General features: G+C 60.3%; 51 protein-coding genes, 1 pseudogene and 1 riboswitch (1 of these 53 only partly in view). Of the genes and pseudogenes, 27 read left to right on the top strand and 25 right to left on the bottom strand.

The window, feature by feature from the left end; all coding sequences use genetic code 11:
• Positions 1-33 precede the first annotated feature (33 nt).
• On the top strand, positions 34-399 hold the full coding sequence (locus tag AB4N84_RS16960) for a hypothetical protein (protein ID WP_074755764.1): 366 nt from the start codon (positions 34-36) through the stop codon (positions 397-399).
• A 94-nt stretch (positions 400-493) separates the two neighbouring features.
• On the opposite strand, the gene AB4N84_RS16955 is transcribed toward AB4N84_RS16960, so the two are convergent.
• Together AB4N84_RS16955 and AB4N84_RS16950 are read right to left on the bottom strand one after the other, a co-directional pair.
• Positions 494-1,819: an APC family permease gene (locus tag AB4N84_RS16955; RefSeq protein WP_074755762.1), complete on the bottom strand. Its 1,326-nt coding sequence runs from the start codon at positions 1,817-1,819 to the stop codon at positions 494-496.
• Positions 1,820-1,938: 119 nt separating this feature from the next.
• Positions 1,939-2,763: a carbon-nitrogen hydrolase family protein gene (locus tag AB4N84_RS16950; protein WP_074755760.1), complete on the bottom strand. Its 825-nt coding sequence runs from the start codon at positions 2,761-2,763 to the stop codon at positions 1,939-1,941.
• A gap of 134 nt (positions 2,764-2,897) precedes the next feature.
• Here AB4N84_RS16950 and AB4N84_RS16945 point away from each other — a divergent pair, with 134 nt between their 5' ends.
• From AB4N84_RS16945 to AB4N84_RS16920, 6 genes are all read left to right on the top strand, one after another.
• On the top strand, positions 2,898-3,710 hold the full coding sequence (locus AB4N84_RS16945; RefSeq protein WP_074755758.1) for a helix-turn-helix transcriptional regulator: 813 nt from the start codon (positions 2,898-2,900) through the stop codon (positions 3,708-3,710).
• A gap of 78 nt (positions 3,711-3,788) precedes the next feature.
• Positions 3,789-5,402: an FMN-binding glutamate synthase family protein gene (locus AB4N84_RS16940; protein ID WP_460042330.1), complete on the top strand. Its 1,614-nt coding sequence runs from the start codon at positions 3,789-3,791 to the stop codon at positions 5,400-5,402.
• A 249-nt stretch (positions 5,403-5,651) separates the two neighbouring features.
• Positions 5,652-6,794, top strand: a complete 1,143-nt coding sequence (locus AB4N84_RS16935) for an OpgC domain-containing protein (RefSeq protein WP_074755754.1) — start codon at positions 5,652-5,654, stop codon at positions 6,792-6,794.
• Between the two features lie 123 nt (positions 6,795-6,917).
• On the top strand, positions 6,918-10,040 hold the full coding sequence (locus AB4N84_RS16930) for a transglycosylase domain-containing protein (protein ID WP_460042328.1): 3,123 nt from the start codon (positions 6,918-6,920) through the stop codon (positions 10,038-10,040).
• A 153-nt stretch (positions 10,041-10,193) separates the two neighbouring features.
• Positions 10,194-10,787: a PadR family transcriptional regulator gene (locus AB4N84_RS16925; protein WP_460042327.1), complete on the top strand. Its 594-nt coding sequence runs from the start codon at positions 10,194-10,196 to the stop codon at positions 10,785-10,787.
• A complete protein-coding gene (locus AB4N84_RS16920; protein ID WP_460042325.1) occupies positions 10,784-11,554 on the top strand; it encodes a siderophore-interacting protein in 771 nt (256 codons plus the stop codon). Before AB4N84_RS16925 ends, AB4N84_RS16920 begins: the two co-directional genes overlap by 4 nt.
• A gap of 44 nt (positions 11,555-11,598) precedes the next feature.
• Here AB4N84_RS16920 and AB4N84_RS16915 read toward each other — a convergent pair whose 3' ends face one another.
• Both AB4N84_RS16915 and AB4N84_RS16910 read right to left on the bottom strand, forming a co-directional pair.
• Positions 11,599-12,264 (bottom strand): Pr6Pr family membrane protein, encoded by a 666-nt coding sequence (locus tag AB4N84_RS16915; RefSeq protein WP_460042324.1) that lies wholly within the window; start codon positions 12,262-12,264, stop codon positions 11,599-11,601.
• 37 nt (positions 12,265-12,301) lie between these two features.
• On the bottom strand, positions 12,302-12,529 hold the full coding sequence (locus AB4N84_RS16910; protein ID WP_460042323.1) for a VF530 family protein: 228 nt from the start codon (positions 12,527-12,529) through the stop codon (positions 12,302-12,304).
• 597 nt (positions 12,530-13,126) lie between these two features.
• On the opposite strand from AB4N84_RS16910, the gene AB4N84_RS16905 reads away from it, so the two are divergent.
• Together AB4N84_RS16905 and AB4N84_RS16900 are read left to right on the top strand one after the other, a co-directional pair.
• On the top strand, positions 13,127-14,494 hold the full coding sequence (locus tag AB4N84_RS16905; protein WP_460042322.1) for a carbohydrate porin: 1,368 nt from the start codon (positions 13,127-13,129) through the stop codon (positions 14,492-14,494).
• Between the two features lie 128 nt (positions 14,495-14,622).
• Positions 14,623-17,043 (top strand): glucose/quinate/shikimate family membrane-bound PQQ-dependent dehydrogenase, encoded by a 2,421-nt coding sequence (locus AB4N84_RS16900; protein WP_074755739.1) that lies wholly within the window; start codon positions 14,623-14,625, stop codon positions 17,041-17,043.
• 661 nt (positions 17,044-17,704) lie between these two features.
• Here the strand turns inward: AB4N84_RS16900 and AB4N84_RS16895 are convergent.
• The 4 genes from AB4N84_RS16895 to AB4N84_RS16880 form a co-directional block, all read right to left on the bottom strand.
• Positions 17,705-18,136 carry a group I truncated hemoglobin gene (locus tag AB4N84_RS16895; protein ID WP_460042320.1) on the bottom strand — a complete coding sequence of 144 codons (432 nt, stop codon included), beginning with the start codon at positions 18,134-18,136 and terminating at the stop codon, positions 17,705-17,707.
• Positions 18,136-18,978, bottom strand: coding sequence for a DUF3034 family protein (locus tag AB4N84_RS16890; RefSeq protein ID WP_460047044.1), 843 nt, complete (start codon positions 18,976-18,978; stop codon positions 18,136-18,138). Before AB4N84_RS16890 ends, AB4N84_RS16895 begins: the two co-directional genes overlap by 1 nt.
• A gap of 61 nt (positions 18,979-19,039) precedes the next feature.
• On the bottom strand, positions 19,040-21,394 hold the full coding sequence (locus AB4N84_RS16885) for a bifunctional diguanylate cyclase/phosphodiesterase (protein WP_460042318.1): 2,355 nt from the start codon (positions 21,392-21,394) through the stop codon (positions 19,040-19,042).
• On the bottom strand, positions 21,391-22,062 hold the full coding sequence (locus AB4N84_RS16880) for a methylamine utilization protein (protein ID WP_460042316.1): 672 nt from the start codon (positions 22,060-22,062) through the stop codon (positions 21,391-21,393). The genes AB4N84_RS16885 and AB4N84_RS16880 overlap by 4 nt, the downstream gene beginning before the upstream one ends.
• Before the next feature lie 357 nt (positions 22,063-22,419).
• On the opposite strand from AB4N84_RS16880, the gene lon reads away from it, so the two are divergent.
• The 4 genes from lon (at position 22,420) to cmoB (ending at position 27,166) form a co-directional block, all read left to right on the top strand.
• Complete coding sequence (gene lon / locus AB4N84_RS16875; RefSeq protein WP_460047043.1) at positions 22,420-24,747, top strand: endopeptidase La; 2,328 nt, start codon at positions 22,420-22,422, stop codon at positions 24,745-24,747.
• 235 nt (positions 24,748-24,982) lie between these two features.
• Complete coding sequence (locus AB4N84_RS16870; protein ID WP_460042315.1) at positions 24,983-25,375, top strand: protease inhibitor I42 family protein; 393 nt, start codon at positions 24,983-24,985, stop codon at positions 25,373-25,375.
• 91 nt (positions 25,376-25,466) lie between these two features.
• Positions 25,467-26,210: a carboxy-S-adenosyl-L-methionine synthase CmoA gene (gene cmoA / locus AB4N84_RS16865; protein WP_074755725.1), complete on the top strand. Its 744-nt coding sequence runs from the start codon at positions 25,467-25,469 to the stop codon at positions 26,208-26,210.
• On the top strand, positions 26,207-27,166 hold the full coding sequence (gene cmoB, locus AB4N84_RS16860; RefSeq protein WP_460042313.1) for a tRNA 5-methoxyuridine(34)/uridine 5-oxyacetic acid(34) synthase CmoB: 960 nt from the start codon (positions 26,207-26,209) through the stop codon (positions 27,164-27,166). Before cmoA ends, cmoB begins: the two co-directional genes overlap by 4 nt.
• Before the next feature lie 301 nt (positions 27,167-27,467).
• On the opposite strand, the gene pdxJ is transcribed toward cmoB, so the two are convergent.
• From pdxJ to rpoE, 11 genes are all read right to left on the bottom strand, one after another.
• Complete coding sequence (gene pdxJ, locus AB4N84_RS16855; protein WP_074755721.1) at positions 27,468-28,214, bottom strand: pyridoxine 5'-phosphate synthase; 747 nt, start codon at positions 28,212-28,214, stop codon at positions 27,468-27,470.
• Positions 28,215-28,259: 45 nt separating this feature from the next.
• Positions 28,260-28,949, bottom strand: a complete 690-nt coding sequence (gene recO / locus AB4N84_RS16850; protein WP_460042311.1) for a DNA repair protein RecO — start codon at positions 28,947-28,949, stop codon at positions 28,260-28,262.
• 159 nt (positions 28,950-29,108) lie between these two features.
• The gene (era, locus tag AB4N84_RS16845) at positions 29,109-30,011 is read right to left on the bottom strand and encodes a GTPase Era (RefSeq protein ID WP_074755717.1); all 903 of its coding nucleotides are present in this window, start codon (positions 30,009-30,011) and stop codon (positions 29,109-29,111) included.
• Positions 30,004-30,693: a ribonuclease III gene (rnc, locus tag AB4N84_RS16840; protein WP_074755715.1), complete on the bottom strand. Its 690-nt coding sequence runs from the start codon at positions 30,691-30,693 to the stop codon at positions 30,004-30,006. Before rnc ends, era begins: the two co-directional genes overlap by 8 nt.
• Positions 30,690-31,067, bottom strand: coding sequence for a DUF4845 domain-containing protein (locus tag AB4N84_RS16835; RefSeq protein WP_074755713.1), 378 nt, complete (start codon positions 31,065-31,067; stop codon positions 30,690-30,692). Before AB4N84_RS16835 ends, rnc begins: the two co-directional genes overlap by 4 nt.
• Positions 31,068-31,170: 103 nt before the next feature.
• A complete protein-coding gene (gene lepB, locus AB4N84_RS16830) occupies positions 31,171-32,025 on the bottom strand; it encodes a signal peptidase I (RefSeq protein ID WP_074755711.1) in 855 nt (284 codons plus the stop codon).
• Positions 32,026-32,034: 9 nt separating this feature from the next.
• Complete coding sequence (gene lepA / locus AB4N84_RS16825; RefSeq protein WP_074755709.1) at positions 32,035-33,831, bottom strand: translation elongation factor 4; 1,797 nt, start codon at positions 33,829-33,831, stop codon at positions 32,035-32,037.
• A 170-nt stretch (positions 33,832-34,001) separates the two neighbouring features.
• Positions 34,002-35,402 carry a DegQ family serine endoprotease gene (locus AB4N84_RS16820; RefSeq protein ID WP_425262246.1) on the bottom strand — a complete coding sequence of 467 codons (1,401 nt, stop codon included), beginning with the start codon at positions 35,400-35,402 and terminating at the stop codon, positions 34,002-34,004.
• Positions 35,403-35,750: 348 nt separating this feature from the next.
• The gene (locus AB4N84_RS16815) at positions 35,751-36,713 is read right to left on the bottom strand and encodes a MucB/RseB C-terminal domain-containing protein (protein WP_460042310.1); all 963 of its coding nucleotides are present in this window, start codon (positions 36,711-36,713) and stop codon (positions 35,751-35,753) included.
• Between the two features lie 8 nt (positions 36,714-36,721).
• Positions 36,722-37,312, bottom strand: coding sequence for an anti sigma-E factor RseA C-terminal domain-containing protein (locus tag AB4N84_RS16810; protein WP_074755703.1), 591 nt, complete (start codon positions 37,310-37,312; stop codon positions 36,722-36,724).
• Between the two features lie 33 nt (positions 37,313-37,345).
• The gene (gene rpoE, locus AB4N84_RS16805) at positions 37,346-37,927 is read right to left on the bottom strand and encodes an RNA polymerase sigma factor RpoE (RefSeq protein ID WP_037014368.1); all 582 of its coding nucleotides are present in this window, start codon (positions 37,925-37,927) and stop codon (positions 37,346-37,348) included.
• 497 nt (positions 37,928-38,424) lie between these two features.
• Here rpoE and nadB point away from each other — a divergent pair, with 497 nt between their 5' ends.
• The gene (gene nadB, locus AB4N84_RS16800) at positions 38,425-40,041 is read left to right on the top strand and encodes an L-aspartate oxidase (protein ID WP_460042309.1); all 1,617 of its coding nucleotides are present in this window, start codon (positions 38,425-38,427) and stop codon (positions 40,039-40,041) included.
• Here nadB and AB4N84_RS16795 read toward each other — a convergent pair.
• Positions 40,010-40,477 (bottom strand): protein YgfX, encoded by a 468-nt coding sequence (locus AB4N84_RS16795; protein ID WP_460042308.1) that lies wholly within the window; start codon positions 40,475-40,477, stop codon positions 40,010-40,012. The two genes, nadB and AB4N84_RS16795, sit on opposite strands and share 32 nt — an antisense overlap.
• Positions 40,461-40,715 carry an FAD assembly factor SdhE gene (locus tag AB4N84_RS16790; protein WP_062388232.1) on the bottom strand — a complete coding sequence of 85 codons (255 nt, stop codon included), beginning with the start codon at positions 40,713-40,715 and terminating at the stop codon, positions 40,461-40,463. Before AB4N84_RS16790 ends, AB4N84_RS16795 begins: the two co-directional genes overlap by 17 nt.
• A 164-nt stretch (positions 40,716-40,879) precedes the next feature.
• Between AB4N84_RS16790 and ygfZ the strand changes: the two genes are divergently transcribed.
• Positions 40,880-41,821: a CAF17-like 4Fe-4S cluster assembly/insertion protein YgfZ gene (gene ygfZ, locus AB4N84_RS16785; RefSeq protein ID WP_460042307.1), complete on the top strand. Its 942-nt coding sequence runs from the start codon at positions 40,880-40,882 to the stop codon at positions 41,819-41,821.
• 102 nt (positions 41,822-41,923) lie between these two features.
• A complete protein-coding gene (locus tag AB4N84_RS16780) occupies positions 41,924-42,745 on the top strand; it encodes an HDOD domain-containing protein (RefSeq protein WP_074755695.1) in 822 nt (273 codons plus the stop codon).
• A 301-nt stretch (positions 42,746-43,046) separates the two neighbouring features.
• Here the strand turns inward: AB4N84_RS16780 and AB4N84_RS16775 are convergent.
• Together AB4N84_RS16775 and AB4N84_RS16770 are read right to left on the bottom strand one after the other, a co-directional pair.
• Positions 43,047-44,454, bottom strand: a pseudogene (locus AB4N84_RS16775) (sensor histidine kinase).
• The gene (locus AB4N84_RS16770; RefSeq protein WP_460042306.1) at positions 44,447-45,118 is read right to left on the bottom strand and encodes a response regulator; all 672 of its coding nucleotides are present in this window, start codon (positions 45,116-45,118) and stop codon (positions 44,447-44,449) included. Before AB4N84_RS16770 ends, AB4N84_RS16775 begins: the two are co-directional and overlap by 8 nt.
• Before the next feature lie 468 nt (positions 45,119-45,586).
• Here AB4N84_RS16770 and AB4N84_RS16765 point away from each other — a divergent pair, with 468 nt between their 5' ends.
• The 4 genes from AB4N84_RS16765 (at position 45,587) to AB4N84_RS16750 (ending at position 49,652) form a co-directional block, all read left to right on the top strand.
• Positions 45,587-46,573: a Bug family tripartite tricarboxylate transporter substrate binding protein gene (locus tag AB4N84_RS16765; RefSeq protein WP_460047042.1), complete on the top strand. Its 987-nt coding sequence runs from the start codon at positions 45,587-45,589 to the stop codon at positions 46,571-46,573.
• An 80-nt stretch (positions 46,574-46,653) separates the two neighbouring features.
• Positions 46,654-47,112, top strand: a complete 459-nt coding sequence (locus AB4N84_RS16760; RefSeq protein WP_460042305.1) for a tripartite tricarboxylate transporter TctB family protein — start codon at positions 46,654-46,656, stop codon at positions 47,110-47,112.
• A 1-nt stretch (position 47,113) separates the two neighbouring features.
• Positions 47,114-48,625: a tripartite tricarboxylate transporter permease gene (locus tag AB4N84_RS16755; protein ID WP_074755686.1), complete on the top strand. Its 1,512-nt coding sequence runs from the start codon at positions 47,114-47,116 to the stop codon at positions 48,623-48,625.
• Positions 48,618-49,652 (top strand): AbrB family transcriptional regulator, encoded by a 1,035-nt coding sequence (locus tag AB4N84_RS16750; RefSeq protein WP_460042304.1) that lies wholly within the window; start codon positions 48,618-48,620, stop codon positions 49,650-49,652. The genes AB4N84_RS16755 and AB4N84_RS16750 overlap by 8 nt, the downstream gene beginning before the upstream one ends.
• A gap of 141 nt (positions 49,653-49,793) precedes the next feature.
• On the opposite strand, the gene ung is transcribed toward AB4N84_RS16750, so the two are convergent.
• The gene (ung, locus tag AB4N84_RS16745; protein WP_074755682.1) at positions 49,794-50,489 is read right to left on the bottom strand and encodes a uracil-DNA glycosylase; all 696 of its coding nucleotides are present in this window, start codon (positions 50,487-50,489) and stop codon (positions 49,794-49,796) included.
• Positions 50,490-50,660: 171 nt separating this feature from the next.
• Here ung and AB4N84_RS16740 point away from each other — a divergent pair, with 171 nt between their 5' ends.
• Positions 50,661-51,773: an enoyl-CoA hydratase/isomerase family protein gene (locus tag AB4N84_RS16740; protein ID WP_460042303.1), complete on the top strand. Its 1,113-nt coding sequence runs from the start codon at positions 50,661-50,663 to the stop codon at positions 51,771-51,773.
• Between the two features lie 72 nt (positions 51,774-51,845).
• Here AB4N84_RS16740 and AB4N84_RS16735 read toward each other — a convergent pair whose 3' ends face one another.
• Entirely contained in the window at positions 51,846-52,376 is a 531-nt protein-coding gene (locus AB4N84_RS16735; protein ID WP_460042301.1) for a hypothetical protein, read from the bottom strand.
• A 277-nt stretch (positions 52,377-52,653) separates the two neighbouring features.
• Positions 52,654-52,759, top strand: a riboswitch (guanidine-I (ykkC/yxkD leader).
• Positions 52,760-52,818: 59 nt separating this feature from the next.
• Between AB4N84_RS16735 and AB4N84_RS16730 the strand changes: the two genes are divergently transcribed.
• The 6 genes from AB4N84_RS16730 to uca all read left to right on the top strand — a co-directional run.
• Positions 52,819-53,886, top strand: a complete 1,068-nt coding sequence (locus AB4N84_RS16730; RefSeq protein ID WP_460042300.1) for a putative urea ABC transporter substrate-binding protein — start codon at positions 52,819-52,821, stop codon at positions 53,884-53,886.
• 27 nt (positions 53,887-53,913) lie between these two features.
• Positions 53,914-54,729: an ABC transporter permease gene (locus tag AB4N84_RS16725; protein ID WP_074755676.1), complete on the top strand. Its 816-nt coding sequence runs from the start codon at positions 53,914-53,916 to the stop codon at positions 54,727-54,729.
• Entirely contained in the window at positions 54,726-55,490 is a 765-nt protein-coding gene (locus AB4N84_RS16720) for an ABC transporter ATP-binding protein (protein WP_460042298.1), read from the top strand. Before AB4N84_RS16725 ends, AB4N84_RS16720 begins: the two co-directional genes overlap by 4 nt.
• Before the next feature lie 12 nt (positions 55,491-55,502).
• Positions 55,503-56,228, top strand: a complete 726-nt coding sequence (locus AB4N84_RS16715; RefSeq protein WP_460042297.1) for an urea amidolyase associated protein UAAP1 — start codon at positions 55,503-55,505, stop codon at positions 56,226-56,228.
• A gap of 11 nt (positions 56,229-56,239) precedes the next feature.
• Entirely contained in the window at positions 56,240-56,863 is a 624-nt protein-coding gene (locus AB4N84_RS16710; RefSeq protein ID WP_460042296.1) for an urea amidolyase associated protein UAAP2, read from the top strand.
• Between the two features lie 125 nt (positions 56,864-56,988).
• Positions 56,989-57,043, top strand: the 5' end (the start) of a protein-coding gene (gene uca / locus AB4N84_RS16705; protein ID WP_460042295.1) for an urea carboxylase. Its footprint extends 3,635 nt past the window's final position; the window shows 55 of its 3,690 coding nt (coding positions 1-55); it begins with the start codon at positions 56,989-56,991; its stop codon lies off the right edge, out of view.

Here is a 57,043-nt window from a genome sequence, read left to right as displayed (position 1 = left end):
CGGAATGAAAAATCACCACCAGGGAGTTGTGCAATGCCAATGATCGATCGATACGAAATGAGCATCCCCAGCCACATGCGTCTGATCGATGCCCGAAGCGCGCTGAATGTTCTCGAGCGTTTCGTGCAGGAAGCCGACGTTCAGATTGACCGTGATGTACTGGCGGACAAGCTGGAGCCATTGATAGACGCATTGACCGAAGCCGCGGACGCAGCGCTTCCCGTGGACAGCCATGAAGCGTTCAACCGCTGGGCGTGCGAGCTGGGCTACATCGCACTGTCGCCCAAGGAAGCCGAACTGATCCAGGACATTCGCAGCTGCACCGAAGAAGGACAGGAAGACATCAGCAAAATGGTCGAGCAGACCCTTGAAACCAAGGAACGCGTCTTCGGCCAGTAACGGGCGGAGCTGATACTTTCAACACGTCATCTGATCGAGGGGAGGGTCATGTGAAATACAGGGGCGCGCCATTGCAGCGCGCCCCGTTCTTGAATTACGCCGCTTCCTGGAAGTCCATCTCAGGCGGCTGACGGCGGAACCCGCCGGTAAGCCAGGCCAGGTAGAGACAACCCAGCACCAGCCAGCTCACGCCGAGCATGATCGCCAGCTTGTCCAGGCTGACCATCAGCCACACGTCGGCCAACAGGCCGATCAGCGGACAGATCAGGAACAGCAAGACCTCGCGAAGACCGCGTTTTTCACCGGCGATCCAGTAATGGAAAATCACTGAAAGATTGACGAGGCTGAACGCCAGGAACGCACCGAAATTGATGAACGACGTCGACGTGGTCACGTCCAGTTTCAAGGCGAGCAGCGCCACCACGGCGCAGAGCAGGATGCTGTTGACCGGTGTACCGAAACGCTCGCTCAACGCCGCGAAAAACGACTTCGGCAACACACCGTCACGCCCCATCGCGAAGAGCAGGCGCGAACCGCTGGCCTGAGCCGAAAGCCCCGAGGCGAACTGACCAACGATCAGGCCGATCAGGAAGATCGTCACGAACAGGTCCCCGCCAATATTGCGGGCGATTTCGTACGCCGCTGAATCAACGTTTTCGAACTGCGCAGACGGATGCGCCAATTGCACGAAGTAGGACACACCGACGAAGATCAAGCCGCCGATCAAGGTAATCATCATGATCGCCCTTGGAATGGTCTTGCGCGGGTCTTTGGTTTCTTCCGTCAGGGTACTGACCGCGTCAAAACCCAGGAACGAGTAACAGGCAATCGCGGCGCCACTCATGATCAGCGGCATCTGCATGTCACCGTTGAAGAACGGCGTCAGTGTCCACAACGGTGTGCTGGCATCGCCCCCGATGTAGTGGATGCACAGCGCGACGAACGCAGCCAGCACGAGGAACTGCACGATCATCAGCAGGGCGTTGACGGTGTTGGCCAGTTTCAGCCCCACGATGTTGATCAAGCTGGTCACGACGATGAACGCCAGTACCCAGACAGGCTGCGGCACAGAGGGAAAGGCCGAGCCCAGGTATGCAGCGCCGATCAACCAGATCGCCATCGGCAGGAACAGGTAATCAAGCAGCACTGCCCAGCCCGCGATGAAACCCAGCTTCGGGCTGATTGCCTTGCGCACGTAGCTGTAGGCCGAACCCGCGACCGGGTAAGCCGCAGCCATGCGGCCGTAACTCATGGCGGTGAAGAACATCGCCACCAAGGCCGCGAGGTAAGAAGCCGGGACCATGCCGCCTGTGGATTGCGCAAGGATGCCGAAGGTTCCGAGCACGATGATGGGGGTCATATAGGCGATGCCGAACAGCACCACCGACCCTAATGAAAGGGTGCGTTGCAAACGAGCCATGAGCGACTACTCCGAATTTATAGGTTTTATGGCAGAGAAAAGTTCGGCAGAACAAAGGCGTTTCTTTTTATTGGAAACTGCCGGGCAGTCGCCGCAACGACGCTCGGCAGGCACTGCTTTTATGCGTGTTTTGGAATCATCAGTTCTCGCACACCGTTGGCGTGCTCGATCACTTCACCTGGCAGGCGCAGGCGCTGATCATCCAGGTAGCGGTAGTCGCGGCGCGCTGCTTGCAGCAGGTTGATATCGAGCTGGGCGCTGAATTGGCACTCTTCGCGGCCAGCTTCCTGCAACAGCGTGCCAAACGGGTCGACCAGCGCACTGCCACCGGCGAAGACCAGCCCGCCATCGCCTTCACCCACACGATTGACCATCAGCGCGAACGCCTGATTTTCCTGGGCGCGTGCCATGATTGCGGTGCGATGCGTCGGGCCGTAAGGGTCCATGTTGCCGTTGGTCACGATGATCAGCTCGGCACCCAGCTGCGCCAGCGCACGGGCCGACTCGGGGAACTCGATGTCATAGCAGATCAACAGGCCGACCCGCACGCCATTCCACAGACAGGTCGCATAACGGTCTCCGGGCGTAAACACGCCACGATCGGACGCCCATAGGTGGGTCTTGCGATACCGCAGCGCGATGCCCTCGGGCGTGATCAACAAGGTGGTGTTGTAGAACCGACCGTCATCGCTTTCGGCCATACCAATGACCACCGAGACGTTGCGCGCCCGAACGGCCTGCCGCACGGCTTGAACGGTTGGACCGTCCAGTGGCTCGGAGACCTGAGCGACGGTCTCGCTGGAGGGAAACCCCATCAGATGCGTTTCCGGGAATACGATCAGCGCAGTGTCATCGGCGCAGGCGGCGATGGCATTAAGCGCGCGCTTCAGATTATGGCGCGTGCCATTGTCCTGGCCCGTCATTTGGGCAAATTCGACCTTCATGGGTTCTCCTTATCGAGTCACGTTGCCGATCGGGCACAAAATGCTGGCCTGATCATTGGCTCTGCGGGCAGTATGCGCATCAGCAAGTGTTACGGGGAATTACGCAGCTGTAGTAACCCAATAGGGGTAGATCAATGACAATCGCACTTCAGGACATGGCCTGGCATCGCTCGGTCGCCCAGCTGATCGAAGCGCTGGACCGGCCCAACTTCTGGGCACAACTGGTGCGGCTGCTCAATCAATACGTGACGTTCGATAGTTGGGTGGCCCTGCAGTTCAGCGCTGGAGACCGGCCTCAGGTCTTCGCCGAATGCCCCGCCGAGGACGGCAACCCCGATCAGTTGTTTCAGGACTACCTGAAAGGCCTTTATCTGCTGGATCCGTTCTACATCGCCAGCCGCGAGCGCTCGCAAAGTGGGCTGTTCCGGCTGGCTGAGGTTGCCCCGGAACACTTCGAACTGACTGAGTATTACCAGCGATACTTTCGTCTGAATGTCGTGGCCGATGAAATCCAGTTCAATTGCCAGCTCGACAACGACCGCACGCTTTGCCTGTCGCTGGGCTCGACGCAGCGCTTCACCGCCGAGCAGATCGCCTTGCTGTCGATGATTCAACCGTGGGTCATTGCCCTGTTGCGTCAGCGCCTGCCGTTTGAGCTGGCGGAGCCTGTGGCCGATGACGAACGCACCGCTGCGCCGTTGCCGACCGCCGACTGGCGCACCCAACTGGAAGCCTCGGTGCAGCAGAGCCGTGGCGCCCAACTGACCGCGCGTGAGCTGGACGTCGGCCGTTTGATGCTCAGCGGCTGCTCGAGCAAGGAGATCGCGCGCAAGCTGGAAATCTCTGCCGAAACCGTGCGCGTTCACAAGAAACACATGTACAGCAAACTCGGAATCAAATCCCAGTCAGAACTGTTTTCGATTTTTCTTCAGGCGCAGAGCGCTTGAGGCAAAGGAAAGTCTTGCCGAAAAAAGGCGCGGCACAGCGTCTCTTCCATCAACCGTGTTCAGACCCCAGGATTGCCTATGAGCCTGTCCCTTCTAAGTCGCTACGCCTTTTTCGTCGGGTGTGTATTGTTCACCCTGCTGAGCCTCCCGTTCCTCTACCACGAGTGGCTGTGGCCGTTCACACTCGCGACGGCGATCCTCAGCCTGATCGGTATTTTCGACCTCATTCAAGTCCCGCACTCGGTGCGCCGTAACTATCCGATCCTGGGCAACATCCGGTACGCCGTCGAAACGATCCGCCCGGAAATCCGCCAGTACCTGCTGGAGTCCGACAGCGACGCCCTGCCCTTCTCTCGTGCGCAGCGTTCGCTGGTGTATGCACGCGCCAAGAATGAATCGGCCGACAAACCGTTCGGCACCCTGATCGACGTTTATCAATCCGGCTTCGAATTCATCAGCCATTCCATGCGCCCGGCGCCGCTGTCGGACCCTAACCAGTTCCGGGTCACCGTCGGCGGCCCGCAGTGCACTCAGCCATACTCGGCGTCGATCTTCAATATTTCGGCCATGAGCTTCGGCTCGCTCAGCGCCAATGCGATCCGGGCGCTGAACAAAGGCGCCAAACTCGGCAACTTCGCCCATGACACAGGCGAAGGCAGTATCAGCCCGTATCACCGCGAAAACGGCGGCGACCTCACGTGGGAGCTGGGCAGCGGCTATTTCGGCTGCCGCACCGAAGACGGCCGTTTCGACCCTGAGCGTTTTGCCAAACAAGCGCAGGACCCGCAGGTCCGCATGATTGAAATCAAGATGAGTCAGGGCGCCAAACCCGGCCACGGCGGCATCTTGCCCAAGCACAAGGTCACCCGGGAAATCGCCGACACGCGGGGTATCCCGATGGGCGAGGACTGCATCTCGCCATCGCGTCACAGCGCCTTTTCCACGCCGTTCGAAATGATGCAGTTCATTGCGCAACTGCGCGAGCTGTCCGGCGGCAAACCGGTGGGCTTCAAGTTCTGCCTGGGTCACCCCTGGGAATTCATGGGCATCGCCAAGGCCATGATCGAAACCGGGATCCTGCCGGACTTCATCGTCGTCGACGGCACCGAAGGCGGCACCGGCGCAGCCCCTGTCGAGTTCACCGACCACATGGGCGTACCGATGCGCGAAGGCTTGCTGTTCGTGCATAACACCCTGGTCGGCCTCAACCTGCGCGACAAGATCAAACTGGGGGCGAGCGGCAAGATCGTCAGTGCTTTCGACATTGCCAGCGTGCTGTCCATCGGCGCCGACTGGGCCAACTCCGCCCGCGGCTTCATGTTCGCCATCGGCTGCATTCAGTCGCAAAGCTGCCACACCAACAAATGCCCGACCGGCGTCGCCACTCAGGATCCGTTGCGCCAGCGCGCACTGGTCGTCCCGGACAAGGCACAACGGGTATTCAATTTCCACCGCAATACCCTGCACGCCCTGGCCGAGATGCTCGCAGCCGCAGGTCTGGACTCCCCTGATCAACTGGAAGCCAAACACCTGGTGCGCCGCATGTCGGCCACCGAGATTAAGCAGTTCTCCCAGTCTCACGTGTTCCTGCAACCGGGCCAGTTGCTCAACGGTATCGTCGACGACAGCTTCTACTCACGGACCTGGCGTATGGCTCGGGCGGACAGTTTTGAGCCCAATGAGATTGATTGATCTGACCCTGTAGCGCCCGACTGCCAGCCGCGGTGGTTTCAAGCGTCGCCGCCGCTGGCAAGCATTACCGTCTGTAGCTCGCACCGTTGAAACGGTGCCCGCAGACCTGAGACATTCTGTAATACCCCCCTTTTGCTTTTCCCCCCTGAAACAGCCACCCTGCGCGCCGCCGATCAGCGCCCGCTGTCGGCGTGGAACCAAGGCCGCATGCGGCCCTTCTTTAAACAGACTTGCAAGAGCCCCACCGTCATGACGAACGGACGCGACCATCGAATCGACTTCTTTCGAGGTTTGGCGCTGATCTTCATTTTTTGGGATCACGTACCGGACAACCCTTTCGCGCAACTCACCCTGCGTAATTTCGGCTTCAGCGACGCCGCCGAGGTGTTTGTCTTCCTCGCGGGCTATGCCGCCGTGCTGGCCTATGGACGTGTGGTCGCGCGCGACGGTTATGTCGTCGCCTGCCTCAGGATCCTGCGCCGTACCTGGGTGCTGTACGTCGCGCACATTTTCCTGCTGACCTTATTGATGGGCATCGTCTTCGTCGCCAACAACCATGTCGAAACCCGTGACATGGTGCGCGAGATGGGCCTTGAGTATTTCGTCGGCAACCCGCAACAGGCACTCGCCGACGAGCTGTTGTTGCGCTTCAAGCCCAACCTGACCGACCCGCTGCCGCTTTACATCCTGCTGATGGGCGCCTTGCCACTGATCCTGCCGATCATGCTGCGCAACGTGGGGGTTGCTGTCGGCCTGTCGATCGCGATGTACATGATGGTGCCGCTGTTCGGCTGGAACCTGCGGGCCTACGAAGGCGGGGGTTACTGGTATTTCAACCCGGTGGCGTGGCAATTGATCTTCGTGCTGGGCGGCGCCTTCGCGATGTACACCCAGCGACCTTCGAGCCTGCGCCCGAACGTACGCCCGGTGTGGCAGCAGCCGCTGTTTCTGTTGGCTGCTGTTTACTTGCTGATAGCAGGCCCCATCACCTTCCTCTGGAAATTCCCCGACGTTCACGATGCACTGCTGCCGAAGGCGTTCACCGACCTGATTTATCCGATCAGCAAAACCGACCTGTCGCCACTGCGTCTCCTGCATTTCGTGGCGCTGGTGTATGTGGTCGCCAAATCGCTGCCGGCCTCCACGGCGTGGCTGGACAACTGGCCTGCCCAGCAAACCTGCCGCATGGGCCGTTACTCGCTGGAAATCTTCTGCCTGGGCGTGGTCCTCGCGCCGCTGGCGGATGGCGTCAACGCGCTGGCCGGTGATGTCTGGCAGATGCGCGTGATTACGGCGTTGCTGGGGCTGGGGTTGATGCTGCTGTTGTCTAATTGGCTTGAGCTGAACAAGCGATTGGGGAGCCCGAAGGTGGCGACGGTGGTGCGGGCTTAAATTCCGGGCGACGGTTCGCATAACGGTCCTCGATCCACTTTCCATTACAAATTCTTCATCCTCCCCGCCCAGCGTCTAAGCTTGTAGTCAGGTGCGATTAACAGGTTTAACCGGGCCAACGATATGGGCGCTTTGTGGCATTCAGACGAGAAGAAGGCTGCGGTCAAGGCTGACAGTCAGGGGGATGTACCGATGCCGGCACGCCCACGGCGCAAGTGGTATCTGTGGCGCTTGCTGGTGGGGTTGGTGTTGTTGGCGTTGGTGATCCTGGGATTTGCCGTGTCGACGGAAACCCGCAGTTCGAGGCTTCAGGCGCGCGAGTTCAGCCAGTTCGCCCATGAACTGAATTACACCGTGGAGCCCGGTCCCAGCGACGCGATTCTGTATCCGGGGGACGGGCCTTTCGACAAACGCCTGGGCTACTCATCGCTGGGCGAATTCCTGCCCCGCTTGCTCAAACGTGATTACCGGATCACCGAGCAAGCCCGGTTCTCTCCCGAGCTTGTTTCCTACGCCAAGCGCGGGTTCTTCGTGCCGTACCAGGAAAAGAGTCAGTCAGGCCTGACCATTTTCGATTGCAGGGGCGATTCGCTGTATCAGTTCACGTACCCGCAGCAGTTATACCCAACCTTCGTGTCGATCCCGCCTGTGGTGGTCAACAGCCTGTTGTTCATCGAAAACCGTGACTTGCTCGACAACAAGCAGCCAATGGCCAACCCTGCGGTGGACTGGCCGCGCTTTCTCAAGGCCGCCGTGTCACAGGTGGCGAAGCTGGTTGGCCTGCCGGGCCAGTCGGCGGGCGGGAGCACGCTGGCCACGCAACTGGAGAAATACCGTCACTCGCCCGATGGCCTGACGCAGTCGGGTGGCGAGAAAATACGTCAGATGATTTCCGCCAGCGTGCGCGCCTATCAACCCGGCCCGCAAACGCTGGAGGCACGGCAACGGGTGGTGCGCGACTACCTCAACAGCGTGCCGTTGTCGGCGGTGCCTGGGCATGGCGAAGTGCACGGCATGGCTGAAGGTCTGCGCGTCTGGTACGGCGCCGATTTTGACCGGACCAACCAGTTGCTGGCATCGCCCGCCACAGACCCGAAAACCATGGCGGCCAAGGGTCTGGCGCTGCGTGAAGTCCTGTCGCTGGTCATCGCCCAGCGCCGGCCTTCGCACTATCTGGCGAAGGGCCGCAAAGAGCTGGCCGACCTGACTGACAGCCATATCCGTTTGCTGGCGCAGAACAGGGTGATCGACCAAGCACTGGCAGACGCCGCGATGGGCGCCACCGTGACCTACCGTGACTGGGTGCAGCAGCCGACCGTGCAACCCATCGAGACCAACAAAGGCATCACGGTCGCCCGCACGCGTCTGTCGAACATGCTCGACAGGACGCTTTACGATCTTGACCGCCTCGACCTGTCGGCCACCAGCACGCTGCAAAGCGATCTGCAATTGAGCGTCGGCCAGTACCTGCGTGACCTGGCAAACCCTGAATACGCCGCGCAGCTAGGTCTGCTCGGCGAGCATCTGTTGACACCGACCAGCACCCAAGCGGTGCGCTACAGCTTCACGCTCTTCGAACGCGACGCCGATGGCTCACGGGTCCGCGTGCAGACCGACAGCACGGATCAGCCGTTCGACATCAACGAAGGCAGCAAGCTGGAGCTGGGCTCGACCGCGAAAATGCGGGTGTTGACGACGTATCTGCAAATCATCTCGGAAATTCACGACAAATACGCCGGGATGAGCAACGCGGAGCTCAAGAAGGTTCCGGTCGAAGACCCTGACCGGCTGAGTCGCTGGGCGCTGGATTACCTGATGCAAAACAATGACCGCGACCTGTCGAAAATGCTCACGGCAGCGCTGGACCGCAAATACTCCGCCAGCCCCGGCGAGTACTTTTTCACCGGTGGCGGCATGCACCACTTCAATAACTTTCGTCGCGAAGACAATGAGCGCATCCCGACCCTGCGCGATGCACTGCGGGAATCGATCAACCTGCCGTTCATTCGGTTGATGCGTGATGTGGTGCGCTACACGACCTACCAGGGGCCGAACAACAGCGCCGTGCTGCTCAAGGACGACAGCGACCCGCGGCGTCAGGAATACCTGGCCGATTTCGCCGATCGCGAGGGCACTTCGTTCCTGCTCAGGTTCTGGAAACGCTATAAGAACAAGACCACACAGGACCGCCTGGACACCTTCCTCGATGGGGTCCATCCGTCTGCCAGCCGCCTGGCGGCCGTACACCGTTACCTGTTGCCCGACGCAACTCAAAGCGCGTTCAACGCTTTTGTCCGCGCCCATGTCGTGGCGGACAAACGCCAGCCACCGCTCAGTGAAAAACGACTCGACGAGCTGTATTACGCGTACGGTCCGGGTAAATTCGACCTGCCCGATCAGGGCTTTGTCGCCCGGGTTCATCCGCTGGACCTGTGGCTGGTGGGCTATCTGCTGCAGAACCCCGATGCAAAATTCAAGGAGGCTGTCGCTGCCAGCCGCTTTGAACGCCAGGAGGTATACAGCTGGTTATTCAAGAGTCGGCACAAGAGCGCGCGAGACAGTCGCATCCGCACGATGCTGGAGATCGAGGCCTTCCTCGACATTCATCAACGCTGGCAACGCCTGGGGTATCCTTTCGACCATCTGGTCCCTTCGCTGGCGACCGCCATCGGCAGCTCGGGCGACCGTCCGGCCGCGTTGGCCGAGCTGATCGGGATCATTCAGAACGACGGGATCCGGTTACCGGTCCTGCGCATCGACAGCCTGCACTTTGCGGCCGACACACCCTACGAAACGCTGCTGACCAACAACCCCGAGCTGGGCAAACGCGTGCTGCCTTCGGCCGTCGCGACCGCGATGCGCGAGGCGCTGTCGCAGGTGGTGGACGCCGGCACCGCAAGGCGCGTGTCGGGCAGCTTCAAATTGCAGGACGGCACCACACTGGCGATGGGCGGCAAGACCGGTACAGGTGACAACCGCATCGAAAGCTTCGGTTCCGGCGGGCGGATTCTCGCGTCCAAGGCGATCAACCGCACCGCGACGTTCGTGTTCTACATCGGCGACAACCACTACGGCACGTTGACGGCGTACGTGCCGGGACGCGCGGCCGAAAGCTTCAAGTTCACCTCGGCATTGCCGGTTCAGGTCCTCAAAGGCATGGCGCCGATCCTCAATCGCTATCTGGAGCCCGGGACTTACACCCAGTGTAAGACGCCAGCGGCCACGCACGTGGCGAGCCTTCGCTGATCCTGCTTTCTTCCAGCCACGAAAACCTCACTCATGCCGGCCAGGAGCGATCCAGGCGACCGCACAAACGAGAACCGTTCGTCTTTAATCCTCTTGCAGACACTTTAAGATATATCTTAAGGTATATCTAACTGTAACGAGAGATGAAAAAAGATGAGAGACCACTCACACGATCACCCCCATCACCACCGCCCTCACTTCGGTGACCACGGCGACGGCCGCGATGGTTTTGAAAAACGCACAGGTCGGGAACGCGGTGGACGCGGACCTCGGGTGTTTGCTCCCGGCGACCTGAAACTGCTGCTGCTGGCACTGATTGCCGATCAGCCCTGCCATGGCTACGACCTGATCCGCCAGATCGAAGGCTTGTTCGACGGGGCCTATAGCCCGAGCCCCGGTGTGATTTACCCCACCCTGACGTTTCTGGAAGAAAGCGAGCTGATCGCTGGCGATGCGGAAGGTGGCAAAAAGCGTTACCAGATCACCCCGGCCGGTCAGCAACACCTGATCGAGCAGGCCGTCGCGCTGGATGGCGTGAAGATGCGCATTGAGGTCAGCAAGCGATCGCTGCGCGGCCACGATCGGCCACCGGAAATTCACGAGGCTGTGCACAACCTCAGGCACGCCCTGCACATGCACCATGGCCGCTGGAGCCCGGAAGAAATCATCCGCGTTCGCGACCTGTTGAACGAAACCGCCAAAGCCGTCGCCGATGGCCCCCACAATCGGTCGGAGAAGTCCGTATGAATTCACAGCAATCGATTCACCGCGTCAGTCACGAAATCAAGCGTCGCAAACTCGAGGTGCTGCGCATCACTGACCTTACGCCACGGATGCGCCGTGTGACCCTGCACGGGCCTGAGCTGACCGGCTTCATCAGCCTGGGCACCGACGATCACGTCAAACTGCTGTTTGCTACCACGCCAGAAGAACAGGCGGCATTGGACAACTTCATGCCCGGCGCGAATGCAGACGGCCCAAAGCCGGCCATGCGCGACTACACGCCCCGCCGCTACGACGCAGCGTCGGGAGAACTGGACATCGACTTCGTGCTGCATGGCGATGGCCCTGCCGCGACATGGGCGGCGCAGGCGGCTGTCGGACAACACCTGTACATCGCCGGTCCTCGTGGCTCGATGATCGTGCCGGACATGTTCGACAGTTACCTGCTGATCGGCGATGAGACGGCCCTGCCCGCCATCGCCCGTCGCCTGGAAGAACTGCCAGCCAATCGCCGTGCACAGGTGGTGGTTGAGATCGAAGACGCCGCTGAACGCCAGCCGCTGACAAGCCAAGCGCAGGTTGAAGTGATCTGGGTGTTGCGCGGTGAGCAAAGTCTGCTGGACGTGACGCGTCAGTTGACGCTACCGGAAGGGAGTCTGTATGCATGGGTGGCGACGGAATCTGCGTTGTCACGCAAGGTGCGTCGGGTGCTGCTCGACGAATTCAAACTTGATGAGGCAGCGGTGAAGGCGGCAGGTTACTGGCGTCTGGCCGACACCGACGAAGAATAACGAGACGCTGCCTGTAGGCCTTCGCAGCCACGAGCGGTGGAGGCCTACCGATTCTGAACGCGACGCGCCTTGAGCCTGTCGATCAGCACGATGATCAACCCGATCCCCACAAACCCCGCCAACACCCCGAACGCATTGATCAGCACTCTGCCAAGGCCGAGCGTGCCGATGTCCAGAAACGGGTACAGGTAATCGCCGAAGGCGTTTCCCCGAAACAGCAGCCAGGCAAAGTACACCGCGGGATACGCGATCCACGCCAGCAGATGCTTCAGTCCCAGCAAACCTTTCGTGACGTAAAACCACCAATAACCGACAAACAGCAGCGGCATGACGTCGTGCAGCAGCTCGTCGGCGACCCACTGCCAGCCTTCCGGCGTCCACAAATGGCGCAGCAGCAGGTTGTACGCGATGCTCACCAGGAGAATGCTGGTGGTGATGCCCGCACACACGATCGGGGATCGGAAGAACCGATGCGCCGCGCCATACCGGTCGGTGATGGCACAGGTCAGCGCCACGGCGACCAGCGTATTGGTCAGCACAGTGAAGAAACTGAAAAAGCGCACCAGCCCGCCCACCAGACTGGCCTGATCGGTCCAGCGGCCCCACAGGATCAAATACAACTGAACCGCCAACGCGAACCAGCCGAGCACTGCGCTGGCGGTGGCGAAGCGGCGTTGTCCCGGCGCCAGGGGCAGCGTTTGGCTGTGCATCTGATTCAGTCCTGGAAGGCGTTCGAACGGGGCGCGATCACGCGCGTTTGGTGCGCGCCAGTTTCACGTACAGGGCTTCGACCTTCTCGCGCGCCCAAGGTGTCTTGCGCAGAAACGTCAGGCTCGACTTGATGCTCGGGTCGCTCTTGAAGCAGCGAATATCGATGCGCTCTGCCAGGCCCGACCACTCGTAGTGCTCGACCAGCGCGTTGAGGATCTGCTCCAGCGTCACGCCATGCAGCGGGTTGTTGTTGGGTGTGGTCATGCCAGGCCTTTTGCACTCGATGAAGGGACACGTTGTCGCGAGGTGCGCACCTTAACGGAGCAATGGATGAGTGTGAAGAGATTGTAGAACGGGTTATCCATTAGACGCCGGTGGTAACCGTGACTGATACCGAAATCCTGTAGGAGCGAGCTGGGTCTGGGCCGCATTCGCACGACGAAGCCAGAGCATCCGACGGTGATGTGTCGACTGCACTTATGCCTTCGCGAGCAAGCTCGCTCCCACAGGATTTCTAGCGCCGCCCACTAAGTGGCCTCTATCTGCTTCAGTGCTTTGGGCATCCATCTCTACAGCCGTTGCAACGGTGACCGACATCCCGCCAAGCCGCGCCAATCGCCCATCCCTTATAAACGCTAAGGGATAGCGCTACCTCGTATTTGCCGGACTGTTACCAAAGTGGCAACTAATCATGTCGCAAATTCGACTTTTTAAAAATTCGTTAGGGCCCTATCATCGCCGCCTTGAACGCTGAACCGATTAATCCGTCTACTCTTCAGACCCTTGCCTGGCGCGACTTCCACGCGCTGCGAGCAGCGTTTCCTTTGGCTTTCAGACCCCTCAAAGAAGAACTCAACGCCCATGCCTACTCATCCGAAACGTCCCGCTCTCACGACCGCCAGGCTGTTGACCGTACACGGTGCCACGCTGATCACCCTTGGCTTGGCGACGTGCGCCAATGCAGCACCTGCTTTGGACAGTGAATCGCCGTGGATGCTGGGGGATTGGGGTGGCAAGCGCACCGAGCTGTCGCAACAGGGCTATGACTTCAAACTCGACAGCGTCGTGGAAGTGGGTTCCAACCTGCACGGCGGCTACAACCACGATAAAGCCACTCGCTACAGTGACCAGTTCGCCCTCGGCGCGCACATGGACCTGCAGAAGATCCTCGGCTGGCATGACGCCGAATTTCAGCTGACGCTGACCAACCGCAACGGCGATAACATCAGCAACGACCGCGTTTCCGATCCCCGCGTCGGCACCATCTCCTCGTCCCAGGAAGTCTGGGGCCGTGGCAACGTCACGCGCCTGACTGACCTGTGGTACCAGCAGAAATTTCTCGATCAGAAGCTGAGCATCAAGGTCGGTCGCTTCAACGAAGGCGAAGACTTCAACACCTTCCCGTGCGACTTCCAGAACCTGGCGTTCTGCGGCTCGCAGGTCGGCAACTGGGGCGGCGGCATCTGGTACAACTGGCCGATCAGCCAGTGGGCGATGCGGGTCAAATACCAGCTCAACCCTGAGCTGTTCGTACAGATCGGCGCCTTCGAGCAGAACCCGTCGAACCTGGAAAACGACAACAACTTCAAGCTCAGCGGCAGTGGCACCCAAGGTGCGGTGTTGCCGGTGGAGCTGGTCTGGTCCCCGAAAGTCAACGACCTGCCGGGCGAATACCGTCTCGGCTACTACTACAGCACCGCCGACAGCAGCGACGTCTACAAGGACAGCAACGGTCGTTATGCCGCGCTGAGCGGCGAAGACTACGCCTCTTCGTCCAGCAAACACGGCATGTGGCTGACCCTGCGCCAGCAGGTCACGAGCCTGGCCAGTGACAACAGCCGTGGGCTGAGCCTGTTCGCCAACGGCACGCTGCACGACAAGAAGACCAACATGATCGACAACTTCGTGGCCTTGGGCGCGACCTACAAAGGTCCGTTCGACGCGCGCCCGCAAGATGATCTCGGCCTGGCCGTGAGCCGCATTCACGTCAACCCCGCGTATCGCAAGAACATCAATCTGCGCAATCAGGCCAACGGCGTGTCGGACTACAACGATCCGGCATTTCTGCCTGTGCAGGACACCGAATACAACGCCGAGCTGTACTACGGCGTTCACCTGACCAACTGGCTGACCGTGCGTCCCAACCTGCAATTCATCCGTCATCCGGGCGGCGTGAACCAGGTCGATGACGCCTTGGTGGCCGGACTGAAGATTCAATCTTCGTTCTGATCGGCTTATTTAAACTTTCTGAATCCCGTTTCAGGAACTAGCGTGAATGAAGCGGATTCAAACGGTTCGAGTCGATCAGACGAAAAGAACAAAGCGTCAACCACTTAATCGTTACGGAGTACGACACTATGAGCACTGACGGTGCTTTCAGTAAGGGTCGCCTGCTGCCGAGCTTGCTCGGGCTGGTGATTCTTGTGATGGGCCTGGCCTTGTTGGCCGGGGGTATCAAACTGCTGACGCTGGGCGGGTCGCTGTACTACCTGCTGACCGGTATCGGTTTCGTCATCACCGGCGTGTTGCTGATCATGGGCCGTCGTTCGGCCTTGGGTCTGTTTGCGCTGGTGCTGTTCGCGAGCACGGTCTGGGCGCTCTGGGAAGTCGGCCTTGACTGGTGGCAGTTGGTGCCACGTCTGTCGCTGTGGTTCGTACTCGGCATTGTCATGCTGCTGCCATGGTTCCGTCGCCCTCTGCTGCGTGGCCAGCCAGGCGGCATGCCGACCGTTGCACTGAGCATCGCCGTGGTGCTGGCCGGTCTGACTGCACTGGCCAGCCAGTTCACCAGCCCGGGTGAAATCAAAGGCACGCTGGACCGTGACGACGCAGGCGTGGCCTACGATCCGCAGCCCATGCCCGATGGCGACTGGCAGGCGTACGGCCGTTCCGAGCACGGCAACCGTTACTCGCCGCTGAAGCAGATCACCCCGGAAAACGTCGGCAAGCTACAGGAAGCCTGGCGCGTCCGCACCGGCGACCTGCCAACGGCGGAAGACCCGGTCGAGCTGACCAACGAAAACACCCCGCTCAAGGTGAACGGCATGGTTTACGCCTGCACACCTCACAGCAAGGTGCTGGCGCTGGACCCTGACACCGGCAAGACGATCTGGTCGTACGACCCGCAGATCTCCAAGGAAGGTGCGAAGAACTTCACCGGTTGGGCGCACATGACCTGCCGTGGCGTCTCGTACTACGACGAAAACGCCTACGCGAAATCAGACGTTGGCGCACCGGCTGCCGCACTGTCGCCAGCGGGTACTGCCATCGCTGCTTCGTGCCCACGTCGTCTGTACCTGCCGACCGCCGATGCGCGCCTGATCGCGCTGAACGCCGACACCGGTAAAGTCTGCGAAGACTTCGCCAATAAAGGTGCGATCGATCTGCGCGCCAACATCGGTCCCTTCACGGCCGGTGGTTACTACTCCACCTCCCCTGCCGCGATCACGCGTAACCTGATCATCATCGGCGGCCACGTGACCGACAACGAGTCGACCAACGAGCCATCGGGCGTGATCCGTGCCTACGACGTGCACGACGGCAAGCTGGTCTGGAACTGGGACCCGAACAACCCGGACGCCACCGCGCCCATCGCTGCCGACCAGTTCTACTCGCGCAACGCGCCGAACATGTGGTCGCTGGCCAGTGTCGACGAAAAACTGGGCCTGGTGTTCCTGCCTCTGGGCAACCAGATGCCTGACCAGTACGGCGGCGACCGTACCCCTGGCGCCGAGAAATTCAGTGCCGGCCTAGTCGCACTGGACGTCAACACCGGCAAGGTGCGCTGGAATTACCAGTTCACTCACCATGACCTGTGGGACATGGACGTACCGAGCCAGCCAACGCTGATCAACCTGAAAACCAAGGACGGCGTGAAGCCGGCCGTGATTCAACCGACCAAGCAAGGCAGCCTGTACGTGCTGGACCGTCGCGACGGCACGCCGATCGTACCGATCGACGAAGTCCCGGCGCCGACCGGTGCTGCGCAAGGCGACCACACGTCGCCGACTCAGGCCCGCTCGCAGCTGAACATGCTGCCACCTGAGCTGACCGAAAAGTCCATGTGGGGCGCCACCGCGTTCGACCAGATGCTGTGCCGCATCCAGTTCAAGGAACTGCGTTACGAAGGTCAGTACACGCCGCCGTCGGAACAGGGCAGCATAATCTACCCGGGCAACGTCGGTGTGTTCAACTGGGGCGCCGTGTCGGTCGATCCGGTTCGTCAATTGATGTTCACCAGCCCGAACTACATGGCCTTCGTTTCCAAGCTGGTGCCACGCGCCAAAGTGGAAGCCGGCAGCAAGCGTGAAAGCGAAACCAGCGGCGTACAGCCGAACACCGGCGCGCCGTATGCGGTGATCATGCACCCATTGATGTCGCAGATCGGCATCCCGTGCCAAGCCCCATCGTGGGGTAACGTGGCGGCTGTCGACCTGACCACCAATCAGGTGATCTGGAAACACAAGAACGGCACCACCCGCGACAACACGCCAGTGCCAATCGGCCTGCCGGTCGGCGTACCGAGCATGGGCGGTTCGATGGTAACGGCGGGTGGCGTTGGCTTCCTGGCCGGCACCCTGGACCAGTACCTGCGTGCCTATGACGTGAAAACCGGTAAAGAGCTGTTCGCCGGACGTCTGCCAGCAGGCGGTCAGGCGACCCCGATGACCTACACCGGCAAGGACGGCAAGCAATACGTGCTGATCGTCGCCGGCGGCCACGGCTCGCTGGGCACCCGGATGGGCGACTACATCATTGCCTACAAACTGCCGGAGTGATTCCGCCCGGCAAGGCATGAAGTGATGCAGTAAAAAGAAAGGCGGTCATCCCGGGATGACCGCCTTTTTTGTGTCCCGATCCTCACCGCCTGCCCTCACCTCGACGCGCTTCTGCCCGTAGGACGTGCACATGACGCCAAACACCGCATCGCCTCTGCCCTCGGCGCGTAGGAGCGTGGCTTGTCCCGCGATCTGCCGGGAACCGGCAGTAAAACCTGTGCATTCGGCGTGTCAGGACAACCGAGTCGCCTGTTTTTGCTACCGCTGCGCGCTAGATCGCGGGACAAGCCACGCTCCTACGGCCTCCGGCCAGAATCAAAAGCCGTGATCCTTCTACGATCAGCCTCTGCCCGCAGGGCGTAGGAGCGTGGCTTGTCCCGCGATCTGCCGGGAACCGGCAGCAAGACCGGTGCATGCGGTGTGTCAGTACAACCGAGTCGCCTGATTTTGCTACCGCTGCGCGCTAGATCGCGGGACAAGCCACGCTCCTACGGCCTCCGGCCAGAATCAAAAGCCGTGATCCTTCTACGATCAGCCTCTGCCCGTAGGGCGTAGGAGCGCGCTTGCCCGCGATCTGCCGGGAACCGGCAGTAAGACCGGTGCATGCGGTGCGTCAGTAAAACCGTGTCGCCTGACAGCAACGGAATCCAAGGACAACGGGTTACTTCTCGATCACTTCCCCACGCTGGGGCGCCAATCTTGCGATAAACCGGTTCTGGGTCGGCACCGGAATATGCTGGTCGTCCATGGAGTCGATGAGGTTTTCCACCAGCGCGTTGAAGTCGCTACGACTCAGGTTCATGCCCTTGTGTGCCTCCTCCAGCGTGTCGCCTGTGTACGTGCAAGGACCGCCTGCTTCGACGCAGAATTTGTCCACCAACTTGTCGCGCACTCTGACGATGTCGACCTTGGCGAAGTACTTGTAGATGCGGTCATCCTTGGCGATGTGCAACAACATGCCCTCGACAATTTTCTGAATTCCCGGACGCTCGCCCAAGGCGTGATACAGGCTGTCATCCTTCGGCGGTTGCTGCGCACAGCCCACCAGCAACGCAAGGCTCAAAATGCCCATCCACTGCAACGCTCGCTTCATCAGAAGCTCCCCTGAACCGACAGATACGTGCCGTTCTGGTTATCCAGCGTCGCGATTTCGCCGAGGCGTGCGTAGGCCAATACAACCGAAACATGCTTATTGGGGAACCAGCCGACAAACATGTCAGCCCAATCGCTTTCGCCAGCAAATGACAAGTTATCCGGCTTCTCCCGATACTCGACGCCGACCGCCCAACGCGGGTTGAACAACAGCGCCACCGACCCTTCCTTCAAGACGCTGCGGGTGTCACGGCGATCGCCGCCAAAACCCAACAGCCCCGTCTCGTTGGCCCGGCTGTAACGCACCCCGCCGTTGACCACCACGTTGTAGCCAAATGCGGCACCCATGAACAAACGGCTGGCGGTGAGGTAACCCTCCACGTCCGAGTCGCGCCGAGCACCCACTAGGCTCGGGATCAGGAAATCGTTCTGATGTTTGTATTCCAGCCCCACGGAGACTTGCGGCAGCCGGTCGTAGATCAGGTCGCCAAACAGGCGGACCTTGACCCCAAAAATATCCTGCGTGAGGTTGTCCTCAGGCAGGCTCAGCGTGTGGACCAGCGAGCCCAGATCAAAGCGCTGATGCGCGTAGGAGACTTCCACGCGATTGCCGTAAGAAGCCGCCATCCCTGCCACATCCAGCGTGTAGTCCGGCAGATTGATGTGGGTCGCAAACACGTTCGCGCCCCACTCGCCTTGCTCGCCATAACCGGCCAGCACCGCCCACGGAATGATCCCGCCCCCGGCGCCGCCTTCAATGCTGCTGGCGCCACCGGTCGCGATCAGACGTCCCTGATCGGCTTCAACAAAAGGCGCCGTCGCGCTCACGCAACTGCCCACCATACTTGCCAACACCACAGGGCTGAAAACAGCTGAGAGACTACGTGCCATAAACGTGAACCAATCAGTGAACCAGCATGCTGTTTGAGGTATGAGACTTGGCGATCCATGCCTCGAACGCCACCGCGGTCAGCGGTCGGCTGATCAGATAGCCCTGCGCGGTATCGCAGTGCCAACGCTCCAGTAAACGCAAGCTGTGGGCGTATTCGACGCCTTCTGCCACGACCTTGAGGCCCAGGTTGTGGCTCATTTCGATCGTGGAGCGAACGATCACCGCGTCTTCACTGGTTTCATCCAGATTACGCACGAACGACTGATCGATCTTCAACTCCTGCACCGGCAACCGCTTCAAATGCGCCAGAGAGGAATACCCCGTACCGAAGTCGTCGACCGACAGGCTGATGCCACACTCTCGCAGCCGGTTCAACACCTTCAGCGCGTGCTCGGGCTCGCGCATCACAGCGCTTTCAGTGATCTCGAATACCAGTTGCTCGGCCGGAACGCGATACAACTTGAGCAGATTCGACACGCGCTCAGCGAGGTCTTCACTGAGCAGGTCGTCTGCGGAGATGTTCACCGACACCTGAACATGCAGGCCACGACGCGCCCATTCGGCCACCTGGCGCATCGCCTCCTCGATGACCCAACGGGTAAGAATCTGGATGCTGCCGGTGCGCTCGGCGAGCACGATGAATTCTGCGGGCGAGACGCTCCCGAACTGTGGATGCTGCCAGCGCAACAGGGCTTCTGCCTGGCGCACCCGGCCGTTGCGAATGTCGAGTTTGGGTTGGTACTGCAGCGTCAACTCGCCATTGCGCGCGGCATGGCGAAGGTCGCGAATCAGGCTGATCTGACGCTGATGCGCCAGGTCACGACCGTCTTCATAGACCTGCAGACGCCCCGGCAACTGTGCCGCGTCTTGACGAGCGATGCCGGCGCGCTTGAGCAGTTCCGAAGGCGAATCACCGCTGGCCGGGTACACCGCGATGCCGATGCTGGCATCCAGCGCCAGATCGTGATCGCCAATGCGCTGAGGTTTGAGCAGCAAGCGTTGCAAACGGTCAGCCACGGCGACTGCGCTATCGGTCTCGGCGTTGTGGATCAGCAACAGGAATTCGTTACCTGACAAACGCGCCACGGTATCGCCGGGCCGCATGGGCAGCTGCAGTTGCTCACCGATAACCTGCAACAACTGCTCGACGCCTTCAGGGCCGATGCTGTCGTTGATGGCGCGAAAGTTATCGATCCCCAGGTACAGCAGCGCCACGGGGCGTTGTGCCGAGACCGCACTGCCCAGACGCTCCATCACCAACGCGCGGTTGGGCAGCCCTGTGAGGCCATCGTGCAGCGCGTTGTGCGCCAGTTGCTGCTCGCGCTCGGCAATCCCGCTCTGCATCGAATTGATCGCGCCTGCCAACAACCCCAGCTCATCGCTGCGCTCAAGCTTTACCGGCGTACCATAATCACCTTCGCCGATACGCTCGGCGGCCATCGCCAGCGCGCGCACTGGCAGCGAGACACTGCGTGCCAGCAACAACGTGCCGATCAACGAGCCCGCCAAGGCTGCCAGCGTGATCCAGAACAGTTTTTCATCCAGCGGCGCGAAGGCCTGCATCGCTTGATCGAGAGGACTCTGGAGCAACGCCACGACCTGATCGCCCGCGCCATCGCCGGTGCTCCCCAGGCTCAGACGTTTGCTCAGAAAGCTCTGATCGCCGTGTTCGGTCATCTGCATCTGATCGTTGGCCGGGCTCAGCATCACCCCGCGCAAACTCTCGTACAAAGGCTGCGGTTGGGTACTGATGATCTGCCCCGGCAACTGATGCACCACCGACAGAAACGAAACCTGCAAGCCGCTGAGCGAACGCAGCTCCTGCGCCAGGTCGTCGTCCATGCTGAAACCCATGACCACCCGCGCAATCGGCAACGGCGCCAGCACCGTACTCTCGACCAGCAAGTGCGGTTTGCCCTGCAACGGCACGATCAGCATCGACTGATTGTGGGCCTTCAGGTCACGCAGTGCCTGGGTGTAGGGAAACGGCGAGCCTTCAGGAATCTGGTCGACCGTGCTCGAGAGCACTTTGCCGTCCATGCCAAGCAAAAACATGTCATTGGCACTGATGCGCGCGCCATGGTTGAGCAGCACCGAACGGATGGTCGCCGAGTCCGCCGACGCCACCGCATCGCGAAAACCAAAATCGGTCGAGAGCAGTTGCACCGCATCGCGCAGCCGCTTGCCGCGCATTTCGAGCAGTCCTTCGAAAACGCGAGTACCGACTTCCAGTTGAGCCTGGGCCTGTTTGCGCACCGCATCCTGCGTCGCGGCCCTGACAGCCACGAACACCGCACCGACCACGATCAACATCAGCAGGATCAACACGCCGGCAATGCGTGCCTGAAAACTAATTCGTAGTTTCATTCATGGGCAGCTTTATGAAAGGCATCGCCAAACGCACTGGACGGCGGCGCTGCAGGCATGTCGTCACCCTTGGGTTGCACGGCAACGCTAAAGCGCTGGTGCAGGCCCGCGGCCGGAATGTCGATTTCCCCTCCTGGCACAGGCTGCAGATCAGGCGCCTGTGGATGCCACAACGTCGCCACATAGTGACCTGCCGGCATTTGGTCTAAGGTCAGCGTGCCTTTGTCGTTGCTCACGCCAAACCAGGGATCGTCGGTCACATAGACATAGCCCAGCATCCAGTCGTGAATATTGCAGCCCAACACCACCACGCCGGGCTTGTCGAACAGCACAGGATCCGACGGCGTGCCGCCATACAGACGCAATTCGAAGCGCTTGGCCGGAGAAAAGGAGTAGACCTGATGGCGAATGTCGTCGCTGTTCGGGAACTTGATCTGTGTGCCGGTCCGCACGGCAAGCACATGCGGAGCGAAGCGCTGATCGCGCTGATCCATATCCGCCTTGGGCGCCAGATCCGGTTTGCCGGTTGGCCCCTGAAGCGTCAGCACGGCGTCGGTCAGCGGCTTGCCGTTCGCGTCGAAAAACTCGGCGGTCAGCGTCGCGGCGCTGGCAACGGCGCTGAACAAAACGCAGGCGGCTAACAGTAATGAAGAGACAACGTGGGTCATACAGAGGGTCCAGAACGGCATGGTCGGGAAAACACAGCGCCGGCCCTGGCAATTTATTGCGGTGTCCTGACGAGATTAACCGCCCCTTGGCGGAAGATCACGCATTAAAAGAAGGCACAAAGCCATCAAATATTTATCGCCGATGAAAGGCACAAAGTCACAATCATTTTTTTAATCGACGTCCATATTCAAAGCTATCGACCGCGGCTATTGAAACCTGAGGGCGACTGCCCCATCTAAGCCTCATCTCCATTTATGCAGGTGCCCCATGAGCGACCAGCAATCAGACTCCTCCCATCCGCACCACGACGACGATCACGAACACGAAGTGATCGGTTCGGACCGAAAAGCCTCGCCCTGCCCGGCCAGAACCTGCCAGATCAGGTCTACATCATTCCGATCCACAACCGCCCTTTCTTCCCGGCACAAGTCCTGCCGGTCATCGTCAACGAAGAGCCCTGGGCCGAAACACTGGAGCTGGTGAGTAAATCCGATCACCACTCCCTGGCGCTGTTCTTCATGGACACGCCGCCCGACGACCCGCGCCATTTCGACACCAAGGCGCTCCCCGAGTACGGCACGCTGGTGAAGGTGCATCACGCCAGTCGCGAAAACGGCAAGCTGCAATTCGTCGCCCAAGGCCTGAGCCGTGTGCGCATCAAGACCTGGCTCAAACACCATCGCCCGCCGTTCCTGGTGGAAGTCGAATACCCGCACCAGCCGAACGAGCCGACCGATGAGGTCAAGGCGTACGGCATGGCCCTGATCAACGCGATCAAGGAACTGCTGCCGCTCAACCCGCTGTACAGCGAAGAGCTGAAGAACTACCTCAACCGCTTCAGCCCCAACGATCCATCGCCTCTCACCGACTTCGCCGCCGCCCTGACCTCCGCCACAGGCGTTGAGCTGCAGGAAGTGCTCGATTGCGTGCCCGTGCTCAAGCGCATGGAGAAAGTCCTGCCGATGCTGCGCAAAGAAGTCGAAGTTGCGCGCCTGCAGAAAGAAATTTCTGCGGAGGTTAACCGCAAGATCGGCGAACATCAGCGCGAGTTCTTCCTCAAGGAACAACTCAAGGTCATTCAGCAAGAGCTGGGGCTGACCAAAGACGATCGCAGCGCCGACATCGAACAGTTCGAGCAGCGCCTGGAAGGCAAAGTCCTGCCCGCGCAGGTGCAAAAGCGCCTCGACGAGGAAATGAACAAGCTGTCGATCCTCGAAACCGGCTCGCCGGAATACGCAGTGACCCGCAACTACCTGGATTGGGCGACCTCGGTGCCGTGGGGCATTTACGGCGAAGACAAGCTCGACCTCAAGCACGCGCGCAAGGTGCTCGATAAACACCACGCGGGCCTCGACGACATCAAGGACCGCATCCTCGAGTTCCTTGCGGTCGGTGCCTACAAGGGCGAAATCAGTGGTTCGATCGTACTGCTGGTGGGTCCGCCGGGTGTGGGCAAGACCAGCGTCGGCAAATCCATTGCTGAATCCCTGGGCCGGCCGTTCTACCGTTTCAGCGTCGGCGGCATGCGTGACGAGGCTGAGATCAAGGGCCATCGTCGAACCTACATCGGCGCACAGCCGGGCAAACTGGTGCAGGCGTTGAAAGACGTCGAGGTCATGAACCCGGTCATCATGCTCGACGAAATCGACAAGATGGGCCAGAGCTACCAGGGCGACCCGGCCTCGGCGCTGCTGGAAACCCTCGATCCAGAGCAGAACGTCGAATTTCTCGACCACTACCTGGACCTGCGGATGGACCTGTCGAAAGTCCTGTTCGTGTGCACCGCCAACACCCTCGACTCCATCCCCGGCCCGCTGCTGGACCGGATGGAAGTGATTCGTCTGTCGGGTTACATCACCGAAGAAAAAGTCGCCATTGCCAAACGCCACTTGTGGCCGAAACTGCTGGAAAAAGCCGGCGTCTCGAAGGGCAGCCTGAGCATCAACGACAGTGCGCTCAAAGCCTTGATCGACGGCTACGCCCGCGAAGCCGGGGTGCGTCAACTGGAGAAGCAGCTGGGCAAACTGGTGCGCAAAGCGGTCATGAAGCTGATCGACGACCCGAAAGCCGTCATCAAACTGGGGCCCAAAGATCTGGAAAGCTCGCTGGGCCATCCGGTGTTCCGCAACGAACAAGTGCTGTCGGGAACGGGCGTGATCACAGGGCTTGCCTGGACCAGCATGGGCGGCGCGACACTGCCGATCGAAGCGACGCGCATTCACACCCATAACCGTGGCTTCAAACTCACGGGGCAACTGGGCGATGTGATGAAGGAGTCCGCGGAAATTGCGTACAGCTACGTCAGCTCCAATCTGGCGAAGTTTGGCGGCGACAAGGGTTTCTTCGACGAAGCGTTCGTGCACCTGCACGTGCCGGAAGGCGCTACACCGAAGGACGGTCCGAGCGCAGGCGTGACCATGGCCAGCGCCCTGCTCTCTCTGGCGCGCAATCAGGCGCCGAAGAAAGGCGTGGCGATGACCGGCGAGCTGACGCTCACCGGTCACGTGCTGCCCATTGGTGGCGTGCGTGAGAAGGTCATTGCGGCGCGTCGGCAGAAGATTTTCGAACTGATCCTGCCGGAACCGAACCGTGGCAACTTCGACGAACTGCCGGACTACCTGAAAGAAGGCATCACCGTGCACTTTGCCAAACGCTTCTCGGACGTGGCGAAGATTTTGTTCTAAACATACAAAGCCAACAGGCTTTCTCAGACTGCGCGCAATACCTGTAGGAGCCGGCTTGCTGGCGAACGCGATGTGTCAGTTCCATCTATATGAATTGACGCTTTGCATTCGCCAGCAAGCCGGCTCCTACGGGCTGCGGCCAGAATCAAAAGCCGATGCTTGAGTCACACCCACTAGGCTTCACTCCCCCCTCTTCGGTTATGCTCCCCTCACGTTGCCCACGACCGGAGCCTCCATGACCCCTGCCCGCCTGCTCGTTCCGCTGAGCCTTGCCCTGTTGGCCGCCTGCGCCCACCAACCGAAACAGATCGTGTCCCTCGACGATCAGAAAGACTGTCCGATCACCCTTAAGACCGGCCAGACCCTGATGCTGATGCTCCCCAGCAACCCCACCACCGGGCACCGCTGGTTGATGCAGAACCCCGCGCCGTCGATCCTCAATGCCATGGGCCCGGAAGTGTTCAACACCCCGGAAGACGTGGGCATGGTCGGCACCGAAGGCCAGTCGGTCTGGCGCTACAAGGCCGCCAACGCCGGCTCGGGTCATCTGATGATGGTCTATCAACAGCCGTGGGCGCCGGAAGTCCGCCCAGAGCGCACGTTTGACTGTGCGATCACAGTGAATTGAGGCCAATCGCCCGAACGATGAGATGAGGTTTCGGCCTGACGCCACAATTGGCTAAAATGCCGCACTTTTCGCCTCATCCCCCGGAACCGCCGTGAGCCAAGAACCCGACCGCATTTTCGCCCAGCCGCTGGCCCAAGTGCCTGACTTCGCCTTTAACGAGGACGTGGTGCGTGTGTTCCCGGACATGATCAAGCGCTCGGTGCCGGGTTATCCGACCATTGTCGAAAACCTCGGCGTGCTCGCGGCGCAGTTCGCACAGCCCCATAGTGTGCTCTACGACCTTGGCAGTTCCCTGGGCGCGGTGACCCAAGCCTTGCGTCGCCATGTGCGCACTGAAGATTGTCGGGTGATCGCCATCGACAACTCGGCCGCGATGGTCGAGCGCTGCCGCGAGTACCTGAACGCGCAGGACTCGATGTTCCAGGAATTACTGCCGGTAGACGTCATCGAAGGCGACATTCTCGCCCTCGAATTCCAGCCCGCCTCGGTCGTCGCACTGAACTTCACGCTGCAATTCATTGCACCCGATCAGCGCCTGGCATTGCTCGGGCGTATTCGCCACTCTCTGTTGCCGGGCGGCGCGTTGATCCTGTCCGAGAAACTGCGTTTCGACGACACCGAGGAGCACGCCCTGCTCACCGACCTGCACGTCGCCTTCAAACGCGCCAATGGCTACAGCGAACTGGAAATCGCCCAGAAACGCAGTGCCATCGAAAACGTGATGAAACCCGACAGCCTTGAACAGCACCGCGAACGCCTGCTCTCGGCGGGCTTTTCCAAAGTCGTGCCGTGGTTCCAGTGCCTTAATTTCGCCTCTCTGATTGCCCTGCCATGATTGATTTAGCCCCACTGGTCCGCCGTCTGGCGGGCACACCGCTGTATGCCTGGGCCCAAGGCCTGCAGGCGCAACTCGACGCGAAGATGGAAAAAGGTCACGGTGACCTGGAGCGTTGGCAAGGTGCATTGAATGCGCTGCCAGCGTTGCTGCCAACCCGCGTCGAACTCAAGGATGATTTCATCCTCGATGCCGACTGCGACGATGCCACCCGCGAACAAACCCGTGCCGCGCTGATGGGACTGTCGCCTTGGCGCAAAGGGCCGTTCGATGTGTTTGGCGTGCACGTCGACACCGAATGGCGGTCGGACTGGAAATGGACGCGGGTTTCACCGCACCTGGACCTGGTCGGCAAACGCATTCTGGATGTGGGTTGCGGCAACGGCTATTACCAATGGCGCATGCTCGGCGCCGGCGCTGACAGCGTGATCGGCGTCGACCCGAACTGGTTGTTCTTCTGCCAGTTCCAGGCCATGCAACGCTACTTGCCGGATCTGCCGGCGTGGCATCTGCCCTTCACGCTGGAAGACTTGCCCGCGCGGCTGGAAGGGTTTGACACCGTCTTTTCCATGGGCGTGCTGTACCACCGCAAATCACCCATCGATCACTTGCTGGCGCTGAAAGATTGCCTGGTCAAAGGCGGCGAACTGGTCCTGGAAACCATGGTGGTCGACGGCGATGTGCATCAAGTGCTGGTGCCCGAAGACCGCTATTCGCAGATGCGCAACGTGTGGTTCCTGCCGTCTGTGCCTGCACTGGAACTGTGGCTGCGCCGTGCCGGTTTCGTGGATGTGCGCTGCGTGGACGTGAGCACCACGACCGTTGAGGAACAGCGGGGCACCGAGTGGATGCGTTACCAGTCGCTGAGCGACTTCCTCGATCCGAATGACCACAGCAAGACGGTGGAAGGCCTGCCTGCGCCACGGCGTGCGGTGATTGTAGGGCGTAAGGCTTAAATCCTTGCTCCCGCGGCTTACACATGATCGTCCCCGCGCTCCGCGTGGGATGCCTCGATGGACGCTCCGCGTCACGCCGGGGACGCAATGCGTCCTAAGCTGCATTCCAACGCGGAGCGTGGGAAGGATCACTTTACTCGCTACACACAGATCAACCGTAGGAGCGCGCTTGCCCGCGAATGCATTCTGTCAGTGGATGAAAATTTTCCTGACACACCGCCATCGCGGGCAAGCGCGCTCCTACAAGGTATCGCGGTGCGTCAGCCAGTATTTAGATAGCTGACCTTCGCGAGTGCTGTTATCAGGCCTTCGCAGCTGCCGCCAGAATCAGCGCCTTCATCTCCGACACCGCTGATTTGAAGCCCACGAACAACGCGTGGGCCACGAGCGCGTGGCCGATGTTCAGCTCGTTAATGCCCTTGATCGCAGCTACAGCCTCGACGTTGTGGTAATGCAGACCGTGGCCTGCATTGACGATCAAGCCCTGCGCCAGACCGAACGCCACACCGTCGGCCACTCGCTTCAGTTCTTCGGCGACTGCGGTCGGTGTTTCGGCATCGGCGTAACGGCCGGTGTGCAATTCAATGGCTGGCGCTCCAACGCGCGCCGAGGCCTCGATCTGACGCTCGTCCGCGTCGATGAACAACGAAACCTCGCTGCCCATCGCAGACAGGCGTTCTACTGCGGCCTTGATACGCGCTTCCTGACCCGCGACATCAAGGCCGCCCTCAGTGGTCAGTTCCTGCCGGGTTTCCGGAACCAGGCAGATATGCGCCGGACGGATACGCTCGGCAAACGCCATCATCTCTTCGGTCACGCCCATCTCGAAGTTCATACGCGTCTGCAGGACATCCTTGAGCAGCAGCACATCGCGCTCCTGAATGTGGCGGCGATCTTCGCGCAGGTGCACGGTGATGCCATCGGCGCCCGCCTCTTCGGCGTCAAGCGCAGCCTTCACCGGGTCGGGGTAACGGGTGCCACGGGCTTGGCGCAGCGTCGCCACGTGGTCGATGTTCACGCCGAGCAGAATGCGGGTGCTGTGGGTCACTGTGTTCTCCTGAAAACTTGATCGGTCAGGCACACGACGGCCTGACTAGGGCTTACGAAACAATTCACGGCTCACCAGAGGGCGACCGCCCAGGTGCACCGCCAACGCCTGACGCATCAGACGCTTGGCCGCAGACAGTGCGCCCGGCGCACTCCAGTCCGCTTCGGACATCGCCAGCAACTCGACACCCTGAAACAATCCGGGCTGAAACAGATACACCCGCTCAAGCCCGGCGTCCACCAGCAGGCGATACATCCCATCGCTGGCCAACGGATCGCCATTGATGTCCGCATCCAGGGCAAAACCGTAACCCAGGTCGTCCAGCAGACGCCACTCGAACGAACGCAACAACGGCTCCAGCGCGCGTCCTTCGGCCAGCGCCACCAGCGTGGCCGCATAGTGATCGAACACGCCCGGATGAGGATCTTCGGCCGGCAGCAGGCGAATCAACAATTCGTTGAGGTACAGGCCGCTGAACAACGCCTCGCCTTCCAGCCAGGCGGCAATGCCTGAGCCTTCCATGCGCCCGACGTTTTTCAGCTCTCCCCGCCCCCGAAATTCCACATCCAGCGGCACGAACGGCCGCGCCAGCGACCCGGCCTTGCCCCGCGCACTGCGCAGCACGGCACGCAGCCGGCCCTGAGGGGTGAGGAAATCAACCAACGCGCTGTTCTCGCGATAGGGCCGACTGTGCAACACATAGGCGAGTTGGCTGGCGGGAGGGGTTTGCGACATTGCTATCTCAATGAAAGAACGCGGTCTGACAGGCAATCTAAAACCACTGTGGGAGCGAGCGTGCTCGCGAAAGCGGTGTATCAGTCAACATCAATGCTGAATGCTACATCTCATTCGCGAGCACGCTCGCTCCCACAGTGAATCGGTCTACAGCCAGTCTTAGAGGTCGCCGTAACCCAGAGAACGCAAGGCACGTTCATCATCGGACCAGCCGCCCTTGACCTTCACCCACAGGTTGAGCATGACCTTGGAATCGAACAGCACTTCCATGTCGCGGCGCGCATCGGAACCGATGCGCTTGATGCGCTCGCCCTTGTCGCCAATGATGATTTTCTTCTGGCCGTCACGCTCGACGAGAATCAACGCATGAATGTGCAGGGTCTTGCCCTGCTGCTTGAACTCTTCGATCTCGACGGTGATCTGGTACGGAAGCTCGGCGCCCAGTTGACGCATGATTTTCTCGCGAACCAGTTCAGCGGCGAGGAAACGGCTGCTGCGGTCGGTGATCTGGTCTTCCGGGAAGAAGTGATCGTTCTCGGGCAGATGCTCGGCAATCACCTTCTCCAGCGCTTCCAGGTTATGACCCTGCTGCGCCGAAATCGGAATGATCTGCGCGTTTGGCAGTTGTTCCTGCAACCAGGACAAATGCGGCATCAGGTCGGCCTTGTCCTCGATGCGGTCAGTCTTGTTCAGTGCGACGATCAGCGGGCCGGTCACGTACTGCACACGCTCCAACACCATCTGGTCTTCGTCGGTCCACTTGGTGCGATCCACCACGAAGATCACCACGTCGACGTCTTTCAACGCCGCCGAGGCAGTCTTGTTCATGTAGCGGTTGAGCGCCTTGTCACTGCCCTTGTGCATGCCGGGTGTGTCGACGTAGATCGCCTGAACGGCGCCTTCGGTCTTGATGCCCAGCATGTTGTGACGGGTGGTTTGCGGCTTGCGCGACGTGATCGCGAGTTTCTGGCCGAGAATGTGGTTCAACAGCGTCGACTTGCCCACGTTTGGCCGGCCGACGATGGCGACATAGCCACAGCGTGTTGCAGTTGAATCAGTCATTGCCGTTCTCCACACCCAGGGCGATGAGGGCTGCGGCCGCGGCTACCTGTTCGGCAATGCGACGGCTGACACCTTGTCCCCGGCTTTTCTCGTTCAATAAGGTGATCTCGCATTCGACGAAAAACGTTCGGCAATGCGGTTCGCCCTGAATATCCACCACTTCGTAGCGGGGCAATTCACAGGCGCGGGACTGAAGGAATTCCTGCAGTCGGGTTTTCGGGTCCTTGTTGGTGTCGACCAGCGTCAGGGTCTCGAACTCGCTGGCCAGCCAGGCGAGAACGCGCTCACGCGCCATCTCCATGCCGGAATCCAGATAGATCGCGCCAATCAGCGCCTCGAGCGCATCCGCCAGAATCGATTCACGACGAAAGCCCCCGCTCTTGAGCTCACCGGAGCCCAGTCGCAGGTACTCACCCAGGTCGAAACCACGGGCCAGCAGCGCAAGGGTTTCACCCTTCACCAGCCGGGCGCGCAAACGCGACAGCTGACCTTCACGAGCCTGGGGGAAACGCTCGAACAGCGCCTCGCCTGCCACGAAGTTGAGGATGGCATCACCGAGGAATTCCAGGCGCTCGTTGTTGCGGCCGGCAAAACTACGGTGGGTCAAGGCCAGAACCATCAGTTCCTGATCCTTGAAGGTGTAGCCGAGCTGACGCTCCAGGCGACTCAATGACACGCTCACGGTTTACCCACGCTGAATTCGTGGTCGAACTTGACCACCAGATCGATGTTCTGGATCAGTGGCTCACGATTCTCGTATTTCAAATGGGCGAGGAACCTGTTGTTCTCCGTCGTCACACTTAACGCCTTGTTCAAATCCAAATCCCGAATGTTATTGACCTGCATGCCTTTGGCAACGTAGTCGTAGAAATCCCTGGTCGTATTGATTTCTGCGGCATTGTCCGTCCCGGCGGCTTCGATGATTTTCTTCATCGACATGTAATCGAGGTAATGCGGCACCACTTTGGCGGCGGTACTCGCGGCAAATGCAAGGACAGCCAGCAACACCAGCCACCCAATGAACGACAAGCCTTTTTGCGAACCGGCAGATGTCATGTGTGCCCTCAAGAATAGCCCTTCCCTGCTGCGTGCAAGGTCAGCCTTGCAGCATAGCCCGCCGAAATGACATACGGCGCTGTGTCAGACAGCGCCGCATCGGTTACTTGATCAGCCCGACTCGCGAGAAGTTCGGGAAGTGACTGAGCTTCGGCTCAGGCCAGCTCATCCAAACAGCGAAGGCCTTGCCGACGATGTTCTTGTCGGGAACCATGCCCAGCTCGTCTTTGGGAATATTGGGGTCATCCCAGTAACGGCTGTCGTTGGAGTTGTCGCGGTTGTCACCCATCATGAAGTAATGACCGGCCGGAACCGTCCACTCGTGATCCGGCGGCGCGCGGTAGCGGCTCATTTCCAGACGGATCTGATGCTGAACTTCACCCAGCTTCTCTTCGTACAACTCGGCGCTGCCCAACGTACCGGGCTCGGAACCGATCAACTGCTTGGCCACCATCTGTCCATTGACGAACAGTTGCTTGTCATTGGTGTAGCGAATGACGTCGCCTGGCAGACCTACCACACGCTTGATGTAGTTGACACTCGGGTCGCTCGGGTAGCGAAAGACCATCACGTCGCCCCGCGCCGGATCGCTCACCGGGATGACTTTCATGTCAATCACCGGCAGACGAATACCGTAGGAGAACTTGTTGACCAGAATGAAATCGCCTACATCCAGCGTCGGTTTCATCGAGCCCGAAGGGATCTGGAACGGCTCGACGAGAAACGAGCGCAACACCAGCACGATGAACAACACGGGAAAGAACGACTTGCCGTATTCAACCAGCAACGGTTCCTTGTTCAGCTGTTCAACGACAGCGACATCCGGCTGGCTCACGCTGCCCTGATAATTCGCTATCGCAGTCCGCCGACGCGGCGCCAGTATGATCAGATCGAACAAGGCCAGCAGGCCGCAGACAAACACGGCGATGACCAACAACAGCGGGAAATTTAGTGACATAGGGCCTGACTATTCCAACCTGAGCACTGCAAGGAAGGCTTCTTGTGGAATTTCCACGTTGCCGACCTGCTTCATGCGTTTCTTACCGGCCTTCTGCTTTTCAAGCAGTTTGCGCTTACGGCTGACGTCGCCGCCGTAACATTTGGCCAGTACGTTCTTTCTGAGCGCCTTGACGGTTGTACGCGCGATAATCTGGCCACCGATGGCAGCCTGGATTGCCACGTCGAACATCTGACGAGGAATCAGTTCTTTCATCTTTTCAGTCAACGCACGGCCTTTGTAAGCCGCGTTGTCACGGTGCACGATCAACGCCAGTGCGTCGACCTTGTCGCCGTTGATCAGCACATCCAGCTTGACCAGGTTCGCCGACTGGTAACGATCGAAATGGTAGTCCAGCGACGCGTAACCGCGGCTGGTCGACTTCAGGCGATCGAAGAAGTCCAGGACCACTTCGTTCATCGGCAGATCGTAGGTCACTTGAACCTGCGTGCCGAGGAACAGCATGTCGTGCTGAATACCGCGTTTTTCGATGCACAGCGTAATGACGTTGCCCAGGTGCTCTTGAGGCACAAGGATGTTCGCCCGCACGATCGGCTCACGCATGTCCTCGATACTGGAGAGGTCCGGCAGCTTCGACGGGTTGTCGACATAAATGGTTTCACCGGTCTTGAGCAACAGCTCGAAGATTACGGTTGGCGCCGTGGTGATCAGGTCCAGGTCGTACTCGCGCTCCAGGCGCTCCTGGATGATCTCCATGTGCAGCATGCCGAGGAAGCCGCAACGGAAGCCGAAGCCCAGTGCGTCGGAGCTTTCCGGGGTGTACTGCAGAGACGAGTCGTTGAGGGTGAGCTTCTGCAACGCTTCGCGGAAATCTTCGAAGTCGTCGGAGCTGACCGGGAACAGACCGGCGTAGACCTGCGGCTGAATGCGTTTGAAGCCGGGCAGCACTTCGACGTCAGGCGTGGTGCTCAGGGTCAGGGTGTCACCGACCGGCGCACCATGAATGTCCTTGATGCCCGCGATGATAAAGCCTACTTCGCCAGCCTTCAGGTCAACGGTAGCGGTGTGCTTGGGGTTGAACACGCCGACGCTGTCGACCAAGTGAATCTTGCCGGTGGACTTGACGAGGATCTTGTCGCCCTTCTTGACGCGCCCGTGACGCACGCGGACGAGGGAAACAACACCCAGGTAGTTGTCGAACCAGGAGTCGATGATCAACGCTTGCAGCGGGTCTTCGATGTTGCCGGTCGGCGCGGGAATGGTCTTGACCAGACGCTCCAGCACTTCGTCCACGCCCATACCGCTCTTGGCGCTGCAGGCGACGGCGTCGGTGGCATCGATGCCGATGATCTTCTCGATCTCTTCCTTGACGCGGTCCGGATCGGCCTGCGGCAGGTCCATCTTGTTCAGGACCGGCATGACTTCCAGGCCCTGTTCGATGGCGGTGTAGCAGTTGGCTACGGACTGCGCTTCCACGCCCTGACCCGCATCGACCACCAGCAGCGCGCCTTCACAGGCGGCCAGCGAGCGGCTGACTTCGTAGGTGAAGTCAACATGGCCCGGGGTGTCAATGAAGTTCAGCTGGTAGGTGATGCCGTCCTTCGCCTTGTAATAAAGGGTGACGCTGTGGGCCTTGATCGTGATCCCGCGCTCACGCTCCAGGTCCATGGAATCAAGCACCTGAGCTTCCATTTCGCGCTCGGACAAGCCGCCGCACATCTGAATGAAACGGTCAGCCAGCGTCGACTTGCCATGGTCAATGTGGGCGATGATGGAGAAATTGCGGATATGACTCAAATCACTCACGGATCAACACTCGAAAAAGGTTGCAGGCAGACTGCCCGCCGAAAAATAGCCGGGAATTGTACCTGAAGGAAGGCTTGGGCGTCACGTTCACACGCGACGCCCGGGAGCCACAAGGCCGCCGGGCACAAAAAAAGGAGCGGACGTGCCGCTCCTTTTCCCGTCATGGCTGATTATTCCGCCAGTTTGAAGGTGATGAACGTCGCGCGCCCCTGACGCAGAACCCGCATCGAAACCGAGCGGTTCTTCGGCAGGCCTTTAGCCACCTCAGTGAACTGCTTGGCCGAGGTGATGGCCTGATTATTCAGGTGAGTGATCACGTCGCCGGTTTGCAGACCGATCAGCGAAGCCGGACCGTCCTGCACGTCCTTGATCACAACGCCGCCCTTGAGATCCAGCGACTTCATCTGCTCTGGGGTCAGGTCAGTCACCGAAACGCCCAAGCGGTTGCTGTTGCGCTCCACGCCCGAATCAGCCGCGCCCATCTCTTCGCCTTCAGCTGGCAGAGCCCCCACGGTCACGGTCAGCTTCTGGCGCTTGCCGTCGCGAATGACTTCGAGCTCGGCCTTGCTGCCGTCCTTCAGGTTGCCGATCAGGTGTGGCAAGTCTGCCGACATGACGATTGGCGTTCCGTTGGCGCTGAGAATCACGTCACCGACCTGCAGACCGCCTTTGGCTGCCGGACCATCGTCCAGAACCTGCGCCACCAGCGCACCAGCCGGTTTGTCCAGACCAAACGACTCGGCCAGATCCTTGTTCACTTCCTGGATAACGACACCCAGCCAGCCGCGATTGACCTTGCCGTTGGCTTTGAGCTGATTGGCAACGTCCATGGCCACGTCGATCGGAATCGCGAATGACAGGCCCATGAAACCGCCGGAACGGGTGAAGATCTGCGAGTTGATACCCACGACTTCACCGGCCATGTTGAACAGCGGACCACCGGAGTTGCCCGGGTTGATGGCCACGTCAGTCTGGATGAACGGCACGTAGGTGTCGTTCGGCAGGCTGCGGCCCTTGGCGCTGACGATGCCTTTGGTCACCGAGTGATCAAACCCGAACGGAGAACCGATCGCCAGAACCCACTCGCCGACTTTCAGCTTGTCGGAGTTGCCCAGCTTGACGGTAGGAAGATCCTTGCCATCGATTTTCAGAACCGCCACGTCGGTACGCGGGTCGGTGCCGATCAGCTTGGCTTTCATTTCACTGCGATCGGACAGGCGCACGAGGATTTCGTCAGCCCCGTCGATCACATGGTTGTTGGTCAGGATGAAACCATCTGGGGAGATGATGAAACCCGAACCCAGCGATTGCGCTTCACGCTGGCGGTCGCCCTTGCCCGATCCTGGCGGACGCGACCCCGGCGGCATGCTGCGCTCCAGAAATTCACGCAACATCGGTGGCAGACCTTCGAGGTCGGGCGCTTGCCCTTGAGCCACCGAACGATCCGGCAGTTTCTGGCGAGTACTGATGTTCACAACGGCGGGCGAAGCCTGCTCCACCAGCGATGTGAAGTCCGGCAAGGCCTCGGCCTGCGCAGTAAGGACCTGACCGAGCATCAGCACGGCGGCCATCCAGGACAGATAGGTTTTCAAGCGTGGTATCGACATACGGCTCCCGTTCACAACGAGCATGGTTAAGCGGTACGAACCGACAGGTTCGAGGAGCATCTGCACATTGCAGTCTTGCTCGGCGCGTGGCTCTCGGCCAGTTTTACTCTCAATCAGCTTTCTGAAAGCTGAAAACAACAAAAGGCCAGAGCCGCGAAGCTGTGACCTATAGAAAAAAAAGAATGTGATTGCAACCTGCAAAGCTGACCAAACATTTCAGCCTCTCGTCCCGAGCCCGAAAATACTGGGCTTATGGCATGAAACGCCCAATATGAAACCTTTTTCATAGTGGGCGTTTACCGTTTCGTCAGGTTACTTCTTGGTCGTGGCAGGCGCTGCGTCGTTGCGCATGGACAGCGCGATCCGCTCGGCAGTTCCGATCGGGATTTCACCGACCACCGTCACCATGGCGTCACCCTTGGGGGTCGTCAAACGACGGGACACTGCAACGGTGGGACCTAACTGCGTGCGGATGTCAGTCACAGCGGCGCCGCTGACAGGCTCGATGAACACCGAGAAGCGGGCCAGACCGTCGTCATACATGAGACTGGTCACCAGCGCCTTGGAATCGGGATCCTTGCGTGCAGCGGCGCTGCTCAGTTCGAATCCTGGCGGCAACCAGTCTGAACGCCAGGCGACCTGTTGCTTCTGCGCATCAGCCTTGGCCTTGACGACCTCGACCGGCTTGCAATCGGCACTCGGCTGCAACATCTGATCAGTCGGAGCGTCGGTGTCGAGCTCGGTGAACTGGAAGCGCTCAAGCAACTGGCCTTTGTCGCTCAGCAGCAATGACTTGAGCGGCAAACCGGTCTGACTGTCCAGATGCAGCTCGATGCCGTAACGATGCTGATCGCGAGGCGTCAGCGTCACGACCACCGCAGGCCGACCGGCCACCCGCGAATTACCTCCGACTTTCATGTCGTACCACGCAGACAGTTTCGCCGCGTCGAAGGCATGGGCCGGAGAATCGGGGATATTGGAGACGCCCGCCTCCAAGGTACCGCTGACGCACTGGGTCACCCCATCGACGCGCAGTACTTCCTGGGCGGAGCCATCAAGCTGAAGAAGATGCTCACGAACCTTACCGTCAGCAACCCGGTGCCAGATTCGGTGAGTGGAAAAGCTTCCATTGCGTTCATAGACGAAAGTGCCCTGGAAGCTTTGCTGCTGTTCTGCCTGAGCAAGACGCTTGAGCTGGTCTTGCGCGTCATCGGCATGAACTGGAAGGACCAGCCATCCACCAAGCAGAAGCGGCACTAGAGGGATGGCGCGCATGATCCTCCTTAACGGTTTTCCAGGCTGGCGGCGCGTGCGTACGGCAGAGCGCTTTCAGTGCCTTTCAACGCAGCTTGTTGAGCATGTTGACGCAGGTAACCCGGCAGACGCTGATCGTGCCAGCCAGCCTGATTCTGCATGACGCCACTGGCCATCGGGCCTGGGGCCTGCTCGCTTTCAGTGTAACCGGCCAGAACCGCCGGACCTTTTACCTGAGGCATGGCAACGTTGGCAGGTTGCGCCGACTGCTGAGCCAACTGGGCGCCAGCGATCTCGTCCTGGTTATACAAGCGAACGCCTGCCAGAACAGCCACGGTGACCGAAGCCGCTACAGCCAGACGACCCAGCGTGCGCCAAGGACCACGACCGGCCTTCAGCGGGCTGATTTCGTCGGCGATCGCGGCGGATACGGCAGCCGAGATGTCCAGATGAGGCATCAGCAGTTCTTTATGCATTGCTGCACGAGCAATTTGATAACGCGACCATGTGGCACGTGTATCCGCATCGTCGATTGCATTGAGCACTCGACGTAATTCCAATTCGTCCGCTTCGTTATCCATCACCGCGGACAGCGATTCCTGCAGGGCTTCACGACTCATGGCGGTTCCTCTCATATGGCTGTCGCCGCTGTCTCAGGTTTCCTGCAACAAAGGCTGCAGGGCTTTATCAATGGCTTCCCGAGCGCGAAAAATGCGAGAGCGCACGGTACCAACCGGACATTGCATAACGCTCGCAATGTCTTCGTAACTCAGACCGTCAAACTCACGCAAAGTTAGAGCTGTACGCAAATCTTCTGGCAGTAGCTGGATGGTCCGATGGACGGTGCCTTCGATCTCATCCCTCAACAATGCACGCTCCGGCGACTCGATGTCCTTGAGGCCATGATCGCCGTCGTAGAACTCCGCGTCTTCAGATCTGACATCGCTGTCCGGCGGCCGCCGACCTCGCGACACCAGATAGTTTTTCGCCGTGTTAATGGCGATGCGGTACAGCCACGTATAAAACGCACTGTCGCCGCGGAAGTTCCCAAGCGCACGGTAAGCCTTGATAAAAGCCTCTTGCGCGACATCCTGGGCTTCATGGGTGTCGTGGACGAATCTCACGATCAACCCAAGAATTTTGTGCTGATATTTCACCACTAGCAGATCAAAGGCTCGCTTATCGCCGCGCTGTACGCGTTCGACCAGTTGCTGATCCTCTTCCTGGGTTAGCATGAACACTCCTCATAGAGCTCAAAGGAGTGTCGCAGAGGCTGCTTCACAGGCTTGCAAACATAGACTCGGGCTTTTCGCAAAAGTTCTCCCCCTTCAAGCAAGTTTCCGGCGAGCGTCGGTAGCCCGCACGAAAAACGCAGCTCGAACCAGGTCGGCTGCGTGAATAATCTTGTCGTCGGAAGCGCTTGCGCAGATGTCCAAGCCATCTACGCGCCACACCGACGCTGTCCCTTTATCGGCAACCTTCTATTGAACGTGGGGGTTTATGAAAAGTTCCCACATTTCGCTCTAGAGCGTAAGACACACATCATGGTGTTTGTAGGATCCAATTCGAGCTTTGCCTCGCCATTGAATTTGCCTGCCAGACGGTATGCACGATGTCGCGGAGTAGCGCACAATCCGCCCCCCGCTGTGATTCACAATTGCCATAAAATCGCAGCTATTGTGCCGTTCTCACCCTTTACATACTAGTGGCCACTTAGAAGCCGGAATAAGTCATGAGTCGACATTTTCAACACGACGTACTGGTGATCGGCAGCGGCGCTGCCGGATTGAGTCTGGCGCTGACATTGCCGGGTGATTTGCGCATCGCGGTCCTGAGCAAAGGCGACCTCGCCAACGGCTCGACCTTTTGGGCGCAGGGTGGCGTCGCAGCTGTTCTGGACAATGCCGACACGGTTCAGTCGCATGTTGAAGACACCCTGAACGCCGGCGGCGGACTGTGCAATGAAGACGCCGTGCGCTTCACGGTCGAGCACAGCCGTGAAGCCATTCAATGGCTCATAGACATGGGCGTGCCCTTTACCCGCGACGATGATTCGACCGTCGAAGACGGCGGATTCGAATTTCACCTGACCCGTGAAGGCGGCCACAGCCATCGGCGGATCATCCACGCGGCTGACGCCACGGGCGCCGCGATTTTTCGTACCTTGCTCGCGCAGGCCAAGGCGCGTCCGAACATCGAACTGCTCGAGCAGCGTGTCGCCGTGGACCTGATCACTGAACGTCGGCTGGGCCTTGAAGGACAGCGATGCCTGGGCGCTTATGTGCTGGATCGCTCGACCGGCGAAGTGGACACCCACAGCGCACGCTTCACGATTCTGGCGTCTGGCGGCGCAGCCAAGGTCTACCTCTATACCAGTAACCCAGACGGCGCGTGCGGCGACGGCATTGCGATGGCCTGGCGCTCGGGTTGCCGAGTCGGCAATCTGGAGTTCAACCAGTTTCACCCCACTTGCCTGTATCACCCACAGGCCAAGAGCTTTCTGGTCACCGAGGCCCTGCGCGGCGAAGGCGCCTATTTAAAGCTGCCCAATGGCGAGCGGTTCATGGAGCGCTTCGACTCGCGTGCGGAGCTCGCACCCCGGGACATCGTTGCCCGGGCCATCGACCATGAAATGAAGCGTCTGGGCGTCGACTGCGTCTATCTGGACATCAGCCATAAACCTGCGGACTTCATCAAAACGCACTTTCCGACCGTCTATGAACGCTGCCTGACGTTCGGCATCGACATCACGCGCCAAGCCATTCCGGTGGTTCCCGCTGCGCATTACACCTGCGGCGGTGTGCTCGTCGATCAACACGGTCGCACTGACGTGCCGGGGCTGTATGCCGTTGGCGAAACCAGCTTTACCGGCCTGCACGGCGCCAACCGCATGGCCAGCAACTCGCTTCTGGAATGCTTTGTCTACGCCCGTTCCGCGGCGAACGACATTATTACGCAGCTGCCGGACATCGCTCAGCCTCAGGATTTGCCGTCCTGGGACGCCAGCCAGGTCACTGATTCAGACGAAGACGTGATCATTGCGCATAACTGGGACGAGTTGCGGCGGTTCATGTGGGACTACGTCGGCATTGTGCGAACCAACAAACGCCTGCAACGCGCGCAACACCGGGTTCGCTTGCTGCTGGACGAGATCGACGAGTTCTACAGCAACTATAAAGTCAGCCGCGACCTGATCGAGTTGCGCAACCTGGCTCAGGTGGCAGAGTTGATGATCGCTTCCGCGATGGCGCGTAAAGAGAGCCGTGGGCTGCATTACACGCTGGACTACCCGGACATGCTGCCCGAGGCGCTCGATACTATTCTGGCGCCGCCCACCTATTGCGGCTGAACTTCAACCGCAGACGCAGGCGCCGGTGCAGATCCGGCGCCATGGCGTCCGCCGGAATGCAGGCGCTTCTGACCCACCAGCGCGCCAGCCAGTGCCCTTTCATCACGCGAAACCGAAGCACCACGAGACGCGGCAGCGCCATGCTGTCCGGACGCAATTGCACCGGTTGCCATCCCGCGCGCTCGCTCCACACCTGCCAGCCCGAGCTGTCTCGGCGCAAACCGGTGTAGGCGTGTTCGTCACTCAGCAAAATCGATCGACGCAGACACTGCAGGCCATGCAGCACACACAGCAGGACGCCGACCGCTTTGGCCCACAAGGGAAGATCAAGCAGGAAAACCGCGACCAGCGCCAGCGACTGGGCACCGAGATACGCCGTCAACAGGGCCCGAGAGCGCTGCCAACGGCATTCGAAACGATCATTTCGGCTGGACACGGTCCAGGATCATTCGAACCATACGCTGCAGTTCGGGGTCTTCGGACTCACCGCGCTGCATGAACCAGCCAAACATGTCCTGATCCTCACAGGTCAGCAGACGCACATACAGTGCGCGGTCCACGTCGTTTAGCGAGGGATAGACTTCTCTGACAAACGGCACCAGCAACACATCCAGCTCGAGCATGCCGCGGCGGCTGTGCCAAAAGAGGCGATTGAGTTCAACATCTTCGACCATGGGGCGCTCCTCAAATTTGCCGGCGAGTATACAGGGCCGCACTGTTGGGGCGTACCCGCAGTTAGTCGCAGGTTTTTGCAAGGGTCTTTACCCGACTTGCATATACCCATAAGCGAGACACGGCACTATGATGGTGCCCCAGACTTCTACCCACGCGATGACTCATGGCCGATTCAGCTTTTTTCTGCCCACTCTCCCACGAAGGTGTACTGGCCGTTCGCGGCGTGGACGCCAGCAAATTCCTTCAAGGCCAGCTGACCTGCAACCTGGATTACCTGAGCGATGCCAAGGCCACGCTCGGTGCCCGTTGCACCCAGAAAGGCCGTATGCAGTCCAGCTTCCGCATCCTGCTGGAAGGCGACGGCGTGCTGCTGGCCATGGCCAGTGAGCTGATCGAAGCCCAGTTGCTGGACCTGAAAAAATACGCGGTGTTTTCCAAATCCCGGCTGACCGACGAAAGCGCGTCATGGGTGCGTTTTGGCCTCAACGACGGTGACGGCGCACTGGTCACCCTCGGTCTGGACCTGCCACAAGAGACTGATTCGGTCGTCCGAGCCAATGACCTGATCGCGATTCGCGTTTCCCCTGCTCGCGCAGAGTTTTGGGTTCGCGCCGATCAGGCGGAAGAGATCCGCACCCGCCTGGCGGCACAGTTGCCGGAAGGCACGTTGAACGACTGGCTGCTGGGCCAGATTCGTGCTGGCATCGGCCAAGTCTTCGGCCAGACCCGCGAAGCGTTCATCCCACAGATGATCAACCTGCAAGCCGTCGGCGGCGTCAGTTTCAAGAAAGGCTGCTACACCGGGCAGGAAATCGTCGCGCGAATGCAGTACCTGGGCAAACTCAAACGTCGCCTGTATCGCCTGACACTGGAAGGCAGCGATGTGCCCGAGCCGGGCGTCGAATTGTTTTCGCCAGTCCACGCCAGTTCGGTAGGCAACGTGGTGATCGCAGCGCGTGCTGGCGCCACCGTCGAGGTGTTGGCGGTTCTGCAGGCGGACGCCGTTGAAGACGGCAATATTCGTCTCGGCGCTGCGGATGGTCTGGTTTTGCTGTTGACCGAACTGCCTTACACGCTGGATGCCAAGCTTGAAACACAGCGTTAACCCTCGCTTGAATCAACGAGCCGCACGTCAGCGTAGTTGTCTGCGCTCCCGCCAGGATGTGGCCGGGGGCGTTGGCCGAAATGCACTATCCAGAGATCTGATATGAGCAGCATGGCTGACGAGGTGCAGAGGGACCTGATCAAGGCAATCGACAGAGACGCCTTGTTTCTGCCGACGCTTCCTGAAGTGGCAATGAAAATTCGACTGGCCGCGGAAGATTCGGAAATCACCATCGCGGCTCTCAGTAAAGTGATTGGCAGTGATACCGCCCTCTCCGCCCGTCTGATCAAGGTGGTGAACAGCCCGTTGCTGCGGCCCAACTTTGAAGTCAGCGACGTACTCACCGCGGTTCGCCGCCTGGGTGTGAATTACAGCTGCAACCTGGCCATCGGTCTGGTGGTCGAGCAGATGTTTCACGCCAAGTCGGGCGTGGTCGAGTCCAAGATGCGTGACATCTGGAAACTGAGCCTGCAAGTTGCCGGTGTCAGCAGCGTGCTCAGCTTGAAGCGCGCTCATTTGAAGGCCGACAAGGCCACGCTGGCCGGGCTGATTCATCTGATTGGCGTGCTGCCGATCCTGACCTACGCCGAAGACAACTTTGAATTGCTGGCCGACGCTGTGAGCCTGAACCATGTGATCGAACGCATTCACCCGATCATCGGCGAACGATTGCTGCGCTCGTGGGATTTTCCGGAAGCACTGGCGATCGTGCCCAGGCAGTTCCAGAACTTTACGCGGGTTTCCACCCAGGCCGACTACGTCGACCTGGTGCAGGTCGCCACCGTGCATGTTCATGAAGCGACCGGACGGCCTTACCCGAATCTGGACGTTCTGGGGATGCCTGCCGTCAGCCAGTTGGGGCTGAACATGGCCGACGGCGCGTTGATCAACCAAATGAATGAAGCGATGACGTTGCTGTATTGACTCGACGCTGCCGTGATTACCCCAACACAACTGTCGCGCGCTGACCTGTCCGGACGGGGTGTGTCATTCACCGATGATGTCGCTGACCCACCGCATTCGCCACTGTCGTAACCTCCAGCAGCTCCCACAGGGTGCGTGGCAGGTCCCGGTTTATGCGGTCTCTTCAGAAAACTCCTAGCCGTTTTGATGCGCTGCGACGAAGCATGGGTACAAATCAATACCTGTGGGAGACGTCCGAGGTTACGAGGGCAGCGAAGGAGGGTGTCATTCGCCGATGATGTCGCTGACCTGCCGCGTATGTCTACGATGGAAGGGAAACCGGGAATGTCACTCGAACCTTCAATCCGCGCTCAGCGCCATCATGCAAAGTGATCTTCGCCAGATGCGCGCGACAGATTTCGCCGACGATTGCCAGGCCGAGCCCTGAGCCGGTGCTTTGCTGATTGCGCCGATAAAAACGTTCGAACACGCGATCGCGCTCGTGCAATGGAATACCCGGCCCGTCATCCTCGACTTCGAGCACGCAGGGCGCATGCACCCTCAGCACCACATTGCCACCGGAGGGTGTGTGCGAGGGCGTTGTCCACCAGGTTGCTCAGCAGTTCGTTGAGCAAGGTCGGCTCGCCGCGCATCCAGACCGGCTCATCGGCTTCCAGGGCCAGGGCAACGCCTCGGGCATGGGCCAGCGGCGCCATGGCCATGCCCAACTCCCGCGCCAGTTGGCTGAGGTCCAGCAACTGCGCCCCGCCTTCAGCAATCGCCCGGGCACCGTTTTCGATGCGTGCCAGCGACAGCAACTGATTGGCCAGGTGCGTCAGTTTGTCCGTCCCCATGGCCGCGCTTTCCAGCGTGCTGCGCCAGGCAGCCGGCTCCTGATCACGCAGCCCCAATTCGACCCTCGCCTTGAGCGCAGCCAACGGCGTGCGCAGCTCATGGGCGGCATCAGCGATGAACTGCGCCTGACGCTCGAACTGCATGCGCAGGCGCTCGGTGAAGTGGTTGAGCGAGATGACCAGCGGGCGCAGTTCGTGCTGCACCTCGACCATGGGTAACGAGCGTAAATCGTCGGGTTCACGCTCCTCCACCGCCGTGCGCAAGCGATCCAGCGGTCGCAGTGCGGCGCTCACGGTAAACCACACCAGCAGCAGCGCGCCGCTGCCGAGCATGCCCAGCCGCAACAGGGTATCGGCCATCAGGCCCCGCGCCATGCTCACCCGTTGCTCCTCGGTCTCGGCCACGCGGATTTCGGCGATGCCGTTCATGTTCGGCTCGCTCACCGGTTTGAGCAGGCTGACCACGCGCACATCCTGGCCCTGATAGCGCGCGCTGTAGAATTTGGCCAGCGCCGGGTAAGCGTCGGTGCGCGCCGTGCCGGGCGGCGGCCCGGGGAGATTTTCGTAACCCGAAATCAGCTTGTGGTTGATGTCGTTGACCTGGTAATAGATCCGACCGGCGCTGTCATAGGCAAACGTATCGAGGGCCACGTAGGGCACGTCGGCGCTGAGGGTGCCATCACGCTCGGACAACCCGGCTGCGATGGTCCGCGCCGAAGCCAGCAGCGTGCGGTCGTAGGCGGTGTCCGCTGCCTCGCGACCGTTCCAGTAGGCGCTCATGCCGCTGGCGATCATCAACACCACCAGCAGCAATCCCAGGTTCCACAGCAGGCGCCAGCGCAGGCTGTTTTCCGCAGAAGGAAACGGATTAAGCATCCCGGCTTTCCAGCAAATAGCCCAGACCACGGAAGGTCACGATCCCGACCGGATGGCCATCCAGTTTCTTGCGCAACCGGTGGACGTAGATTTCGATAGCGTCCGCACTGGCCTCCTCGTCCAGGCCGAACACCTGAGCCGCCAGTTGCTCCTTGCTCATCACCCGACCGGGACGGGCGATCAGCGCTTCGAGGACCGACTGCTCGCGAGAGGTCAACGTCAGTACATCGTCGCTCAGTGTGAAGCGCCGGGTGTCGAGGTCATACACCAGCACCCCACACCGCTGCTGGCGTTCGCCGCCCAACACGCTGCGTCGCAACAGCGCCTTGACCCGTGCTTCCAGCTCCGACAACTCGAAAGGTTTGGCCAGGTAATCGTCGGCCCCCAGATTGAGGCCGTGGACCCGATCCTTGACGTCACTGCGCGCGGTCAGCATCAACACCGGGATGTTCCTGCCCCGCGCCCGCAGCCGCGCGAGCACCTCAAAACCGTCCATGCGCGGCAGGCCGACATCGAGGATCGCCACCGCGTACTCTTCGCTGCCCAGCGCCAGATCAGCCGCCACGCCGTCATGCAGCACGTCCACGGTCAGCCCGCTGCCCTTGAGCGCCAGCGCGACGCTTTCAGCCAGTTGCAGATGGTCTTCGACGAGCAGGACACGCATCGACTTCTCCCGATTGAGGCGTTTGGTGGAGGCGGAGTTTACAGGCGCGCCGCCGTCTGTGAAGGCCCTAAACGCGTCAGAGAGCACCGCCGCTGCCCGCACGATAGCCGGCAGGTACTCAATGAAAGGTAGTTGAAAGGTTGATGAAAGCTTCGCCCATTAGGATCCGGTTACGACTTGTTACGCTTGTCCTCATTCCGAGGTCCGTGACACGCAGGTCGTGACGAAAAACGCCTCGATGCGTTTTCAACAATAAAAACAATATCGGAGTCACCGGTGATGAGCTCACTGAAATCCTCGGCCACAGCGCCGTCTGAATCCCATTCTGTTTTGAGTACACTTCGCGGTTTTGCTGCGCGGTGCATCGTCACGCCCTCCTCCCTGATCACCACGCGTCCACGACGCGGTGGGAATCTTCGCCCGATCCAATAAGCCAAACGCACCCAAAAACAACAACTCCGTTGGAGACTGACCATGAACCTATCGTTGCGCCGTATCAGCGTCGCCGCCAGCTGCATGCTGGTAGCCACTCAACTGTGGGCAGCCGAGCCCAATCGTCCTGAATGCATCGCACCGGCATCGCCGGGTGGCGGTTTCGACCTGACCTGCAAACTGGTGCAAAGCGCACTGGTCAACGAGAAGATTCTGACCAAACCGATGCGCGTGACCTACATGCCCGGCGGTGTCGGTGCAGTGGCGTACAACGCGGTGGTCGCACAGCGCCCGGCGGACGCTGGCACGCTGGTCGCCTGGTCCAGCGGTTCGCTGCTGAACCTTGCCCAAGGCAAGTTCGGTCGGTTCGACGAAAACGCGGTGCGCTGGCTGGCGGCGGTCGGCACCAGTTATGGCGCCATCGCGGTGAAAGCCGATTCGCCCTACAAGAACCTCGACGATCTGGTCAAAGCCCTGAAAGCCGACCCAAGCAAAGTGGTCATCGGTTCAGGCGGTACCGTCGGCAGTCAGGACTGGATGCAGACCGCCCTGGTCGCCAAGGCAGCCGGTATCAACCCGCGGGATCTGCGTTATGTGGCGCTCGAAGGCGGCGGTGAAATCGCCACCGCCCTGCTCGGCGGGCACATCCAGGTTGGCTCCACTGACATCTCCGACTCCATGCCGCACATCCTCAGTGGCGACATGCGCCTGCTGGCCGTGTTCTCCGAGAAGCGCCTGGACGAGCCGGAAATGAAGAACATTCCGACCGCCAAAGAACAAGGCTACGACATCGTCTGGCCCGTAGTACGTGGTTTCTACCTCGGCCCGAAGGTGAGCGACGAGGAATACAACTGGTGGAAAGCAGCGTTCGACAAGCTGCTGGCCTCGGAAGACTTCGCCAAGCTGCGTGACCAGCGCGAGTTGTTCCCGTTCGCCATGACCGGTGACGAGCTGGACAAGTACGTGAAGACCCGCGTGGGTGAATACAAAGTGCTGGCCAAGGAATTCGGCCTGATTCAGTGATGGGACCCCGTTAAGTGGTTCTCGATTGACTGACGTGAGGGTTGCGCCGCCTGCGCGGTGGCGCCACCTGGGAGCTTTCCATGGTGTTTCAACGCATTTTCGCCTTCGTACTGCTGTTGGCCTGTATCGGCCTGGCGCTGATGGCCTGGCCTTATCAGGCACCTTTTTCCTACGAACCCGTGGGCCCGCGCGCGTTTCCGCTGCTGATGCTGGCGCTGATGGGCATTTCGCTGCTGTACATGGTGTTTCGCCCAACGCCGATCAAGCATTCCGAAGGCGAGCCACCGCTGGACCGTCCGACGCTGATCAAGATCGCCGTGTGCACGGTTCTGCTGCTGATCTTTGCGGGCCTGTTCGAACCTCTGGGTTTTGTGTTGAGCAGCATGCTGATCGGCATTCCCATGGCGCGCTTATATGGCGGTCGCTGGCTGCCCAGCATCGTCATCATCACCTTGATGAGCATCGGTCTGTACCTGCTCTTCGACAAAGTAATGGATGTGCCTCTGCCACTGGGCGTGCTCGACGCTCTGGAGAACTGATATGGATACTCTCGGCTATCTCGGCCAGGGCTTCGGCGTCGCGCTGACCCCGTACAACCTGATCACCGCCCTTTCCGGCACGCTGATCGGCACCATCGTCGGCCTGCTGCCGGGCCTGGGTCCGATCAATGGCGTGGCGCTGCTGATCCCCATCGCCTTCGCCTTGGGCCTTCCGCCCGAGTCGGCATTGATTCTGTTGGCAGCCGTCTATCTGGGTTGTGAGTACGGCGGGCGCATCAGCTCGATTCTGCTCAATATTCCGGGTGAAGCGTCCACCGTCATGACGACACTCGACGGCTACCCGATGGCCCGTCAGGGCCTAGCCGGCGTGGCACTCTCGCTGTCCGCATGGAGTTCGTTCATCGGCGCATTGATCGCAACCTGCGGCATGGTGCTGTTCGCCCCATTGCTTGCCAAATGGGCGATCGCCTTCGGACCGGCGGAATACTTCGTGTTGATGGTGTTCGCGATCGTCTGCCTGGGCGGCATGGCTGGCGATCGTCCACTGAAGACGTTCGTTGCCGCGTTGATCGGACTGTTTTTGTCGAGCATCGGCATTGACGCCAACAGCGGCGTCTACCGTTTCACCGGAGACAACATTCACCTGGCAGACGGCATCCAGTTCGTGGTGCTGGTGTTGGGCCTGTTCTCGATCAGCGAAATCCTGCTCTTGCTGGAAAAGACCCACCACGGTCAGGAAGCGGTCAAGGCGACCGGTCGCATGATGTTCAACGTCAAGGAAGCCAGCGCGGTCTTCGTCGTCAACCTGCGTTGCGGAGTGATGGGCTTCATCATGGGCGTGTTGCCGGGTGCCGGCGCTACGCTGGCCAGTGCCGTGGCGTACATGACCGAGAAACGTATCGCGGGTAAAGACGGCAAATTCGGCCAAGGTGACATGCGCGGTCTGGCAGCGCCTGAAACCGCTATTGGCGGCGCTGCCTGTGGCGCACTCGTGCCGATGCTGACCCTCGGCGTACCGGGTTCGGGGACCACGGCCGTGATGATCGGCGCACTGTCGCTGTACAACATCACGCCGGGACCTTTGCTGTTCCAGCAACAACCCGATCTGGTCTGGGGCCTGATCGCGTCGCTGTTCGTCGCCAACGTCATGCTGGTGATCCTGAACATTCCAATGATCCGTGTGTTCACTCGCATTCTTGCGGTGCCGAACTGGGCGCTGGTGCCGGTGATCGCGATCATTACCGGGATCGGTGTCTACGCGGTTCACGCCACCACCTTCGACCTGTTTCTGATGGTCGGCATCGGTATCTTCGGTTACATCCTGCGCAAGCTGGACTTCCCGTTGTCGCCGATCCTGCTGGGCTTCATCCTCGGCGGTTTGATGGAGCAGAACCTGCGTCGCGCGCTGTCGATCTCCAACGGCTCGCTGGAGATTCTCTGGTCAAGCCCGATCACGCTGGGTGTGTGGGCACTGACCATCGTCATGCTGGCCTTCCCGCTGCTGCGCATCTGGCGCAAGCGCTCACAGCGTCGCGCGCTGGCCGATGTCTGATCGACCCTTCAAAACGTGGTGGGGAACGCCGCTGGTCGGCCTGCTGGGGGGTTACCTCGCCAGTCAGGTCGGCTGGCCGTTGCCCTGGATGGTCGGCTCATTGCTGGCGATCATCCTGGTCCGCTGCCTGACCCCATGGCAGCTGGCTGAAATCCCCGGCGGCCGCAAATGCGGCCAATGGGTGGTCGGCATCGGCATCGGCCTGCACTTCACCCCTGTCGTCATCGAACAAGTCCTCTCGCATTTCGGCCTGATCTTCATCGGTGCGCTGGTCACCAGCGTGTCCAGCGTGGTGGGCGTCTGGCTGATGCTGCGCACCGGTGAGGACCGCGCTACTGCATTCTTTTCCAGCATGCCTGGCGGCTCGGGAGAGATGGTCAACCTCGGCGCACGCAATGGCGCGATGCTCAGCAACGTGGCGGCCGGTCAAAGCCTGCGCGTGCTGGCGGTGGTCTTGTGCGTTCCGGCGATTTTCAAATACCTGATGGGCAATGGCGCCCCGCCGTCTCATGCCACGGTCGTGGACTGGACGTGGCTCGCGTTGCTTTTCCCGCTGGGCGCGTTGGTCGCCTGGCTGTGGCAGCGTCTGAAACAGCCCAATCCCTGGCTGTTCGGGCCATTGCTGGTGAGCGCGGTGATCAGCGTCAGTTTCGACCTGCACATCGGCCTGCCCAACGGCGGCAGTCAAATAGGGCAATGGTTGATCGGCAGCGGGCTGGGGTGTCACTTCAACCGCGCGTTCTTCCGCCGCGCCCCTTCTTTTATTGGGCGGACGCTGATCGGGACGGCGTTGACCATGAGCATCGCAGCGCTGTGTGCGTTGGCGTTGAGCACGGCGACCCATCTGGACCTGCGCTCATTGACCCTGGGCATGATGCCCGGCGGCATCGCAGAAATGAGTTTGACGGCCGAAGTGCTGCAACTGTCGGTGCCGCTGGTCACGGCGATGCAGGTGATGAGGTTGCTGTTCGTGTTGTTTCTGGCGGAGCCGTTGTTCAGGTACTGGAATCGGCAGCCTGCGGTGTGAAGCCCGATTGGGGGAGCGGCATTGTCATGATCGTTCCCGCGCTCCGCGTGGCAATGCCCCTCGGACGCTCCGCGTCCTTTGACGCAGAGCGTCAATAAAGGCGTTCCCACGCTGAGCGCGGGAACGATCAAACGATCAAAATCAGACCTGTTCGGGCAAGCGCCACTCAATCGGGGTCAGTCCGTTCTGCTCCAGAAACTTGTTGGCCATGCCGAAATGCCCGCAGCCCAGAAAGCCTTTATAAGCCGACAACGGCGAGGGATGAACGGAGGTGAGGATCTTGTGCTTGGTCGCATCGATGAGCTTTTTCTTGCTCTGAGCGTGGGCGCCCCACAGCAGGAAGACCAGATGCGGCTGATGCGCGCTGACGGTTTCGATGATCTTGTCGGTAAAGTGCTGCCAGCCTTTGCCCGCGTGAGAGGCGGCGTTGGCGCGTTCGACGGTCAGCGTGGTGTTGAGCATCAGCACGCCCTGATCCGCCCACGATTGCAAGTAGCCGTGGTTGGGAATGTCGATGTTCAGGTCGCGCTTGAGCTCTTTGTAGATGTTCACCAGCGACGGCGGCGCCGGTACGCCCGGTTGCACGGAAAAGCACAGGCCGTGCGCCTGGTTCGGGCCGTGGTACGGGTCCTGACCGAGGATGACCACTTTCACGTTGTCCAGCGGCGTTGAATTGAGCGCATTGAAGATCAGCGGTCCCGGAGGATAGATCTCCTTGCCCGCGGCATGCTCCTGGCGCAGGAACTCGCGCAGCTCACCCATGTAGGGCTTTTCGAATTCTTCACGCAGGGCCTGCTTCCAGCTGGCCTCAAGTTTGATGCGGTCGTCGTCTGTCATGGTCGTATCCGGCAAAATCAATGCGCGGACTTTAGGGGCTGTGACCCATTATTTCCAGCGCAACACGTCGCGGGTTTTCTACACTCCTCTGCACCACCTGATTGCAACTTCCCGGCAGACGCAGGACTCACAGTCCTTAACGGATACCCGTACCACGCACACGAGGTTACGATGAATCTGCAATTCGAAGAGCTTACCGGCACCGACGGCGCCCGCCTCGGCATCGCCACGCTGGATGCGGAAAAATCCCTTAACGCGCTATCCCTGCCGATGATTCTGGCGCTGCAGGATCGACTGGATGCCTGGGCCAGCGACCCTCAGATTGTCTGTGTCCTTTTACGCGGCAACGGCGAGAGAGCGTTCTGTGCGGGCGGCGACGTCCGGGCGCTGGTCGAAGCCAACCGTGGCAAACCGGGAAACGTCCCACCACTGGCCGCGCAGTTCTTTGCCGCTGAATACCGTCTCGACTACTCGCTACACACCTACCCGAAACCGTTGATCTGCTGGGGTCACGGCTACGTGCTCGGCGGCGGCATGGGGTTGTTGCAAGGCGCCAATATTCGCGTGGTCACCCCAAGCAGCCGCCTGGCAATGCCGGAAATCAACATCGGCCTGTTCCCCGACGTCGGCGCCAGTTGGTTTTTGTCGCGCCTGCCCGGCAAGTTGGGGCTGTTTCTGGGCCTGACCGGGTCGCACATCAACGGCCGCGATGCGCTGGATCTGGACTTGGCTGATCGCTTCCTGCTGGACGATCAACAGGAGGAAATGATTGATCGCCTGTTGCAGTTGAACTGGCAAGAACAGACTGCCGTGCAGCTGAACAGCCTGTTCAAGGCGCTGCAACAGGAAGCAACTGGTCAGCTTCCGCCTGCGCAGTGGCTGCCGCGTCGCCAGCAGATCGACGAGATTCTCGATGTGGCGGACGCCCCGTGTGCCTGGAACGCTCTGAAACATCAGCTTCATTCACAGGATGCGCTGCTGGCCAAGGCCGCAAAAACCCTGACCGAGGGCTGCCCGTTGACGGCGCAATTGGTGTGGGAACAGATTCAGCGGGCTCGGCACATGTCGCTGGCCCAGGTGTTCCAGATGGAATACTGCATGAGCCTGAACTGCTGCCGTCACCCTGAATTCAGTGAGGGGGTGCGGGCGCGCTTGATCGACAAGGACCATACGCCGCACTGGCATTGGCAAGACATCGCGACGATCCCACTGGCGGTGGTGGACGCGCATTTCGAAAAGGCCTGGGAAGGACGGCACCCGTTGGCGGATTTGTCGGGCTATTGAACATTGGACCTACGGGTGACCAGCGACAAGACAATAAAAAACGGCGCTCAAGGGAGCGCCGTTTGCGTTGGCCTATCGGTTCCCGCCGCCTGGGCCGCCATGTCCGCCTCGACCGAAATTACCGTCCTCGCGGAAGTTGCGACCACCGCCGGAGGGACGCCCTGGGCCCGGACCTCCGCCGCCGGGATTGCCGTGCCAGCCGGAACCTGGCCCCGGACCGCCGCCTCCGCCAGGTCTGGGACCAGGAGGCGGTGGGCGATAACCGGAGCCGCCGCCGTGGTACCCACCGCCACCGCCGTGCCAGCCTCCGCCTCCATATCCGGGGCGACCACCGCCATAACCGGGACCGTAATAACGCGGAGGCGGTGCATAGTAACGAGGTGGGTTGTAATAGCGCGGGCCCGAGTAGTAGCGCGGCGATGAGTAGTAAACCGCGGAACCGTAAGCGGTCGGGCCATAGGGGCGATAGTTGTCATACACGTATCCGCTGCTGTAGCCGCTGCTATAGATAGGCTGCGTGTAGGTGTCCGATTCGTAATAGCCTCCGTAACATCCTGCAAGAGACAACGTCATCAAAACGGTGAGCAAGCTTCGTCGATACATGGCGGCCTCCTGGACCGCGATAGAGCTCGAACCAGCGGCGCTGGTCGGCGTTCCCAAAACTGCCGAGAACGTAACGTCAGACTGCAAAATCCCTTCCGAGTGCCCCAGCTCAAGCCCCAGCCGCCAGACGGCGCCCCGCAACGGTGCACGTTTGTCCCGCGAAAAAACCTCACACGTCGCCCGCCCCCATGGCCTGCGCGGCCTGTGGCGACTTGGCACAACTCTCGCTTATCAAAGGTTGTGCAGGAGTCAACTCAGGTTCGCGGCACCACAATTTGCAATAGCCGACTAGGGTTCCGGCTCGCTTGAAAACAGCGAGTGGCTGGTCCGAGAGTCGGCGACCTCCAGTAGAGGTTACACGGCGGGATAAAAGCCCGGGAGACAGGACACCAGTGGTGTCGCCGTGCTCCTGACCGCCCCTTTTCGCTACTGGAGGTTATCCATGCAAAAGTCCCGTCTGTTCGGCCTGCTCACCGCCGGCCTCATCGCTGCATTCAGCCTCTCGGCCACCGCCGCCCCGAAGAAAGACTTCAACGTCTGCTGGACCATTTATGCCGGCTGGATGCCGTGGGAATACGCAGGCACGAAAGGCATCGTCGACAAGTGGGCCAAGAAGTACAACATCAACATCAAGGTCACTCAGCTCAACGACTACGTCGAGTCGATCAACCAGTACACCGCTGGCGAGTTCGACGGCTGCACCATGACCAACATGGATGCCCTGACCATTCCGGCCGCAGGCGGCGTGGAAAGCACCGCACTGGTAGTCAGCGACTTCTCCAACGGCAACGACGGCATCGTCATCAAGGGCAACGGCAAGAAAGTCACTGACCTCAAGGGCATGGACGTCAACCTGGTCGAGCTGTCGGTTTCCCACTACTTGCTGGCCCGCGCCCTGGACTCGGTGGACCTGACCGAGAAAGACCTGAAGGTCGTGAATACGTCCGATGCCGACATCTCTGCGGCGTTCAACACCGATCAGGTCAAGGCCGTCACCACCTGGAACCCGATGCTTTCCGACATCAAGGCCAAGCCGGGCGTCACCGAAGTGTTCGATTCGAGCAAGATCCCGGGCGAAATCATGGACATGATGGTGGTCAACACCCAGACCCTCAAAGACAACCCTGCACTGGGCAAAGCCCTGACCGGCGCCTGGTTCGAAGTCGTCGCGTTGATGAACGCCAAGTCCGCCGAATCCAAGGTCGCGCTGGAACACATGGCCAAGGCCTCGGGCACCGACCTGGCCGGTTTCCAGTCGCAGTTGGACACCACCAAGCTGTTCGCCACACCGAAAGAAGCCCTGGCGTTCGCCACCAGCAAGCAACTGCCCAGCACCATGCGCAAGGTCGCTGACTTCTCCTTCGAACACGGTCTGCTCGGCGAAGGCGCCAAGGACTCCAGCGCCGTCGGCATGAGCTTCGCCAACAGCGTGACCGAAGGCGACAAGGGCAACCTCAAACTGCACTTCGACCCGAGCTATGTGCAGATGGCCGCTGACGGCAAGTTGTAAAAATTCGCTTCAGACAGGTTATTCCATATGCGCCTAATAAACCGCCGCCCGGATCGCGCCAGCCGATTGATTCTGGTGATCCTGCCGTTCGCCCTGTTGCTGTTCGCCTACTTCACGGGCTCGGCAACACGGCTGACGGAGAACCCTAACGACAAGCTGCTGCCCAGCGCCGTGCAGATGACGGATGCAATCAAACGTGTCGCGATCAACCCTGATCAACGCACCGGCGAATACATCCTGTGGCAGGACACCGCGTCGAGCCTGCAACGCCTGGCCATTGGCCTGGCGATCAGTGCGGTCGTCGGGCTGTGTTTGGGCATTGCGTCGGGCGTGCTGCCGCTGTTCGGTGCGCCGTTGTCACCCTTACTGACGGTGCTGTCGATGGTGCCGCCACTGGCGATTCTGCCGATTCTGTTCATCGTCTTCGGCCTGGGCGAGTTGTCGAAGGTGATGCTGATCGTGATCGGCATCACCCCGGTGCTCGCCCGTGATCTGGAACAGCGCGCCCGGGAGATTCCGGTCGAGCTGCTGATCAAGGCCCAGACGCTGGGCGCGTCGACCTGGACGCTGATTCTGCGCGTCGTGCTGCCGCAGTTGCTGCCACGGCTGTTGATCTCGCTGCGGCTGGTGTTGGGCTCGGCCTGGTTGTTCCTGATCGCGGCCGAAGCCATCGCGTCCACCGACGGTCTGGGTTACCGCATCTTCCTGGTGCGGCGTTATCTGGCAATGGACATGATCCTGCCCTACGTGGTCTGGATCACCCTGCTCGCCTGGCTGATGGACTGGGGCCTGAAAGCGCTGACACGCAAAGCGTTCCCTTGGTACGAGGGCGCACGCGCATGAGCTTCATTACGGTCAATAACGTGTGGCAACAATACGACGATCAAGTGGTACTGGAAGGCCTGAACCTGAGTATCGCCGAGGGCGAGTTCTGCACCCTTGTCGGCGCGTCGGGTTGCGGCAAATCGACCTTCCTGCGCCTGCTGCTGGGCCAGGAAGTGCCGAGCAAAGGGAGCATTCTGCTCGACGGTCAACCCTTGGCCAAAGAACCGGATGCCAGCCGTGGCGTGGTGTTTCAGCGTTACTCGGTGTTCCCGCACCTGTCGGTGCTGGACAACGTGGCGCTGGGCCTTGAGCTGCCCCGCTCAGCGCTGCTGGGCCGGTTGTTCGGCAACGCGAAACGTGAGGCTCGGGAGCAGGCCTCGGTGCTGCTGCACAAGGTCGGGCTCGGCCACGCGCTGGACAAGTACCCGACGCAGCTGTCCGGCGGCATGCAACAACGGCTCGCCATCGCTCAGGCACTGATCATGAAGCCTCGCGTGCTGCTGCTCGACGAGCCGTTCGGTGCGCTCGATCCCGGCATCCGCAAAGACATGCACGCCCTGCTGCTGGAGCTGTGGCGCGAAACGAAGCTGACGGTGTTCATGGTCACTCACGACCTGTCCGAAGGCTTCAACCTCGGCACGCGGCTGCTGGTGTTCGACAAGGTCCGCATCGACCCGCACGCACCCGGTGCCTATGGCGCCCGCATCACTTATGACATTCCCCTGAACAGCGATCGTCGCGCCGCGCGCGCGGCCATTGAATCGCTGCAAACGGCTTGAAGGATTCTCGACATGACTGATTCAACTGCTGTGTTTCCGGTATTCGCCGAAGAACTGCTGCCCGGTGGCGGCCACCTGTCGTTCGTGCTCAAGCGCGGCGAATTGCTGCGCGTGACTGACCTCAACGGCAACGCCAACGTCAGCCTGACGATGTTCAACGCCCATGAAAAAACCGAGCGCCTGAACCTGCCTGACAGCCTCAAATGCCAACACACCGCCAAGCTGACCACCGGCCATTGCCTGTACTCGGACATGGGCCGCGTGCTGGCAGCGATCACCGCAGACACCTGCGGCTGGAGCGACAGCATCGGCGGCGTATTGTGTGCCGATGAAGTCACCGAGAAGTACGGCCAGGGCCGCTATCAGGAACTGCGCAACGGCTTCTTCCGCAACGGCACCGACAACCTGCTGGTCGAGATGGGCAAGTGGGGCCTTGACCTTTCCGATCTGCTGATGACACTCAACCTGTTCAGCCGCGTCAACGTCGACGACAACGGCGCCCTGGCCTTCGTCCCCGACAACTCGAAAGCCGGCGACAGCATCGAGCTGTACGCACCGATGGACACGCTGGTGGTGCTCACGGCGCTGCAACACCCGATGGACCCCAACCCCGAGTACGCGCCGCAGCCCGTCAAGTTGAGCTGGATGAAGGCCGACGCCAGCGTCGCTGAACACTGCCGTACGTCCCGCGAGGAAAACGTGCGCGGTTTCATCAACACCGACCGCCTGTTCGCTTGAGGATTGCCGCGATGAATACGCCACAGAAAAACGCCCCCGTTTCGATCACCTTAATCCCGGCTGGCGAACCTTCGCTGACCGAACTCAAGGCCGGGCAAACCCTGCGCCTGCTCGACCTCGAAGGCAATCAGGCCGTCGACACGCTGTTCTACAGCCTGGCCAACCCGCGTGAACGTTATGACGTGCAGCGCACGCTACGTCGGCAGAACAATGTCTACCTGAGCAAAGGCAGCGTGCTCTATTCCAACCTTGGCAAACCGATGCTGACCATCGTCGAAGACACCTGCGGTCGCCACGACACCCTCGGCGGCGCCTGCGCACAAGAAAGCAACACCGTGCGTTACGCGCTGGAAAAACGCCACATGCACAGCTGCCGGGATAACTACCTGCGCGCCTGCGTTCACGACGGCCGTCTGGGCAAGCGCGACATCAGCCCGAATATCAATTTCTTCATGAACGTGCCGGTCACCGCCGAAGGTGGACTGACGTTCGAAGATGGCATTTCCGGCGCGGGCAAATATGTGGAACTGCGCGCCGAAATGGACGTGATCGTGCTGATTTCCAACTGCCCGCAACTGAACAACCCGTGCAACGGCTACAACCCGACGCCGGCTGAATTGCTCGTCTGGGATTAATCGTTACACGCGCACTGATTCGACGTTTTGGCGCGAGGGACGGCCTTCGTGCAACGAGTACAACAGCGGGACGGCCCGCTACCCAGTTTGAGATCGACGCAGGTCAGTCTCCGGGGTCAAAAACCATGTTCGACACACTGCTGATCGCCAACCGCGGCGCCATTGCCTGCCGCATCCTGC

Source organism: Pseudomonas sp. S2_H01, from assembly GCF_054668305.1.
This window is presented reverse-complemented; position numbering and strand designations above follow the sequence as displayed.

What these genes read in the sequence shown, in the direction of transcription:
- AB4N84_RS16960 (WP_074755764.1), top strand. Translation starts at nt 34, where the DNA reads ATGCCAATGATCGATCGATACGAAATGAGCATCCCCAGCCACATGCGT.
- AB4N84_RS16955 (WP_074755762.1), bottom strand. Translation starts at nt 1,819, where the DNA reads ATGGCTCGTTTGCAACGCACCCTTTCATTAGGGTCGGTGGTGCTGTTC.
- AB4N84_RS16950 (WP_074755760.1), bottom strand. Translation starts at nt 2,763, where the DNA reads ATGAAGGTCGAATTTGCCCAAATGACGGGCCAGGACAATGGCACGCGC.
- AB4N84_RS16945 (WP_074755758.1), top strand. Translation starts at nt 2,898, where the DNA reads ATGACAATCGCACTTCAGGACATGGCCTGGCATCGCTCGGTCGCCCAG.
- AB4N84_RS16940 (WP_460042330.1), top strand. Translation starts at nt 3,789, where the DNA reads ATGAGCCTGTCCCTTCTAAGTCGCTACGCCTTTTTCGTCGGGTGTGTA.
- AB4N84_RS16935 (WP_074755754.1), top strand. Translation starts at nt 5,652, where the DNA reads ATGACGAACGGACGCGACCATCGAATCGACTTCTTTCGAGGTTTGGCG.
- AB4N84_RS16930 (WP_460042328.1), top strand. Translation starts at nt 6,918, where the DNA reads ATGGGCGCTTTGTGGCATTCAGACGAGAAGAAGGCTGCGGTCAAGGCT.
- AB4N84_RS16925 (WP_460042327.1), top strand. Translation starts at nt 10,194, where the DNA reads ATGAGAGACCACTCACACGATCACCCCCATCACCACCGCCCTCACTTC.
- AB4N84_RS16920 (WP_460042325.1), top strand. Translation starts at nt 10,784, where the DNA reads ATGAATTCACAGCAATCGATTCACCGCGTCAGTCACGAAATCAAGCGT.
- AB4N84_RS16915 (WP_460042324.1), bottom strand. Translation starts at nt 12,264, where the DNA reads ATGCACAGCCAAACGCTGCCCCTGGCGCCGGGACAACGCCGCTTCGCC.
- AB4N84_RS16910 (WP_460042323.1), bottom strand. Translation starts at nt 12,529, where the DNA reads ATGACCACACCCAACAACAACCCGCTGCATGGCGTGACGCTGGAGCAG.
- AB4N84_RS16905 (WP_460042322.1), top strand. Translation starts at nt 13,127, where the DNA reads ATGCCTACTCATCCGAAACGTCCCGCTCTCACGACCGCCAGGCTGTTG.
- AB4N84_RS16900 (WP_074755739.1), top strand. Translation starts at nt 14,623, where the DNA reads ATGAGCACTGACGGTGCTTTCAGTAAGGGTCGCCTGCTGCCGAGCTTG.
- AB4N84_RS16895 (WP_460042320.1), bottom strand. Translation starts at nt 18,136, where the DNA reads ATGAAGCGAGCGTTGCAGTGGATGGGCATTTTGAGCCTTGCGTTGCTG.
- AB4N84_RS16890 (WP_460047044.1), bottom strand. Translation starts at nt 18,978, where the DNA reads ATGGTGGGCAGTTGCGTGAGCGCGACGGCGCCTTTTGTTGAAGCCGAT.
- AB4N84_RS16885 (WP_460042318.1), bottom strand. Translation starts at nt 21,394, where the DNA reads ATGAAACTACGAATTAGTTTTCAGGCACGCATTGCCGGCGTGTTGATC.
- AB4N84_RS16880 (WP_460042316.1), bottom strand. Translation starts at nt 22,062, where the DNA reads ATGACCCACGTTGTCTCTTCATTACTGTTAGCCGCCTGCGTTTTGTTC.
- AB4N84_RS16870 (WP_460042315.1), top strand. Translation starts at nt 24,983, where the DNA reads ATGACCCCTGCCCGCCTGCTCGTTCCGCTGAGCCTTGCCCTGTTGGCC.
- cmoB (WP_460042313.1), top strand. Translation starts at nt 26,207, where the DNA reads ATGATTGATTTAGCCCCACTGGTCCGCCGTCTGGCGGGCACACCGCTG.
- recO (WP_460042311.1), bottom strand. Translation starts at nt 28,949, where the DNA reads ATGTCGCAAACCCCTCCCGCCAGCCAACTCGCCTATGTGTTGCACAGT.
- era (WP_074755717.1), bottom strand. Translation starts at nt 30,011, where the DNA reads ATGACTGATTCAACTGCAACACGCTGTGGCTATGTCGCCATCGTCGGC.
- AB4N84_RS16835 (WP_074755713.1), bottom strand. Translation starts at nt 31,067, where the DNA reads ATGACATCTGCCGGTTCGCAAAAAGGCTTGTCGTTCATTGGGTGGCTG.
- lepB (WP_074755711.1), bottom strand. Translation starts at nt 32,025, where the DNA reads ATGTCACTAAATTTCCCGCTGTTGTTGGTCATCGCCGTGTTTGTCTGC.
- AB4N84_RS16820 (WP_425262246.1), bottom strand. Translation starts at nt 35,402, where the DNA reads ATGGCCGCCGTGCTGATGCTCGGTCAGGTCCTTACTGCGCAGGCCGAG.
- AB4N84_RS16815 (WP_460042310.1), bottom strand. Translation starts at nt 36,713, where the DNA reads ATGCGCGCCATCCCTCTAGTGCCGCTTCTGCTTGGTGGATGGCTGGTC.
- AB4N84_RS16810 (WP_074755703.1), bottom strand. Translation starts at nt 37,312, where the DNA reads ATGAGTCGTGAAGCCCTGCAGGAATCGCTGTCCGCGGTGATGGATAAC.
- rpoE (WP_037014368.1), bottom strand. Translation starts at nt 37,927, where the DNA reads ATGCTAACCCAGGAAGAGGATCAGCAACTGGTCGAACGCGTACAGCGC.
- nadB (WP_460042309.1), top strand. Translation starts at nt 38,425, where the DNA reads ATGAGTCGACATTTTCAACACGACGTACTGGTGATCGGCAGCGGCGCT.
- AB4N84_RS16790 (WP_062388232.1), bottom strand. Translation starts at nt 40,715, where the DNA reads ATGGTCGAAGATGTTGAACTCAATCGCCTCTTTTGGCACAGCCGCCGC.
- ygfZ (WP_460042307.1), top strand. Translation starts at nt 40,880, where the DNA reads ATGGCCGATTCAGCTTTTTTCTGCCCACTCTCCCACGAAGGTGTACTG.
- AB4N84_RS16780 (WP_074755695.1), top strand. Translation starts at nt 41,924, where the DNA reads ATGAGCAGCATGGCTGACGAGGTGCAGAGGGACCTGATCAAGGCAATC.
- AB4N84_RS16770 (WP_460042306.1), bottom strand. Translation starts at nt 45,118, where the DNA reads ATGCGTGTCCTGCTCGTCGAAGACCATCTGCAACTGGCTGAAAGCGTC.
- AB4N84_RS16760 (WP_460042305.1), top strand. Translation starts at nt 46,654, where the DNA reads ATGGTGTTTCAACGCATTTTCGCCTTCGTACTGCTGTTGGCCTGTATC.
- AB4N84_RS16755 (WP_074755686.1), top strand. Translation starts at nt 47,114, where the DNA reads ATGGATACTCTCGGCTATCTCGGCCAGGGCTTCGGCGTCGCGCTGACC.
- AB4N84_RS16750 (WP_460042304.1), top strand. Translation starts at nt 48,618, where the DNA reads ATGTCTGATCGACCCTTCAAAACGTGGTGGGGAACGCCGCTGGTCGGC.
- ung (WP_074755682.1), bottom strand. Translation starts at nt 50,489, where the DNA reads ATGACAGACGACGACCGCATCAAACTTGAGGCCAGCTGGAAGCAGGCC.
- AB4N84_RS16740 (WP_460042303.1), top strand. Translation starts at nt 50,661, where the DNA reads ATGAATCTGCAATTCGAAGAGCTTACCGGCACCGACGGCGCCCGCCTC.
- AB4N84_RS16735 (WP_460042301.1), bottom strand. Translation starts at nt 52,376, where the DNA reads ATGTATCGACGAAGCTTGCTCACCGTTTTGATGACGTTGTCTCTTGCA.
- AB4N84_RS16730 (WP_460042300.1), top strand. Translation starts at nt 52,819, where the DNA reads ATGCAAAAGTCCCGTCTGTTCGGCCTGCTCACCGCCGGCCTCATCGCT.
- AB4N84_RS16725 (WP_074755676.1), top strand. Translation starts at nt 53,914, where the DNA reads ATGCGCCTAATAAACCGCCGCCCGGATCGCGCCAGCCGATTGATTCTG.
- AB4N84_RS16720 (WP_460042298.1), top strand. Translation starts at nt 54,726, where the DNA reads ATGAGCTTCATTACGGTCAATAACGTGTGGCAACAATACGACGATCAA.
- AB4N84_RS16715 (WP_460042297.1), top strand. Translation starts at nt 55,503, where the DNA reads ATGACTGATTCAACTGCTGTGTTTCCGGTATTCGCCGAAGAACTGCTG.
- AB4N84_RS16710 (WP_460042296.1), top strand. Translation starts at nt 56,240, where the DNA reads ATGAATACGCCACAGAAAAACGCCCCCGTTTCGATCACCTTAATCCCG.